Genomic DNA, 54,534 nt, shown 5'->3' with positions numbered 1-54,534 from the left:
GTCATCCCTCCTCGTAAAAGCCGGAAACGTCCACGTCCTTACGATAAATATCTTTATCGACTTCGGCACCTTATTGAAAATGCCTTTTTGGAATTGAAGCGCTGGCGGGGTATCGCCACACGGTATGCGAAAAATACGGCCTCTTTTCTGGCTGCTGTGCATATAAGGTGCATTGCCATTTGGGCTAAAATCAAATGACGGCACTATCTAACCAATTCTTCTCGACCTCGTGCCGTAAGTTTGGCACTCGCGTGGCTGTTTACCTTACTGCCCATCCAGTTTGCTGTTGGTAGCCACTTCCCGCTTTACCGAATTCAAAAAAAGTGAATAACCTGTTGAAACATTACAGCTGGCTCCCAGCGAAAAACTCCGCGCCTATCCGCTCAACGATATTGTCGCGGATCCACTTGGGGTCGATCCATTCCAGTGGTGTGACCTCGACGCCGCCCACGAGGATGCCGAAATGCAGGTGGTCGCCAAAGGCAAGCCCGGTGCTCCCGGTGCGGCCGATGACCTGGCCCTTGTTCACCACTTTGCCCGCCTCGGTGAGTATCTCGCTCAGGTGCGAATAAAGGGACATCACTCCGAGGCCGTGGTCAATGACAATAAGATTGCCGTAGATGCCGAGCTCCGCCGTGAAGATGACGCGGCCGCTGTTGGCGGCCGGGACCTCCGCGTTGCGTACCGAGGCGAGGTCGAAGCCCAGGTGGTAGGACTCGCCCACGAGCTGCCCCTGGTAACGGAAGAAGCGGTGGTCGGCATAGCCGGCGCGCGCGGCGGAACGCGGCAGGCGCAGGAAGGCCCCGCGCCAGAGGATGGCGGCGGCGGTGTCGCGGCTGAGTTCGCGCAGGGTCTGCACATTGGCCGCGCGGACTTCGTTATTGATATACAGGTAGCATTGCAACGGATCGGACGCACCGGGCGCCAGGTGCTTGAGCTTGTTCTCCACGGCCTGCAGGAAGTTGTCCTTGAGGTCGATATTGTCGCTCTTGAACGTGCGCTCAAAGGCCATGACTGACAGGCGGCTCTTGGTGGTATTGCCCGCGAGGTCTGTCGCGGTGATCTCTACAGAATTCTTGTAGTCGCGCGCGGTCATGGTGTAGGGAAACGGGAAAAAGCAGAGATAGCTGCCGTCCTTCTGCAAATAGCCGGGCACGAAATAGCCGGCCACGAGCACGCCGCTGCGGCTGACCTCTTCATCAATGGTATAGCGGATGACTGCCGAGCCGCCGCGGCGCACATTGGGCGGCAGCGTCCTGACCGAGATGCGCGGCGCCTGCGTGTCCAGCCGCATGGGAACGAGCTCGGTGCGGGTATTGCCTTGACCGAAGCCGGCGAGGGAGCCGTCCGTGGCGCGGATCTCCATCTCGAAGGCGCCTTCGCGCAACTGGGCGTCCTTGAGCGGCACACTCACCGTGCGTTCGGGCAGATAGTCGTCAAAATGCCGGTTGAAAATGACATTGAGGACATTGTTCTTGCGGATGCCTACCACCAGCGAGCGGATGCCCGCCGGGTCCTTCATGGTGATCTCAAGGACGGTGGCCGGGGACACACGCCCGGTGGCCGGCGTTATTTGGATGGTGGGGCCGTCCAGATCCTTGAAAAACACATAACCGCCAACGGCCAGCGCGCCAATGACGAGGACCGCCAGCGCCGTGGAAAGGATGCTTGTGGTACGCATCGGCAACTCCTTGCAGCAGGCCTCAATGGTTGCACAGCGGCCTGTTTTTTTCAAGACGGCGTTGCCCGGCGCCCCGGGGCGTGACCGCGCCACGCATTGACTTGCGTGGGAAAATCTGTTCTCACTTCCCGCATATGTACAGTGGCAGACATCCGCACGCGGCCGGCGCGGAAAGGCGTGCCCCACGCGCGACGCAGGTCGACCCCCGGCGGCTGCGGCAGCGCATGGTGGACGGCCTGGCCCGGCAGCTTACGCAGCGCGGGGTGGAGGCGCCGGCCGTGCTTGCGGCCATGAGCTCTGTGCCGCGGCACCTCTTTGTGGAGGAGGCGCTCCGCGCGCATGCGTATGAAGACACGCCCCTGCCCATCGGCTTCGGGCAGACCATCTCGCAGCCGTCCATCGTCGCGCTCATGACCGCCATGCTGGTGCCAGAGCCGGGCATGCGCGTGCTCGAGATCGGCACGGGCTCGGGCTACCAGGCGGCGGTACTGGCCGCCATGGGCTGCACGGTCTTTTCACTTGAGCGCATGCAGGAACTGCACAACGCCACGCGCAGCCTGCTGCACTCGCTGCAAATTTCCGCGGTGCGCACCTATTGCCGCGACGGCACCAGGGGGCTGCCCCTGGCTGCGCCCTTTGAGCGCATCATCGTCACCGCAGGTGGCCCGGAGGTGCCCGCGCCCCTGCTTGACCAGCTCGCCGAGGGGGGTATCCTCGTCATCCCGGTGGGCTCGCGGCCGCGGACGCAACGCCTCCTGCGGGTACGCAAGCACCTCGGGCGCACCGATACTGAAGACCTGGGCCCCGTCATCTTTGTGGACCTTGTGGGCGACCACGGCTGGCGCCCATGAATGCCCCTCGCCTCTAACTTCCAACCAGCAAGGAAATGCCATGTCCTCCTGCTCTTCCTGCCCCTCGGGCGCATCCTGTTCGCATTCCACCTCGCATGGCGGCGACGGCCATTGCAATGACCAGTTCGCCCTCCAGGACAGGCGCATCGCCCAGACCCTCGCCGGTATCCGTCACAAGATCTTCGTCATGAGCGGCAAGGGGGGGGTGGGCAAGAGCTCCGTCACCGTCAATACGGCGGCCGCGCTCGCCGCACGCGGGCACAAGGTCGGCATCCTCGATGTGGACATGCACGGCCCGAGCGTGCCCAACCTGCTCGGGCTCAAGGGCGCGGTGGAGGTCGACCCGGAAACCGGCCTCATGCTGCCGGCCGTGTGCACGGATAACCTCTCGGTCATTTCCATGGATTCCTTTCTTGAGGACAGGGACCAGGCCATCCTCTGGCGCGGCCCCAAGAAAACCTCGGCCATCCGGCAGTTCCTCGCCGATGTCAAATGGGGCGTGCTCGATTACCTGCTCATCGACTCACCTCCCGGCACCGGCGACGAGCACATGACTGTGCTGAAGAGCATCCCCGACGCCCAGTGCGTGGTCGTGACCACGCCGCAGGAGATCTCGCTCGCCGATGTGCGCAAGGCCATCAACTTCCTCCAGTACGCCGATGCGGCCATCCTCGGCATGGTGGAGAACATGAGCGGGCTCGTCTGCCCCAATTGCGGCACCGAGATCGACCTGTTCAAGAAGGGCGGCGGTCGCGAGCTGGCTGAAAGCTGCGGCATCCGCTTCCTGGGCGCCATCCCGCTGGACCCGGCCACGGTGGTGGCCGCCGACCTGGGCGTGCCCGTGGTGAACCTCGAAGGGAGCTCCCCGGCCAAGACGGCCTTCCTCGCGCTCGCGGACGCCATCGCCGAAGCCTGCGACAACAGCCTGGAGGGCTTGTCGGCCCCTGCGGGGAAGAAATAGGTGCCAGCTCTGCCCGATACAGCTACTCGACGTGAAAAAAGGGCGTTGCACCGTCATGGGAACGCCCTTTTTTGTATTAAGGCGTGAATCCAGTCGAAGGAGCGATGGGGGCTGAGACTAAGAACCACCCGCTATGGGGATGCGCGACAGCGGTTATATCCAAAAAACACGCTGCCATTAGGATAGAGGTGTTCAAGCCTATCGTTACCTTTAGGGAAGGTGCTGATATGGGAGCCAATGTATAAGGGGCAGAAATCTTAGGGGCATTTAATGCCCGACCCTGTTTATATGCCAGCTAGTGTCCTCATTTTTCTTTTAATTTTTGAAGTTTTCTGCTATTTTTCCACAAAAAGGCGCAGAAAATGCAAGCTGCTCAGCGTCGTCACCGATATATCTGACAAGGTTTGAGAGCTTTTGGAACCGCACCTTCCATGTCGTGAAGGAACACGAGGTTTTGCAGCCGCGTGGTGACAGTGGTCTTGTGCGCCTCGCTCCAGCGGCGGCCTTGGCACTCTATCCACTCGAATGCCGTTGCGCTGAACGTGGGATTTTGGGTCTTGGCATCAGGCTCCAAGCGCTCGTCCGACTCGAGGAGCGCCATCGCATTGAGCAGCGCAAGCCGCGCGTCACGCAGACTGACGTCAGGATAATGGCCGATGGTATGGGGGCGGTCTTTCCCCTCCTCGCGGTATTTGATGCGCCAGACCTTTGAGCCAGTGGGCAGAACTTCGCGTTAGAGCCCGCCACCGTCAAACACCTTGTAGCGGGGCGCCTTCGGCTTCAGGGCCTTGATGGCTGTATCTGTAAGCGGCATGGGGTAACAGCTCGTGTTCGCTTAAGCTCGTTACCCCGAGTATTGCCCCTATTCCCCCTTCACGGCCAATGACTATAATGACAAGGTGGACAACCAGAGAAGCCATAAATAAAGAAGTCCAAGGCCTTTGAGACGACCTTGGACTTCCTTGACATCATGTTGGTAGCAAGGGAGGGATTTGAACCCCCGACACTGCGGGTATGAACCGCATGCTCTGACCAACTGAGCTACCTTGCCACGAGCGCTCGCTGCGCAACGCACTTTCTACGCGACTTGACCGGGCTTGGCAAGCGATTTTTGCGCGCACCGCCAAGCGCGGCGCTTCCCACCGTCAGCGGACCACGAAATAATACACAAAGGGCGCCAAGGCCAGGCGGTAGATGGCGAAGGGCACGAGGGTCATCTTGCCCACCAGGGCCACGAATGCCTTGACCGCGAGGAGCGCGGAAACGAAGGCCCCCACCATGCCTACGGCGAAAAAGGGGATATCCGCCGCCGTGAACAGGGAAAAGTTCTTGAGCAGGTCGTAGCCTGTCGCCGCCATCATGATGGGCACAGCCGCGATGAAGGAATATTCCGCCGCCAGGGCGCGCCGGGCGCCCAGGATCATGCCGCCCATGATGGTCGCCGCCGAGCGCGAAAAGCCGGGCCACAGCGCAAGGCACTGAAAGCAGCCGATGCCGAGTGCCATGCGGGGTGTGAGCTCGTCGAGGCTCACGCAGGTTGGACGCTCGTGCCGCCGCTCCACGAGGATCATGCAGATGGCGCCCACGACCAGGGCCGCGAGCACGGTTGACGGCCGGAACAGGTAATGCTTGATGAAGGAATGGAGCAGGAGCCCGGCCACGCAGGCGGGCAGGGACGTGAGAAAGAGCAGCCACAGGCCGCGCGGTCCGGCAAAACGCACATAGGGTTGCGGCCGCACGAGCCCCACAAAGCGCTTCCAGTAGAGGACGACCACGGCCATGATGGCGCCGAGCTGGATGACCACCTCGAACGTCGCCGCCTTTTCCCCGGTGAAATGGAGCAGGTCGCCCACGAGGATGAGGTGGCCGGAGGAAGAGACGGGAAGGAACTCCGTGAGGCCTTCCACAATGCTCAAGATGAGCGATGTCAAAAGATCGTCCATATGATCCTGGCCCGGAGGAGCGAATCAGGCACGCGGCCTTGCCACGGGCGGGGCACGTGCCTATGGTTTACAAAAAGGGGCTGCCATGCCGACCATCATCCATCACAGTGAACTGGTGCGCCGAGCCCTCGTCTATCTCGATGAGGAACGGAGCCGCTGCCCGGACAAACAGGTGGAAATCCTGCTGGATGAAGCGGGCATGCGCTTCAACCTCTCCCCGGCGGAAGCGCTGGATCTGGCGCGCATCTTCCGCACGGCATCCTGCGGTGCCAAGCCGGAAGACCGCGCCTAAAATCCCCCTCGTAGGGCCGCGCCCCGGGCTGGCCCCGTGACGCCGCGCCACGCTAGGAGATGGGGCTCCCGGCCGGAACGACCTCATCAGGTGTCAGGAGGCGGCAGCAATCGCCCTCGCCCGCGGTCAGCACCATGCCGCACGACATGAGCCCGCGGATCTTGCGCGGCGCAAGGTTGAGGACCGCGCACACCTGGCGCCCGGCAAGCGCTTCCGGCGCATAATATTCCGCAATGCCGGAAAGTATCTGCCGCGGCTCGCCTTCGCCAAAATCAATGAGCAGGCGCAGGAGGCGGTCGGCCTGGGGATGGCGCTCGGCGCTGACCACCGTCCCCACGCGCAGGTCAAGGCTCTTGAAGCTGTCAAAACTGATTTCGGGCAATGGGCTCGTCGCGGCCGCATCCGCCTTCTTTTTTTCATCCTTTGCTTGAACTTTTTTCGTTTTCTCCTGGCACCCTGACTTCTTGACGGCCTGTTCCTCCGCGAGGGCGGCAATATCTATCCGCGGGAAAAGATTGGACGCCGGCGCGGCCTTGGCGCCTACCCTGAGCCCGGAGAGGCTGGCCGTTTCCGCCGCGAGGTCGCGCGTGGGGGGCGTGCCGTCGGCCGGAACCTCCTCGCCGAGCTGGGCGAGCATGGCGCCCGCGGCCTTGGGCATGACGGGCCAGAGGCAGAGGGCGATCTTGCGCATGCAGGCGAGCAGGATGTGGAGCACGCTTGAAAGCCGCTCCTGCTGGCCTTCTTTGGCGAGGGTCCAGGGCGCCTGGCTGTCCACATACTTGTTGAGCGCGCGCACCAGCTCCCACAGGGCTTCCAGGGCTTGCGCGAAGCGCACGTTGCGGAAGAGCTGGAGATAATTTTCCATGACCGAGGCGCAGAGTTCTTCAATGGCGCGATCCGCGTCAGTGTGCACGGTGCCTGCGGGTATCTGGCTGTCACAGTACTTGGCGGTCATGGAAAGAACGCGGCTGAAGAGATTGCCGAGGTCATTGGCGAGATCAGCATTGATGCGCCCCACCAGCGCCTCTTCGCTGAAGCTGGCGTCAGAGCCGAAGTGCATCTCGCGCAGGAGGAAATAGCGGAAGGCGTCGAGCCCGTAGCGCTGGCCCAGGTCGAGCGGGTCCACCACATTGCCCAGCGATTTCGACATCTTGGTGTCGCGCACGAGCCAATAGCCATGCACGTTGAGGTGACGGTAAAGGGGCAGCCCGGCTGCCTTGAGCATGGTGGGCCAGAAAACGGCATGCGGCTTCAGGATGTCCTTGGCGACAAGGTGCTCTCCGGGCCAGTAGCGGGCATAGTCCGCCCCACCTGGCCAGCCAAGAGCGCTGATATAGTTGATGAGCGCGTCGAACCACACATAGCAGACATAGTTGCGGTCAAAGGGCAGTTCGATGCCCCAAGTGAGGCGCGTCTTTGGGCGCGAGATGCAGAGGTCTTCCAGCGCGCCGGACTCCAGCATGGCGAGTACTTCGCCGCGGTAGCGCTCGGGCCGGATGAAGTCCGGGTTGGCGAGGATATATTCCCGCAGCCAGGGCAGATACTTGGACATGCGGAAAAAGTAGTTCTTCTCGCTGATGAATTCCGGCTTGGTGAGGTGCTGCGGGCAGAGGCCGTTTTCCAGCTCCTTTTCCGTATAGAAGCGCTCGCAGCCGTAGCAGTAATGCCCCCCGAACTCGCCGAAATAGATGTCGCCCGCGTCGTAGACCTTTTGCAAAAAGTCCTGCACCGCGGCCTTGTGCTGCTCGTCCGTGGTGCGCACAAAGCGGTCATTGGCGATGCCAAGGCGCGGCCAGAGCGCGCGGAAGCGGCCGCTGATCTCGTCCACGAACTGCCGCGGGGTCAGGCCACGCTTTTCCGCGGCCTGCACAATCTTGTCGCCATGCTCGTCCGTGCCGGTGAGAAAGAGCGTATCCTCGCCGAGACAACGGTGGAAACGCGCCATGGCGTCCGCCACGATGGTCGTATACGCATGCCCCAAGTGGGGATTGGCGTTGACGTAATAAATGGGCGTGGTGATATAGAAGGTCTTCACATGGGCTCCATCATGCTTTGCCGCCCGGGTGGCGTGCATCTTTGGGGGCGGCGGCGCCCCGTCCGGCACCATGCGGCCGGCCGCCGGGGCGTGCGCCAGCGGCGGCATGCGCAGGGTGGTGTCTGCGGCCTCGCCGTTGCGGGGCGCGCTCCAAGGCGGGATTGACGCCCGGTTCCTCCGTTTCTGCATCCAGGCTGAGGTCAGCGTCGTCCGCTTCGGGCGCCGCTGAAGCGGGCTCGCTGTCGCGCCCGGTCTCGCGCGAATGCGGGGGCGCCGGCTCCCGCCGCCCCTTTTCGCCGGGATGCCTGGGTTCGGGGGCCGGCGCCGGCGCGGCGTCCGGGCGCCGTGGGTCGAGCTCCTGCCATTCTTCAAGTGTCAGTTCAACTTCTTCGTTCTCTTCGGTGAGCACAGAGAGCGAATTGCGGAACATATTGGCCCGCAAAACCTTGAGCGGGCCCCGCGAGGTGAGGTACTTCTTGCCGGGGCGCGGGGAATTGCGATGGAAGCGCTCATAATTCTCCTGCTCGTAGGAGAGGCAGCAAAGAAGGCGCCCGCAGATGCCGGAGATTTTGGCGGGATTGAGAAACAGGTTCTGCTCCTTGGCCATGCGGATGGTCACGGGGGCGAACTTGCGCAGATAGCGCCGGCAGCAGCAGACCATGCCGCAATTGCCCACGGCGCCGAGCATCTGCGTTTCATGGCGCACGCCGATCTGCCGAAGCTCGATGCGCGCCCGGTATTCGCGCACGAGGTCCTTGACGAGCTCGCGAAAGTCGATGCGCACCGGCGCGGTGAAATAGAAAATGAACTTGCTGCGGTCGAAAAAAATCTCCACGTCCACGAGCTTCATGTCCAGCCGTCGCTCGCGGATGCGCTCCTTGCAAAAGCGCATGGCCTCGCGGGCAAGCGCCTCGTTGCGGCGCCCGGTTTCCTTGTCCTCGGCGTTGGCCATACGCAGGATGACGGGCAGATCCGCCTCGGAGGAGCCGGGCAGGGACGCGATGGGGCCGGAAACGACCTCCCCGAGGGCCGAGCCCTGGTCGGCTTCGACGAGCACCTGGTCGCCGGGCTTGCAGCCATCCGGCGCGGAATAGTACTCCGTCTGGCCGAGCGCGTGGTAGCGAATACCGAATATGGACATTTTCCGATGTGGCTAGAGCAGTTGCGGGTGCCGGCAGCCCATGGGGCGCCGGGTCTTGTCGGCTATGTTTCGGCCATATCGCGGCGCCTGTCAACACCGGGGGGCTGCGCCGCACTTGTCAACGGCCGGGCGGTGCCGTAAACTACCCTATTCAAGCGAGGGCATCATGATCAAAAGAAGTGAAGCTCTGGAACTTTTGGCGCAGCAGGGGCTCAGCCCGGCGCTGCTCCAACATTCGCTCGCCTCGGAAGCGGTGCTCCGCGCGCTGGCGCGCCATTTCGGCGAGGACGAAGAACTGTGGGCGCTGACCGGGCTGCTCCACGATGTGGATTATCCCGCAACGGCCGAACAGCCGGAGCGGCACGGCCTTGACGGGGCGGAGCTTCTGGCCGGCAAGCTCCCCGAGCCCTGCCTTGCCGCCATCCGCGCCCACAATGGCGAAATGACGGGCTGCGCGCCCAAAAGCCGCCTCGACTATGCCCTGCGCTGCGGCGAGACCGTCACCGGCCTCATCAGCGCGGCGGCGCGGATGCGGCCCACAGGCCTTGACGGCATGGAGCCCAAAAGCATCAAGAAAAAGATGAAGGACAAGGCCTTCGCGGCCTCGGTCAACCGCGACAATATCCGCCAGTGCGCCGATGCCGGCCTTGAGCTGGACGCCTTTTTGGCGCTCGCCATCGCCGCCATGGCCGCACAGGCGGCCGAGGGGGCGACGGACTAGGAGAGATTTCCGGCGCAGCGCCCAAGAAGTCTGGCTCCCGATTTTTGCCCAATACACAAGGGCTGGGCGCCTGCCGGCGCAGGCCCAAAATCTTAAGGTTTTACTTCAAAAAAACAAAAACTCAGCGTCAGGATGTGCGAGGAACACCATGGAAAAATGCGCGCTGGACACGGCCATTTCCACCCTGGGCCCCTGCAAGCTGGAATCGCATCTTCCCTACCGCACCTGGGCCGACAATAAAAAGATCCAGGTGGTCATCGACGGCGAACTGGGCGACGGCTCCACCGAGCCCTGCCGCGCCTCCTTCGAGGCGGCGGGCCCGAGGCAGAAGCTCTATTTTGACTCGTCGCGCGCCAAGTGCGCCATCGTCACCTGCGGCGGACTCTGCCCTGGCATCAACGATGTCATCCGCGCCATCGTCATGGAGGCGCACCACGCCTACCATGTGCCGTCCATCCTCGGCATCCGCTACGGGCTGGAGGGCTTCATACCCAAGTACGGCCACGCGCCCATGGAGCTCACGCCGTCGCGGGTGGCCGACATCCACCTCTTCGGGGGCACCATCCTCGGCTCCTCGCGCGGGCCGCAGCCCGCGGACCAGATCGTGGACACCCTTGAGCGCAGCAATGTCAACGCCCTTTTCGTCATCGGCGGCGACGGCACCATGAAGGCCGCCATGGCCATCAGCGCCGAAGTGCGCCAGCGCGGGCTCAAGATCTCGGTCATCGGCATCCCCAAGACCATTGACAACGACATCAACTACATCCCGCAGTCCTTCGGCTTCGAGACAGCGGTGTGCAAAGCCACGGAAGCCATCGAGTGCGCCCATACAGAAGCCTGCGGCACGCCCAACGGCATCGGCCTTGTCAAGCTCATGGGCCGCGAATCCGGCTTCATCGCCGCCCAGGCTACCCTTGCCCTCAAGGAAGTGAACTTCGTGCTTATCCCCGAGGCGCCCTTCTCCCTCGAAGGGCCCGGCGGGCTGCTCCCGGCCGTGGAGGAGCGCCTGCGCGACCGCGGGCACTGTGTCATCGTCACCGCCGAGGGCGCGGGCCAGCACCTGCTCGCACACCACACCGAAACCGACGCCTCCGGCAACCGCGTGCTCGGCAATGTGGCCGACCTTTTGAAAATGGAGATCTCGCGCTACCTGAAGGAACACAAGCTGCCCCATTCCATCAAGTATATCGACCCGAGCTACATCATCCGCTCGGTGCCGGCCCAGGCCGCCGACAAGGTGTATTGCGGCTTCCTCGGGCAATATGCCGTGCATGCCGCCATGGCCGGCCGCACGGACATGGTGGTGGCCAAGATCCAGGAGCGGTATGTCCACCTGCCGCTCCAACTGGTGACGCGCACAAGGCGCCGCCTGAACATCTATTCCGACCTCTGGCGCGCCGTGCTGGAATCCACCGGCCAGGGGATGCTCAAGGGCATGCTGCCGCCCGCATGAAGAAAGCCCAAGAGCCCGGCCTGTGCCGGATACAGGCCTCCGCCGGCTCCGGGAAGACCTGGGAGCTGACGCGGCGTTTTCTTGAGCGGCTGGCCGCTTGCGGGCCGGACGGCGGGCGCGCTTCCGCGTCCTGTGCGCTTGCGCCCGAAACGGGCCACAGCTGGCGCGACATCATCGCCGTCACTTTCACCAATGCCGCCGCCGCGGAAATGCGCGAGCGCGTGCTCAGGCGCCTCAAGGAGGCGGCGCTCGGCGCTCCCGACGAGGGCGTGCCCTTCGCCCCCGAGGAGGCGCGCCGCTGGGTGGACGCCATTCTGCGCGATATGAGCGCCCTCAATATCCGCACCATCGACAGCCTGCTCCACCTTATCGTCCGCTCTTCGGCCCTCGACCTGGGGCTGGCCCCGGATTTCGAGCCGGTCTTCGCCACCGAGGAAGCGCTCACGCCGTATTATGACCTCGTGCTCGACCGCGCCTGGCGCGATGACCCGGCCATGCGCGGGCTTTTGCGCTCCGCCTGTCGGGCGCTCGCCAACCGCGAGGACAGCAAGGGCTTTCTCGTGGGCGAAAAGCTGCGCCAGCAGCTCAGGCTCGTCATTGACGATGTGTTGCGCGGCCACCTCGACGGGGTAGCCGGGGAAGATGAAATTAAAGAAAAACTTGAACTTTCTGAAAAAAATGTCCGTTCCTTGGCGCGCCAACTGCTTGCCGTGGCTGAAGAAATTGGCATCGAATGGAAAAAGGAGCCCTTGCGCATCGTTTCGGCCATCGCCGACGGCGACCTGAGCAAATGCGAGCTCAAGACGGCCGTGGCCACAGAGCCCGAAAAATTCTTCAAGGGCAAGGTCCCCGCTGCGCTCGTGGCCCCGCACTCGCAATTCACGCAAGCGGCGCTCCGCTGCCGCGAGGCCCGCGCCGTCCTGCTGCCGGCGCTTCGGCGCGCGCCCTTCGTGCGTCTCGCGCAGACGCTCGTGGCTGCCTTCTTCCTCAACCGGGAACAGGAAGGCGGCATCCCGGGCATCCTCATCCCCCGCTGGGCCGCCGAATCCCTTTCGGGCGACCATGGCGTTTCTGACGCGCTCTGCCGGCTCGGCTCCCGGCTCACGCATTTTCTGGTGGATGAATTTCAGGACACGAGCCGCGAGCAGTGGGAGACCCTGCGGCCCCTGGTGGCCGACGCCCTCGCCCGCGGGGGCTCGCTGACGTGGGTCGGGGACATCAAGCAATCCATCTACAGCTGGCGCGGCGGCGACCCGACCCTGTTCAACGCCGTCCTGGAAGATACGGAGCTCACGCGCCTCACCGCGTCCGGCACAGAGAGCCTGCCCTATAACCGCCGCAGCCGGGAACAGATCGTCGCCCACAACAACAGCCTTTTTGCCCCCTTGGGGGAGATGGACTGCGCGCGCGACATCCTGGAACTGCTGCTTCCCAAGCTGGCCAAGGAGCAGCTTGACACGGGTGCCCGACGCCTGGCTGAAGCCTTTGCCGGGGCGGAACAGGAATGCCCCGCCGGGGCCGGTGGTGGCTTTGTGCATGTGGAGCGCATCGAGGCCGACCTCTCGGACGAGCTCGACGAGGCCGTGCTTTCCCGGTTGTGCAAGCTGCTGAAGGACGACATCCTCCCACGGCGCCCGCTTTCCGACATCCTCGTGCTCGTGCGCAGCAACGAGAAAGGGCGTCTCGTGGCCGAAGCGCTGGCGCGCGAGGGCATCCCGGTCATCACGGAGAACAGCCTTTTGCTCGCCGAGCATCCGCTCATCACCCAACTGGTCGCCTTTCTTGATTTTCTGGATGCCCCCGAGGACGACATCGCCTTCTGGACAGTGCTCACGGGCTCGCTCGTGCTGGGGCACCCTTTGGCCGGCGGCCTAACGGTGGAAGAACTCCACGACTGGTGCGCGCAAAAAGAGCCAAGCCCGCTCTTCCAGCGCTTCCGCCGGGCGTGGCCCCGCATCTGGGAGCAGCTGTTCGCGCCCTTCCATGCGCAATCGGCCCTGCTCACGCCCTATGACGCAACGCGGGAGTGGATGCTGCGCCTTGAGGCGGAGGCGCGCTTCCCCGGGGAGCGCACTTTTTTGCGCCGCTTTCTCGAAGTGCTGCAAAACGCGGAGGAAAAGGGCCTTGCCTCGCTCGGTGCCTTTCTCGAGCACTGGCGCAGCCGCGGCGGCGAGGAGAAAGCCCCCATGCCCGGCGGCATGGACGCCGTGCGCGTCATGACCATCCACAAGGCCAAGGGGCTCGCGGCGCCCTGCGTCATGGTGCCGTGGACGAGCTTCGCCGGCCGGCCCTCGGAATATACCGATGTCATCGAGTACGAGGGGCTGAGGCTGGCCGTGCCCGGCGGCAAGACAAGCGGGGCGCACCACGAGGAATACCTTGCGGCGCAGGCCTGCGAAAGCCTGAACCTGCTCTATGTGGCCTTCACCCGCGCCCGGGACGAGCTCCATATTTTCCGCACGAGCACGCCGGGCCTTGAAAAAATCTCCAAACTCGGGAGCGCGCTGGACGAGCTTTGGGCCCGAGCGGGGCTTGAGCCGCCCTTCGACCTCGGCGAGCCGGGCTTTGCCATGGTGGAGGAACGGGCAGCGGACAGCGCCGAAGCTCCTCCTGCCGCTTGTGAGGCCCCCTTGGCCTCGCCGGCGCCCCCCGTGAGCGAGGCAGACGAAGCCGGCGAAAGCTGGCGCCCCATGCAGTGGCTGCCGCGGCTGAAGATCTTTCGCAATCCGCTTTCCTCCGTGGTCTTCCGGCCCGAAGACCGGGGCACCCTGCTCCACCTCTGCCTTGAACGGCTCGCCTGCTCCGGCCACCCCCGGCAGGATGCCGAGGCCGCGGTGACAGCCGCCCTGGCGGCCAGCGAGGCGCCGGTGCCGCAGGAGGCCGCCTTCAGAGCCGGTCTTGTGGACGCGCTTGCGTGGTTCGCGGCCGAACCGCGGGCAGCCGGCTGGCTCGCGCACGGGCGGCCGGAGCAACCGCTGATGACGGCCGACGGCCGGCTCTTGCGGGTGGACCTTCTCGTGCGCGAACCATGGGGAACGCTCGTCATCGATTACAAGAGCGGCCAGCCGGCCCCGGAGCATGCGCGCCAGGTGCGCAACTATATGGAAAATCTGGCCGCGGAGCCCGAGAGCGGCGAGACCCTGGGCCTGCTCGTCTACCTTGACCTTCAGCGCTTCCAGCTCGTGACGGCCGATACGCTCTCGGAACTTGTGCCCGAATGCGGGAGCCTCCTGCCCCCGGCGGCGCCCGGCGCCGCATCCACAAGCCCGGAGGGCCGCCCATGAGCGCGCAGCCCTTTCTCATCTTTCCGTGGCAGCGGCCCTTCCTCCCCGACCTTGTGGACACGGTGGAAAAGCTCACGCACGGCCAGCCTGGCAAGGCCCTCATCGTGGTGCCGCACCAGCGGCCGTGGCGCTATATCGTGCGCATCTTTGAGGAGCGCGGCTACGCCGGGCTGCTGCCCAAGACCGTCGCCTTCAGCGAGCTCGTGGCCCTGTGGCGGGCGCGTGCGCAGGGCGCGGCGAAAATGGCCGCCAACCCGCTGGATCAGGGGGCATTGCTCCACCAATGCGTGCGCGGCCTCGCGCGGGAGGATGCGGCCCTTGAAGCGCGCTTCGCGAAGATGGACATGGCCCGCTTTCTCCCTTGGGGGCTGCGCCTCGCATCCCTGCTGGAAGAACTCTTTATCCAAGGGGTGGAGCCAGCCGACCTCGCCCATCTTGAAGGCGAGGTCACGGCGCCGGCGGCCGCCCTGCTCGGCGCCCTTGGCCGCATCAGCCGGGCCTGGCGCGCGGCACTCGAAGAACGCGGCTGGACCACCCCGGGCCTTGAGCAATTTTTGGCGGCCCGGGGCGCGGCACGCATCCCGCCGCTGCTCCAGCCGGCCGCGGAACGGCCCGTGTTCATCGCCGGCTTCTCCGTACTCAGCGGCACGGAAGAGACCCTGCTCCGCGCCCTGTGGCGCGCCGGGGCCCATGTCTGCCTGCATACCGACCCGACCGTGCTTGAGGGCGCCCCGCATTGGGCCTGTGCGGAACAGGGCGCGTGGCTGCGGCGCTGGCATGCGCGGGCCGAGCCCGCTGTGCCGCTGACCGAAGCGGAGGCCGGCCACGAGCCGCGCCGGGAGTTCTTCGCCGGCTATGACCTTCATTCCCAACTGGAGGCCCTGGCCCATGACCTCCGCCACACGGGGGGCGGCTCCACGGCGGTGGTGTTGACGGACAGCGCACTGCTGCTGCCCGTGCTCCATCACCTGCCGGAAAAGGATGTCAATGTTTCCATGGGCTATCCGCTGGCACGCTCGCCGCTTTTCCGCCTGCTGGACGCCCTCTTCACGCTGGAGGAAGGCCGCGCCGAAGACGGTCGCTGCTACTGGCGCTCGCTCCTGCATGTGCTCAGGCATCCGTATCTCAACATGCTTGAGACGCGCGCGTCTGACGGCGAGGTCTTTGCCCTGCGCGACGGCCTGCGCCGTATGGAGGCCCTCGTCCGCACCGGGAGCCGCTATGTGGATCTTCCGGCCTGCCTCGAAGAGTGCCGGCAGCAGTTGCCCGCAACGCTGGCCGCGCTCCTGACCGAATGCCTTGAAACCACTGTCGGCGCCCTGCATGAGGCCGATACCACGGCCGGCCTTGCGGCGTGGCTCGGCGGCATCCATGGCTTTTTGCTCGCCTATGGGGGAGATGTGTGGCGGCGCTTTCCGCTGGATGCCGAGGCGCTGTTCCGGCTCATGCGCCACGTGGCGCCCGAGCTCGCGCACAATGCCCTCGCCGGCGAGGTCTTTCCGCCGGCCCTGCTCTACGGCATTGCCCGGCAATTGCTGGAGCGCGAGCGCATCCCCTTTGAGGCCGACCCGCTGGTGGGCGTGCAGGTGCTCGGCATGCTGGAAACGCGCCTCTTGCATTTCGACCGCGTTTTTGTGGTGGACGCCACGGACGATGTGCTGCCCGGCAATCCCGCACAGGATCCGCTCCTGCCGGATTCGCTGCGCGCCGTGCTCGGCCTGCCGGACGCGCGGCGCCGCGAGCGCGTGGCGGCCTATACCCTGCACCGCCTGTGCGCCAGCGCCCGCGAGGCCCATTTTTACTGGCAGGAAGGCGTGAGCCATTCCGCGCTTTTTGACGGCAAGAAGCTGCGCAGCCGCTTTGTGGAGGGTTTTCTCTGGCAGGCGGAGCAGGAGCGCGGCGCGCTGCTCACGCCCGGCACGGCGCCCCTGCGCGCGGCAGCCTGCGAGGTGCGCCAAAGCCCGGCCGAGCCAGTCTCCCTCGCACGGACACCCGGGCTCGACGCGGCCATGAAAGCCTTTTTGCGGGGGACGCTCTCGGCCACCAGGCTCGATGCGTATCTCGACTGCCCCCTGCGCTTCGTATGGGAGACCCTGTGCCGCCTCAAGCCCCGGCAGGAGGTGAACGAGGGCGATGACCCCGCCGCCGTGGGCACCTGTCTGCACGCGGCCCTGCGCGCCCTGTATGGCCCGTGGCTCGGCAAGACGGTCAGGAAAGGCGACATCACCGGGGCGCAGGCCCTCGCCTGTTTTCAGGAGGCCATGGCCCAGGCCGGCCTGCGCCGGCTGCTCCCGGCAGATGCCTGCCTCATGCTCGAAGCCTCCGTGCCCGTGCGCCTGCAAAAATTTTTGGAGCACCAGCCCGAAGAGACCCAAATCGTTGCCCTGGAGCGGCGCATCGACGCCGATCTCATCCTCGCCGGGCGCCCCTACGCCTTTACCGGCATCATCGACCGCCTCGACCGGCGCGACGGCCTCCTCCATGTGCTCGATTACAAGACCGGCGGCATCAAGCGCCACGACCCCGGCCTCTGGACGGACAGCCCCTTCTTCGCCCGGGCGGCCGAGCTTTGCGCGCGGGTGGACAGCGCGGGCGGGGCGCCTGATGCGGAGACCATGGCCGAACTCGACGGCGCTTTTGAAGCCCTGCGCGAACGGCTGCCGAGCATGCAGCTCCCGGCCTATGTGGCCCTGCTGGAGGCCCGCGAGGGCGACGCCGTGGGCGATGCGGCCCTCGTGGAGCTGCGCTTTCAGGGCAAGGAACATCCCCTCTTCGGGCCCCTGCTGGACGACGAACTCGCCAGCGCTCGCGCCGACTGCAAGCTCGCGCTGGCGCTCCTGCTCAGGCACATGGAGCACGCGCCGCGCTTCGATGCACGCCCGGATGCGCACTGCCGCTGGTGCCCGTATGCGCCGCTCTGCGCCTCCTGACGCCATGCTCCCCTTTTGCGGGACCAAAGACTTGGCAGACCGGGCCAAGGCTGGTAGATAGTTCCATTCCCGAAGGAAACTGCGACCCGGGGCCGCGGCCCTCACGAGGGCGCCGCCCTTTGCGTCGGCCCAGGCGCATTTTACCGCCGCTCCTTCTGCTTTCCAAGGAATGCCCATGACCTTTCCGCTGCCGCGTCTCCTCTATCTGCTGGCTGCGCTGGCGCTCTACCTCCTGCTGTGGCCCAACCCCATCACCATCTTCATGGCGGCCTGCCTCTCGTGCCTGACAGTGCCCCTTTACCGGCGCCTCAGGCAGGGCACGGGCGCCTGGCGCATGAACCTTGAGCATGGCATGCCGGATTCGCGCTGGCGCAGGTTCCTGCTGGCGCTTTCGAGCTTTGTGCCCCTCGGCGGCTATGTGGCCGTCATCCTCTCCGCGCTCATCGCGCCCATCGCGGTGCTCGCGCTGCTCGTGTCGCCGCAGGCGGTGGCCGGGCTCGCGCGCCTGCGGGAGCTTCAGGCCAACAATTTCCAGCTTCCCCCCAACTGGCTGGAATACATCCATGCCGTGCGCCGCAGCCTTGCGGAATATCCGAGCATCGAAAAGGCGCTCAATGACGTGGTGGACAACCTCGACACCATGTTCAGCGATGCGGTGGGCATGCTCGTGAGCCGGAGTTTCGGCTTTCTCGGGGGCACCATGACCGTGTTGTGGACGGCCTTCCTCTTCCTCACGCTGACGGTGCTGTTCACCGTCTATTCGCGCCGCATCCGCAAGGTGACGTGCCGCATTTTCCACATCCCCCAGGAATTGCTTGGCCGCTTCATAACGGCCATCTACCGCGCCCTCAAGGCCATCATGCTGGGCATCGTGCTGGTGGCGCTGGCGCAGGGCGCCCTCTGCGGCGTGGGCTTCGCCGTGGCCGGCGTCAACCAGCCCGCGTTCTGGGGCATGCTGGCGACGCTCGTGGCGCCCATCCCCATGGTGGGCACGGCGCTGGTGTGGGGGCCTCTCTGCATTTCACTGTGGTTCAGCGGCAAGTCCATGGCGGCCGTTGGCCTGGCGCTCTGGGGCATCGTGGCGGTGGCCGGGGTGGACAATGTGCTCAGGCCCTTCTTTCTGCGCCAGGGCATCAACGCGCCCTTCCTCGTGCTCATCCTCGCCATCCTCTGCGGGCTCTCCGCCTTCGGGGCCGTGGGCCTCATCGCCGGGCCCGTGCTCCTGGCCTTTGCCATGCAGTCCGTGGAAGAAGCCAACCGTTATTACCGGCCCTAGGCCGAGGGATCATGCGACGGTATCCTGCCCGCCTTTCCGCCACCTGCCTCTTCTGGCTCCTGTCGCTGCTCGGCCTCCTGCTGCCCGCCGCGGGGCTTGCCGCCACGGTGCCCGCGCGTTCGGCCATCCTCGTCAACATGGATACCGGCCGCGTGCTCTATGAGAAAAATGCCGACAGCCCCATACCTCCGGCCTCGCTCACCAAGATCATGACCATGTATCTCGCGCTCGACGCCGTGAAGGCGCGCCGGCTGCGGCTGGACACCAAGGTGCGCGTGCCGGCGGCGGCCGCGTCGGTAGGCGGCTCCTCCATGCACCTTCAGGCCGGGGACACTGTGCCGCTCGTGCGGCTTCTGGCGGGCATGGCGGTGGTTTCGGGCAATGACGCCGCCATGACCGTGGCCGGCCGCGTTGGCGGCGATACGCGCACCTTCGTGCGGCAGATGAATGGCCGGGCGCGCAGCCTCGGGCTCAGCCGCACCACCTTCAAAAATCCCACCGGCCTCCCCGCCGCAGGGCAGAAAACCAGCGCCCGCGACATGATGCGGCTCTGCCAGGCCTACCTCAAGGCGCATCCTTCGGCCATGCGCTTCCACGGCATGCGCAATTTCCTGCACCGCGGGCTCCCCCTGCGCAACACCAATGCGCTGCTCGGCACCATGAACGGGGTCAACGGGCTCAAGACCGGCTGGACGGTGGCCTCGGGCTACAATCTCGTGGTCACGGCACAACGCGGCAAGACCCGGCTGCTCGCCGTGGTGCTCGGCGCGGGCAACAAGGAGCAGCGGGACGCCGCGGCGCGCCAGATACTTGAGGCCGGCTTCAGCGCGCCCCGTGACCCGAAAAAAGTTCAGGCCGCCCTCGCGGGCACGCGCCTTGCCTCTGCCGCGCCCGCGGGCCGCGCCAAAAGCCGCGCGCCGCGCAAGGGCACCTTGACCTCGGCCCGCTGACCCCGTATGGTTTGTGGAAGGCTGGCCACATACCGCAAACACCGCCGGAGGCTTCCGCATGTTCAGCATCGGCCCCAACCAGATCCTGCTCATCCTGCTCATCGTGCTCCTGATTTTCGGCGCCAAGAAGCTGCCCGAAATCGGCGGGGGACTGGGCCGGGCCATCAGGAATTTCCGCCGCGCCTCGTCCGAGCCCGATGAGATCGACATCACCGCGCAGGAAAAGAAAAGCCCCGCCGGCCACGACGACAGTCACAAGGCCTGAACCCGCAAGCCCTGAAAGGACGCGCCATGAAGGCCGAGCAACTGTCTGTTTTTCTTGAGAACCGCGCCGGGCGCCTCGCCGAGGTCATCCACACCCTGGCCGAGGCCGGCATCAACATCCGTGCGCTGTCGCTGGCCGACACCTCGGATTTCGGCATCCTGCGGATGATCGTCTGCGACCATGAGAAGGCCAAACAAGTCCTCAAAGAAAAGGGCTTCACGCTCGGGCGCACGAGCGTTGTGGCCGTGGAGGTGCCGGACGAGCCCGGCGGCCTCGACAGCGTGCTCCAGCTCGTCTCAAAGAACGGCATCAATGTGGAATACATGTATGCCTTCATCCAGCGGGAGCACGGCCGGGCGGTGATGATTTTCCGCTTCGACAAGGTGGACGAGGCGGTGGAGCTTTTGAGCCGCCACAAGTTCGCCATCATCCCGGCCGCCCAGCTCTGCCGCTTCTGAACGCCGCCCCCCGCATCGGGGGAAAGACTTCGCCAAAGGGTGTTTTGCCGTCTTAAACAGCAAAACACCCTTTTTTCGTGCGTGAACAGCCTTTGCCCGGTACTCTTCTGGAATGAATCCCCCTGCCGCGCGTGAAGCCGGGCCTGGCGACACCGGCTCAGGTGGCGGCGTTTTCCTGCTTTGCCGCCAGCAGAGCATCCACAACTTCGGGTATCGGCGCCTCGATGTTGACGGTGCGGGCCTGGATGGGCAATCGCGGGGGTGCCGGTTCCGTGTTCATGCGCACCAGCAGGGCTTGCGGGTCGGCCATGGTCAGTTCTTCAAAAGGGAAGCGGATGATGGTCGGCGTATTGAAGCCCACGCCCATTTCCAGAAGGACGATCTCCCCCCTGCCATAGGTGTGCAAAAACGCTGCATAGCGCTGCGCCGCCCGGTGCCAGGCCTCGTCTTCGATAAAATATCTGTCCACCCGCAGGTGCATCTCCATTTTACCGCCGCAGACCGGGCAGTGCGGCACGTATTCCGACGGGATGGTCAGGTCATGCGCGGCCGCCAGGATTTTTTGCGCCGCTTCGATGTTGGAGTAGACCTTTTGATGGCAGGCCCGGGCGCACTGCATCTCCCGATAATCGCCCTGCACCACGAAGAGGCAATCCCTGGCAAAGCCGGCCTTCTCGAACTGGGCGTCCACGTTGGTGGTGATGACGAAATACTCCTTGTCGTCCACTAGCCGGAGCAGCCGGCGATAGAGCGGCATGGCGGGGCGAGCGAGCACCGTATATTCGATATGCCGCGCCCAGTAGGCCCAGCGTTCTTCTTCCGTAGGGAAGGGGTAAAAGCCCGAAGAATACAGGTCGCTGAAGCCGTAGCGAGCGATATAGTCCGCAAAGGCGCGCCGGAACCCCTCCCCTGAATAGTCGATGCCCGCGGCCGCGGAGAGGCCGGCGCCCCCGCCGATGAGCACGGCCGGCGCCTTGGCGAGCGCGGCTGAGACCCTTCGCAGCGCGTCCATTCAATACCCCAGCAATTTTCTGTACAGCTGCTCGTCCTCGTCGGTGAAGACATCAAAAATCACGGTGGCGAACGGCGCCAGGCTCAGGGACTCGCACACCGTTTCCACGGCGATGCGGGCAGCAAGCGCGTTCGGGAAATGGAAAACGCCCGTCGAGATACAGCAGAAAGCCAGCGACTCAAGTCCATAATGCCGGGCAAGGTCGAGGCACGCCGTATAACAGGCGGCGAGCTCGCGGCATTGTCGCGGCGTGGGCGCGTCCCCTTCCACAATGGGGCCGACCGTGTGGATGACCCATCGGGCCGGCAGGTTGTAGGCCGGAGTGATCTTCGCGCTCCCCACCGGCTCCTCGTGCCCCTGCGCCTGCATGAGCTTTCTGCACTCCGCGCGCAACTGAAGGCCGGCGCGGGAGTGGATGATATTGTCGATGCAGTCGTGCAGGGGATGGAAGCAGCCAAGAAGCTGGCTGTTGGCCGCATTGACGATGGCGTCGGCCGCAAGGCGGGTGATGTCGCCCCGCCACAGGCGCAGATGGGGAAACACGGGCGAGGGCGGGATCTGCGAGAGCTCCACGATGCCCCGGGAGCGTTTCTGGGAGACCAGTTCCTCATCCTGCAACGCAAAAAACTCCGCCGGCAGCCCCTCCCCCGGATGCAGGTTCATGAGGGCGCGCAGCAGCGTTTGCTTGCCGGCCACATTCGGCGGGGGCGCCACGCGGCCGTCCAAAAGGCCGATGAGCCTGTCCAGCCGCGCGGCCTGATCCTCGTGAGTCTTGGGCATGGTGCTGGGAGTTTTGCGGGGCTTCTGAAGAAGTGCCATCTCGGAAAGCCCCGGTTATGCGGCTAGTAGCCGATGGTGAAGCGCTCCTTGTGATGGGCGCCCTCTTCCAGTTCATCCACCATCGCCTTGGCGTAGTCTTCCACAGATATAAAGCTGTTGCCCTGCGCGTCAACGATGAGGTCGTCCTTGCCGAGCCGGTACCTGCCGGTACGGACGCCGGGCGTCCTGTCCGCATTGCCGAGCACGCCGGCCGGGGAGAAAAACACCCAGTCGATGCCGTCCTCCTTGGTGAGCGCCCCCAGGTAAAACTCGGCCAGCGAGCGCACGCCGGGCAGGATGGCTTCCGGCACCTTGCCGGTGTCCATCAGCCGCAGCCCGGGCGCCACAAAGAGCGAGCCGGCGCCGCCCACAATGAGGAGCCGGCGCACATGCGCGGCCTTGGCCGCCTCAAGGATCTTTTTATAGTTTTTGAGCGTGTGTTCATAAATATCGGGGTTGGTCCAGCCGGGATTATACGAGCTGATCACCAGGGGGCAGCCCTGAAGCGCGGCGGCAAGTGCCTGTTCATCGCTGACATCCACTTTTTCAACGCTCAACGCGGGATTTTTAAGGGTGATGTTTTGCGGATGGCGCACCAGCGCTTTCACATGCCAGCCGCGCTCGAGGAGTTCGTTCAAGATCGCGCGCCCCACATAGCCGCTGGCCCCGATGAGCACAACCTGCTTTTCCATATCCTGCTCCCTGGCTAAAAAGCCTTTTTCACCCGCTCTACCGCCGCCCGGAAGAAATGGCAATGAATGGCGCGCCGCTCACCAGGTAACTGCGCAGTAACCGTTTTGACACGCCCGGCAGAAATGGGCACGATAAACTCGTTGCGCGACGAAGTTGCCGCGCGCAGCCTTCGTAGAGGAACAAGCCCATGGCCGAACGGCACGGCTTGCCCAAATGCCCCGTGGGGGTGACTGTCAGCGTGATCGGGAGCAAGTGGAAGCTCCTTATCCTGCAGCAGCTTGCCGGCGGCGCCATGCGCTTCAATGAATTGCAGGCATGTCTCGGCGGCATCAGCAACAAGGTGCTGAGCACGACCCTGCGCTCCCTGGACGAGGACGGCATCATCATCCGTGATGTGCATCCCGCCAGCTCCATAAGCGTCGAATACCGGTTGAGCAAAATCGGCCTGTCTCTCCGGCCCGTGCTCGACGCCGTGGGCGCCTGGGGCGAAGAATACCGCAAATGGCGCGAAGGCCCCCGCGGGGATGCGGAAGACGGAGCCTGAAGCCCGAAGCGCCCGGGCGCCCCCCGCCAGGCCGCACACCAGTTACAGACGCAAAAGCCCCCGGCAGTGCCGGGGGCCTTCGCATTTCATGGCGTGCGGCCGTGGGGCCGCGCCTGCGTCAGTCCTTGTGCGGCTTGGCTTCAAAGGCCAGTTCGCCGTCCTTGACCTCGATATGCACTTCCTCGCCGTCGTGGATCTTGCCGCTGATGATCTCCCGCGCGAGCGGGGTCTCCACGGCCTGCTGGATGTAGCGCTTGAGCGGCCGCGCGCCGTAGACCGGGTCGTAACCGGCGTTGGCGATGTAGTCGCGCGCCTCGTCGCTCATGTGGATCTTGATCTTGCGCTCCTCCATGCGCTTGCGCAGCCGGCGCAGCTGGAACTCCACGATCTTGCCGATCTGGTCGCGCCGCAAGGGCAGGAAGACCACGGTCTCGTCCACGCGGTTGAGGAATTCAGGCCGGAAGTGGTTGCGCAGATCTTCCATGACCTTTTCCCGCGCACCTTCCTTGAGGGTGCCGTCGAGGGCGATGCCGTCAAGCAGGTGCATGGAGCCGATATTGGAGGTCATGATGACGATGCAGTTGCGGAAGTCCACCGTCCTGCCCTGGCTGTCGGTGAGGCGCCCGTCGTCCAAAAGCTGGAGCAGCGTGTTGAACACATCCGGGTGGGCCTTTTCAATCTCGTCGAACAGGATGACGGAATACGGCTTGCGGCGCACGGCCTCGGTGAGCTGGCCGCCCTCGTCATAGCCCACATACCCCGGAGGCGCCCCGATGAGGCGCGACACCGAATGCTTTTCCATGTATTCGCTCATGTCGAGGCGCACCATGTTGTCTTCGGTATCGAAGAGCGCCTCGGCGAGCGCCTTGGAGAGCTCGGTCTTGCCCACGCCCGTGGGCCCGAGGAAGATGAAGGAGCCCGTGGGCCGCGCCGGGTCCGCAAGGCCGGCCCGAGCGCGGAGCACGGCGTCAGCCACGGCGGTGACGGCCTCGTCCTGCCCGACCACGCGCTCATGAAGCTGCTCGTTGAGCCGGAGCAGCTTCTCGCGCTCGGATTCGAGGAGCCGGGTCACGGGGATGCCCGTCCACTTGGCCACGATCTCGGCCACGTCGTCGGGGCCCACTTCCTCACGCAGCAAGCGGGGGCCGTCGCCGTCCTTCTTTTCGCCGGAAACTTCGGCGAGCTTCTTCTCGAGCTCGAGCAGCTTGGAATACTTGAGCTCCGCGGCGCGGTTGAGGTCATAGGCGCGCTCGGCCTGCTCAATGGCGAGCTTGGTCTGCTCGATCTGCTCCTTGATTTCGCGCACGCTGTCGATGGAGCCCTTCTCGCTCTCCCACTGCTTGCGCATGGCCTCCTGCTCCTTGCGGAGCTCTTCAAGCTCGTTCTCGAGCTTTTCGAGGCGCTCGCGCGAGGCGCTGTCGGTCTCGCGGCGCAGGGCCTCGCGCTCGATCTCGAGCTGCATGACCTTGCGGTTCACCTCGTCGAGGTCCGCCGGGAGGGAGTCGATCTCGGTGCGGATCATGGCCGCGGCCTCGTCGATGAGGTCAATGGCCTTGTCCGGGAGCTGGCGGTCGGGGATATAGCGGTTGGAGAGCACCACGGCCTCGACGATGGCCGAGTCGCTGATGCGCACGCCGTGATGGACCTCGAAACGCTCCTTCAGGCCGCGCAGGATGGAGATGGCGTCCTCCACCGTGGGCTCTTCCACGAGCACGGGCTGGAAGCGGCGTTCGAGGGCCGGGTCTTTCTCGATATACTTGCGGTATTCGTCCACCGTGGTGGCGCCGATGCAGTGCAGCTCGCCGCGGGCCAGCATGGGCTTGAGCAGGTTGCCCGCGTCCATGGAGCCCTCGGTCTTGCCGGCGCCCACGATGGTGTGCAGCTCATCGATGAAGAGGATGATCTGCCCCTCGCTCTTCTCCACCTCGTTGAGCACGGCCTTGAGGCGTTCTTCAAATTCGCCCCGGTACTTGGCGCCGGCGATGAGCGCGCCCATGTCGAGGGCGTAGATCTTGCGGCCGCGCAGGCCCTCGGGCACGTCGCCCTTGACGATGCGGAAGGCCAGGCCCTCCACGATGGCCGTCTTGCCGACGCCGGCCTCGCCGATGAGCACCGGGTTGTTCTTGGTGCGCCGGGAGAGGATACGGATGACCCGGCGGATCTCGGAATCGCGCCCGATGACCGGGTCCATCTTGCCCTGGCGCGCCGCCTCCACGAGGTCGCGGGCGTACTTGCTCAGGGCCTCGAAGGTGTCTTCGGGGGTGGCGCTCGTCACGCGCGCTCCGCCGCGCACCTCTTCCATGGCCCTGGAGAAGGTGGCACGGGTGATCTTGTATTCCTTGAAGACCTCGCCCAGGGGCGACGTGGACTCCACGTCAGTGAGGGCCAAGAAGAGCGTATCCACGCTGACGAATTCGTCCTGCAGGCGCTGGGCGTCCTTCTCCGCCTCGCCGAGGACCTTCATCAGGCGCGGGGTGACGCTGATCTTGTTGGGGTCCATGCCGCCGCCGGAAACCGAGGGCCGCTTGCGCAGCGAGGTCTCCAGCGCCACGGCGAGTGCGCGCGGCTGGACGCCCATGTGCTCAAGATCCGCGCTGACGATGCCCTTTTCCTGCTGGACCAAGGCAAGCGCCAGGTGCTCGCAGTCGGTCTCCTGGTGGCCCATGCCCACGGCGATGGCCTGCGCCGCGCTGATGGCCTCACGGGCTTTTTCCGTAAACTTGTTGATATCCATACACAACTCCCCACCCTGTCCGCGCGGGCGCTTCCCTGCGCCGGGGCGGCAGGCATATCTGGTATAACGCCCATGCAGCCTGCGCCGCAGGGGCCTAGTCCTCCAGGCCGTGCAGGTCGCGCACCATGCGCTCGAGGCGGTCGATGCGCTCGAGCAGGTCGACGATGATGGTGCCACCCACCACGGGCAGCTCAAAATCGCCGCAAATGCGTTCCAGCTTGCGCACACGATAGATGTCCGCGTCCTCGAACATCTGGACTTCGGAAGCGCTGACGCGCGTCTCAATCCAGCCCAGGGCAAGCAGTTCCTGCAAATGCTCCGGCGTGACGCCGGTCACTTCGACAAACTCCTCCCAGGCGAGCACCTTGGACGGCATCGGCAGGGAAGAAGATTTTCTTGTCATGCTCATGGTTCCATCCTCGGGATATACGGCTCACGCGGGGCGCGGCCGTTGACGCCGAATGCCTCAGGCGCGCGCCTTGAAGGTCGAGGTTGCCGCCAGCTTCTCCCAGAGTTCCTTTTGCTCGCTGGTGAGCTCCGAGGGCACCCGGATCATCACCCTGACGAGCAGGTCGCCGCGCTTCGTGGCGGCGCCCAGGCCCTTGCCGCGCAGACGGAATTTGCGCCCGGAGCTCGTCCCGGCGGGGATGTTCAGCTCCACCTCGCCGTCAAGCGTGGGCACGGGCACCCTGGCGCCAAGGACCGCCTCCCACGGGGCCACGGCCACATCGCAATGGATGTTGTCGCCATCGACCTTGAAGCGCGGGTGCGGCTCGTAGCGGATGCGCAGGAAGAGGTCGCCGGGCGTGCCGCCGGAAGGCGAGGGGTCGCCCTGGCCGGAGAGGCGCAGCTTGGCGCCGTCGCGGATGCCGGCGGGCACATTGACTTCGAGGGTCTTGGGGCCCTTGGGCATCTGGAGGGTGACGCTGCGCTTGCCGCCGCGCATGGCCTCCTCAAGGGTGAGCGGCAGCTCCGCCTCCACGTCGCGGCCGCGCCGCGGGCGGGACGAAAAGCCGCCGAAGGGGTCGGGCCCGAAGGAGCTGCCCCCGCGGCTGGCGCGGGCGCCGCCACCGCCGAAAAGGGTTTCGAAGAAGTCAGAAAAGTCTCCCCCGCCCATGTCCTGGCCGTTGAAGTTGAAGTGCATGTTCTCGAAGCCCTGGCCGTTCTGCTGGAAATGCTGGGCATTCTGCCAGTCGGGCCCGAGCTGGTCGTAGAGCTTGCGCTTCTCGGGATCTTTGAGGACTTCGTAGGCCTCGTTGATCTCCTTGAATTTTTCTTCGGATTCCTTGTTGCCGGGGTTGAGGTCCGGGTGGTACTTGCGGGCAAGTTTTTTATAGGCCTTGGAGATCTCCTCGGCCTTGGCGTCGCGCCCCACGCCCAAAAGTTTGTAATAATCCTTATATGAGGCAGCCATGTTTCGCTTTCTCCCTTGCGGCCAAGGCCGGCTGGCAAAGGCCCCTGCGGATGCGTCCACCAGGTGCGCCGCCCGCTTCACCATGCACGGCGCACCGCTTCACTTGCAGCATTTTACTAATGATTGAAGTTCCGTCAACAGTATCCGGCACATAAAAAATTTTTCCCGGGCGCCTCCCTGCTCTTACGCCGCCCCCCCACTTTGCTTTCACACATGGGGACAGGCAGGCCCCGCCTGCCGGGCCACAGGTTCCCGGGCAGACGGGGCATCCCTCCGGCGGATGCGTGCCGCGCCTACATGCCGCCGCGCTGCGCGCTGGCCGCGCCGTCGAGCGCATACTGGTGCAGGCACTTGCGGCAAATGGGGAGGGGATTGGGACTTCCCGCAAAGAAGTCCTCGTCCAGCCTTTCCCGCTGGGGCGCCGGTTCCGGCGCTTCCTTACTCTCCACCGCACGCCACAAAGAAAGCGTGGCTGGGCTGACGTATCCTACTGGCCCGACTGGGAAGTGCTTTGGGGCCTGAGCGTCCCTTCCAGATATTGACGGAAAATTTCCCAATATCTCCGCATCATGTCACCGTCGGAAAATTTTATCTGCCAGACAGGATGGTCGATATCCGCCACCTCTACAAAGATCCCGCTTTGTTTATAGGCCTTCTGCCGCTCTTTGCGGTTGTCCATCGCCATATGGTAAGCCTCTGTCACCGAAACTCCCCCCGCGGCCTTCCACTGGTTCGCACCCTCCACGTTGGAAGTGCCCCCCTGATTTCCGAACGGGGATAGGTCTTGCACAGGCCACCTTGCAGGAGAAGGAGCTGGTCATTTTCCAGGTCGAAGGCGACCCCGGTATCATCAAGAGAGTAAACATAATTATGAAATGCTTTTGGGATGGAAGCTTTAAATTGATTGATGGCGGATTGAGAGGTCTTGGGTATCCTTGATAAATAAATCCTGAGGCACACACCGAGCACACATACGATTATTACCCCCAAAAAGACCTCGTTGCTCATTTTTCCCTCTCCTTGCTCTTGAATCAAATTTCGGCCGGCTCGTGAGCCCTTTTGAGAGGCCCAACTGAAAAGAACCCAGCATGCCAGAAAGGCCAGCACTGCTTCTTCCTCACTCGGGATAAAGCGGCTGATCTCTCTGCGAAGCGAGAGCCGCACGGATGAGGCTCCCACGACCCCGCACGGCGCCATGACATGGAGCGCACCTGAACGCCCCCTATTCTTCGCCTTGTTAATAAGGCAATATACCTATCATACAAGGCGAACATTGCCTATGGAAATAGTCCACAGCAGATTAGCGGGATGATTGAGATCCCCCAGCTTTCCGAAGCTTTTGCCCAAGTTCTGCAAGAAGCCCGTGAAGAAGCCCGCGTCTCCCAGCAGGAGCTGGCGAACCGGGTGAAGTGCGCCCGTTCCTTCATCTCCTTTCTGGAAACGCGGACCAACCTCCCCAGTCTCAACGCCTTTCTGGTGATCTGCCGGGCGCTCGGGCTGCCGGCCGCCGAGGTCCTGCGGCGGCTCGAAAACCGCCGGGCATTTCTCGAGCAGCAACGCGGGAACGGCGAAATCCCGCAAGCCGTGGATGAAGACCACAAGCCCCGCATGGGCTAGGTGGAAGAAGGGCAAAAAGCCTTGGGCGCCTCAGAACGCTTGGGATACGAGTGTTGCTCCATGGCGTCAGTCTTTTTGTGAAAACTCTTTCCTGATGCGAAAGCAGCCGCATGGACCTGCCGCAAGACAGGTCAATATACCGCGCTGCTTAACATTTCACGTAGGGTCTCCCAAAGGCTGCAAGCGCGATGACAGAGCTTTGTCAGGAGTGTGCCGGGGCTGCCGGCGGGGAAGTGGGGCTTTGGGGACGGATGGAGAGTTGCGCCGAGAAGTGCGGCCCAGAGGCACAGCGTTGTGCGGGGCCGATTCCTGCCGGCCGACATGACCTGTGGTGATACAATCCGTTTCGGGACATTTATCCGTACGCGCGAGCCACGGCTTTGTCCAAATACCGTGGCCCGCATTGCCACTGATAGGTATCAGTTCCTTTGGCGGATCTTGCCCCAATTGGTCAGGAGCATTCCGGCAATGATGACGAGCATGGCAACCACCTGCGCCCAGCGCAAGTGATCTACCCCCATCCAGATGGCCGCCAAAGCGGCCACGACAGGGGTGAGGTACTGATACAGCGCCACGAGGACGGACCCTATCGCCTTGCTCGCCGGTTGCACAAGCAGGTAGGCCAAAAAGGTGGGGCACAGAACGATGAATCCGATCTCCAGCCAGGGAACGAGCTCGTCCGCCTTCCAAATGGCCATTGCAGGCAGATCGGGCACAAGGAAAAGCCCCGGGAGCGCCGCGAACAAAAATACCCAGCGCAGGAGGGAGATGGGCTTGTACTTTTGCGTGGGCTTTTGCAGGATCACGAGATAAATGGCAAAGCATATGCCCGCACAGACAGCAAAAAAATCTCCGAGCAAAAGATCATTCGCATGGCTTGTGCCCGTATGGCCTGTCAGAATGATAAGAGCGGCCCCAATGAAGGAAATGGCAAGGCCCGCATATTCTGTCAAATCAGGTCTGCGATGCAGGAAGATAATTTCTATGAGCATGACGAAGGCGGGCTGAAGCGTCATGATTATGGCGATGTCAATGGCACTTCCATAATCAAGCGCAATAACGAACAGATAGATACAGCCAAAAAGGCCGAGTGCGCCGCCAATGACGATTTTTAAAAAATCCTGTTTTTCAATTGTATCACCCTTGATGAACAAAGAGCTCAGCCAGAAAAGAAGACAGCCCCCCATGACCCGGAAGGCGGCCACGCCGGCGGAACTCATAAAATCCGGGATCAGGGCCTTGGTGAAAGGATAGTTCACGCCCCAGAAAATGGTGGCGGTCAAGATGCAGGCATTGCCAAAGAGGATGTTTTCCAACGAATTTTTAGCCATCGTGTCACCTTTTCTGAACCGGGACGCGCCCCCTCTTTCACCGTAGGAGTGTGCGTGCCCGTCTCTTCTAAAACTTGCGCACAGGCCCTTGCCTAGGGCGAAATCCCTCAATTGTTAACAGCAACCCCTCTCCCCTTCGCGCCTTTACGCAGACAGGAACATGCGTGCGTCGGTATTGAAGGCCGCGGCAAGTTTGCGGGCGTTCTGTTTGCCGATGGGCCGTTTGCCGTTTTCCATCTCGGAGATGTGGCGCCGCGGGATGCCCGTGAGCTTCGCAAGGGCCTCCTGGGTCAGCGAATCCCGGGAGCGCAGGCCCCGGATGACAGTGCCGGGAGTCACGGCCGGGAAAACCTCCTCGGCTGGGATGCTGTCCCTCTCTTCCACCTGGCACCCGTTCTGCCGGAGAAATCCCAGGACGACCTCGCGCTTGCCCGCCGGGCAGGTGAGAGTAAAGACACGCATGCAGCCATCGGAAGGGGCCGTTTTCGCAGGCAGTTGCACAGATGCTATCCCAATGTTGGTTAGGGCGGCTTTCTGGCCGAAACCGATGCCGCCGGTCGTTTCAGGGAAGGGTTCAACCCCATCGGGCGACTGTGTTGCGCACTTCCTCCACATCGAGCACGCCGTGGGCGAAGCCCTTGCACACCAGTTCCGGCGGCAGGTATTCATCATATTTGTGAAACAGCGGCAATTCGTTGGGATAGATGAGCTCCAGCGGTTCGATGTCCTTGGCGAGTTCCGCCCGCAGGATTTCAAAAAAGCCTTCCTCATCGGCATCCATGTTGAACTGCATATAAAAGGGCCGGGCCGTGTCCAGATTCCTCAGGCCCAGGCTCTCGGCGCACTTGAGGCGCAGGATGCGCTCCAGCGTGATGAAGGGATAGGTGCCGATCCACGGCGTGAGGCACCACATGTTGCCCCCGAGGTTCACCAGCGGGTTCACGTCCATGCCCCCGTTGCGGGCCGCGATGCGCGCGGTTTCGAGCCGTTTCACCGCGTTTTTCATCAAATAGGGATAGCTCCTGTCCTCCTGGAGCACCCCGCGCATGCGCTGCACGATGCGGGTGTGGAGGTCGCCGGCGCAGAGGCCGAAATACGCGGGGATCTTGCCCTTCACCTGCTCGCAATACACGAGGTGCCGCTTGTGGTCCACGTCGAGCACTGTCCACACATGGCCGGCGATGGCGATCTTTTCGCCGATGGGCGGCGGCGAGACGATGGTGCCCAGCTCCTGCGTTTCGCAGCGCACGGTGTATTCCTCATTTTCCTTGAATACCCCGTAAAACTTGTAGGAATTGATGATCTTCTCGCCGTTGAGGCCGATGATGAGGCCGCCCTGCTCGGTTTTTTGCAGGTGCTCATGTTTCAGCAGGTGCTTGAGCAGCACTTTGTAGTCGTCCTGGCTCACGCGGTGAAAATAACTCAGCGAAAGCACCTTTTCCGCCAGGTTCCTGGGCGCCATTTCGCCGGTGGAGGCCAGCGTCGCCATGGTCTGGTGATAAAGCAGGCTGTAGGGGAGCCTGTCGAGCCTGGGCGGCTCCACCCAGCGCTCTTCCATGTAGAGCTGGACGATGGCAATGCCCTGCAGCAATTTCCAGGGGATGGTCGCGGGCAACAGGGCGCGGGCGTCCGGCTCGTCCTCGCGCATGACGAACCACATTTCCGGCGGCAGCTCGCGCCGCCCGGTGCGCCCCATGCGCTGCAGGAAGGAGGAGACCGTCCACGGGGCGTCGATCTGGAAGGCCCGTTCCAGGCGCCCGATGTCGATACCGAGCTCCAGCGTGGACGTGGTGACAGTGGTCATGCACTGGGCGTCGTCCTTCATCACCTCTTCGGCGGTCTCCCGGTAGGATGACGAAAGATTGCCGTGATGGATGAGGAAACGGTCCGGCTCGTTCCGAAGCTCGCAATACTGGCGCAGGGTGGAGGTGACGGCCTCGCATTCCTCCCGCGAGTTGGAGAACACGAGGCACTTTTTCCCGGCGGTATGCTCGAAAATATAGCCCAGGCCCGGGTCCGCATTGGCCGGGGCCGTGTCCGTCTTTTCCTCCAGCACGGGCAGGGCGTCGATGTCGGCGGCTTCGCTCTCGGAATCCTCCTCCTTCATGTAAAAATGTTCCATGCTCAGGCGCCACTTCACGCCCTTGGCGTCGATTTTCGGGATGATGGTGCGCCGCCCGGTGCCGGACGACAAAAGCTCGCCTGTTCGCGCCGGTTCGCCGATGGTGGCGGAAAGGCCGATGCGCCGCGGGTTGACGCCGGCAAGGCGTCCCAGCCTTTCGATAAGACAGAGAGTTTGGCCCCCGCGGTCGCCCCGCAGCAGGGAATGGATCTCGTCGATGACCACGAAGCGCAGGTCGCCAAAAAGTTTCGGGATGGCGGCATGCTTATGCAGGAGGAGCGCTTCAAGGGATTCCGGCGTGATCTGGAGGATGCCCGAGGGGCGCTTCATCAGCCGGCTTTTGTGCGTCTGGGCCACATCACCGTGCCAGTGCCACACCGGGATGCCGGCCTGGTCGCACAAGTCGGTCAGGCGCATGAACTGGTCGTTTATCAGCGCCTTGAGCGGGCCGATATAGAGGCAGCCCACGGAAGTGGGCGGATTTTCGGCAAACAGCGTGATGATGGGGAAAAACGCGGCTTCCGTCTTGCCGGAGGCCGTGGAGGCCGAAAGCAGCACATTGTCGTCAGTATTGAAAATGGCATTGGCCGAGGCCACCTGGATGGCGCGCAGGTTCTCCCAGCGGTTCCTGTAGATGTAGTCCTGCACGAACGGCGCATAGCGCTCAAAAATCCCCATCGCGCGGCCTCCTACACCTCAAATTCGGCAAACTGCTCTGCCGTCGGGGCTTCTTCCACGGCGTTTTTGGCAAAGGTGAAGGCGTCGCTGCCCAAAAGTTCCCGCACGTCGGTCTTGGGGTTCTGGTAGAGGATGTCCAGCACCTCTATAAAGTCGCGAATGATCTCGCGCGGCGTGATGTGCTCGTCGGCGCCGATGCGGCTGTATTCGATCTCGATAAACGTCACGAGGTCTTCCTGGCTGATGCTCCGCGTGTAGCTGTAGAGTTCGGCATGGATGTCGGCGAGCTTTTCCACAAGGACGAGCATTTCTTCCTGCGTCAGCGCCTGCAGGCGGATGACCGGGGAGAGCAGATCCTTGTGGCTGCCCCCAAAGCGCCCCTCGGCGAGCCGGGAACGCAGGGCCTCGTAACTGTAGACGCCCCGGCGGGGGTCTTCCAGCGCCTGCGGCGTGGTGCACAGAATAATTCCCATATGGGACGCGCGGCCCTGCATGGTGTCATTGTACATGGTCAGGACCTTTTCATAGTTGTATTGGCGCGTGATGGCATTGGGCACCTTGAAGATATTGACGAGCTCGTCGATGAGCACCAGCATGCCCGCATATCCGGCCTGCCTGAGGAAGGAGGCAAAAAGCTTCAGATAATCGTACCAGTCATCATCGGTGATGATGATGTTCACGCCAAGGTCCTGTCGCGCCTCGGTCTTGGTGGCGTATTCGCCGCGAAACCACTTCAGCACCCGGGCCTTGGTCACCTCGTCACCACTGATATGGGCCTGATAATAGAGGGTGAGGAGCCGCGCGAAGTCAAAACCGTGCACCATTTCATTGAGCGAGGCCATGATGGACGCGATCTTCTTTTCCACCAGCGGCCCGACGGCGGGGTCGGTGACGCTGAGGCCGGCCTCCATGGCCGCTTCCTGCTGGACATTATTTATCCAGCGGTCGAGCACCAGCGAGAGCGCGCCGCCCTCGGGCCGCGTCCTGGTGGACATGTTGGCAATGAGCTCCTTGTAGGTGGCGAGCCCCTGCCCGCGCGTGCCCTGAAGGCGCCGCTCCGGCGAGAGGTCGGCGTCCAGCACCACGAAATTTTTGGCGAGCACATGGTTGCGGATGGTCTGGAGCAAAAAGCTCTTGCCGCTACCGTATTTGCCGCAAATGAAGCGGAAGGCGGCGCCGCCCTCGGCGATGATGTCCACATCGCGCAAGAGGGCCTCGATCTCCTCCTTGCGGCCCACCGTCACATAGGGCAGGCCCACGCGGGGCACCACGCCGCCTTTCAGCGAATTGACAAGGGTCTGGGCGATACGCCGGGGTATGGTCATAAGGAAAGCATCTCCTTCAGGTCGTCAACATAGTCGGCCACGGGGCGGCCATCCGCGTCCAGCAGCGTGTCGCCAAAAAGGTCATAGAGCTTTTCATTGATGGCGTCGGCGAGCACCGAGGGCATCAGGCCCTCCTCCCTGAGCCAGCCGGTGTCGCCCCCCTGAAGCTGGCAGGCGAGGAAGCGCGCCTCGGGCCCGCTGAGCTGGGCAAGGCCCGCGGCTGGGGACGCCGTGGCCGCGGCTTCCGGCGGGGGAGCCATGGCGGGCGCGTCCGGCTCAAGGTCATCCTCCGTGACCAGTTTTTCGCGGATGATGTCCGCGTCGGAGCGGATCTTGTTCAACAGGCTGAAATCTATGCGGATGCGGTTCTTTTCCGCCTCCGCCTTTTTCGCAAGCAGGGCGCGCGTGGTCTCGGTGATGAGCTTCAGTATCCAGCGGAGGGAAATATCGCCCCTGATAGGGTGCCCGAAGGCGTATTCCTCGCGCATCACATGGTCGATGGTCTTGAGCAGGGCCTCCAGCTTGCGGCCGGAACGGGACGTAACAGGGCGCCATTTCGAGGTCCAGATGCCGTTCTCGCAACTGTAGACGCACATGCCGTCAACGGTATATTGGTAATTTTTCCGCCCGAGGGGATTGCAAAAGATGGCCTGGCTGAAGATGTGCATATGCCCGGGCAGCCGCGCGCCGAAGAGCTGGTCCACAAGGCCGCGCTTGCAGCCTGCCGCATAATGCGCGGCCATGCCTTTCAAAACCGTATATATCACCTCGTCCATGTCTTCAAAATGCGCGGCATAAAAGCGGGAGCGGCCGATCCATTTGGGCGCGATCTGCTTTACCGCGTCGAGCACTCTCTCGCGCGGCTCCCGCTCCATGTTCTCCAGGACATGGATGCACTGGTTATACCCTTTTTCGGAGGAATCCGCGAGCAGCGCGGGGTCAAGATCATAGTAAACGACAAAATCCGGGATCCACCTGTCAAGATACGCGCTGACGGCCCAACCGAAGGTGGAATAGCTGCGCTTTACGAAGAGAAGCTGCTCATAGGCTTCTTCCGCGCTTTCAACGCCAATGCAGTTGATGAGTTCATAAATGTAGAGAAAAATGAAGGTCAGGGGCGCGTATTCCACCTGCCGCGCGCGCACCTTGGCGCGCCAGGTGAAATAGCCGCGCAGCTCTTCATCCGTGAGCGACTGGTAGGTGGGATAGTAGCGGACAGGGTCGCCCGTATAGGGGTAGTCGTCCGCATAGTCGGCGAGCAGGCGCCCCTGCCTGAGGAAGATCTCCTGCCGCGATGCCGGGAAGTCCCCTTCCGCGAGCGCCCGCGCGCGGGCGAGCAGCGGCGGCAGCTCCGCGGCCTCCGGCCGGCGCTGCGGGAGGATGGCCTCGTCTTCATACTCGGTGTCATCGAGGATGACAGAGGGATAACGGGCTTCTTCCATGGGCTCTTCCCCTGGGCGGAGCTCTGGGGTCTAGGGCCGCCCTTTCTTCAGCACCCGGGCCCAGTCCACCAGCGCCTGCAGGAGGTCGGCCAGCTTTTTCGTGAGTTCCGCGTCCACGAGGTCCCCTGCGGCGTCAAAGGCCGGCGAGAACGCATTGGAGAAGAATTCCGGCTTGTTGATGAGGTGCAGGTCAAGATAGACGCAGACCTGGCGCAGGTGCGCCTGGCTGCGGCAGGTGCCCATGCCGCCGCCGGCCCCCACGATGGCGGCGGGCTTGCCTGCGAAGGGCTTGAGGCCTGGCTCGCGCGAGAGCCAGTCCAGCGCGTTCTTGAGGGCCGGCGCGAGCGAATAGTTGTACTCGGGCGAGGCGAAGAGAAAGCCGTCGGCCTTTTCGGCCTCGTCCACAAGGCGCTGCACGCTCCCGGGCTTGGCGATGTCCTCATTGTAGAAAGGCAGGTCGTGGATATCCGCGATCTCGAGCCGGCTGCCCGCGGGCATCAGCTCCTGCGCCTTGCGCAAAAGCCCCATGTTGCGCGAGGCGCGCCTGAGGCTGCCGCAAATGCCAAGAAAGACCAGTTCATCCATTGCTTGCTCCTCCCTTCTTCAGGGCGCCGGGGCCGCTCCGGCGGCTTCGCCCAGCAGGGTGACGTATTTGCGCACATAGGCGCCGAGTTCCTTGCTTTTATACTGCATGACGTAGCGAGGATGCTCCAGCGGCACCACGCGCCCGAAGAAGCCGTGCTCCGCATTCAGGCGCTCGATGAAGGCCGCGTTCTTGCCCGTGCCGAGGCAATAGCACACATCCCGGCGGATGCCGAAGGCAAGCTGGCGCCGCAGGCACTCCACCATGAAGGGCGTGGCGGCCTCTTCCAGGCGCCGGTCATCATAATAGTTGTAATTCTTCTTCCGGCCCCTGGCGTCCACGCTCACGAAGCCCAGGGGGCAGATGGAGTTGATATACCAGTCGCGGTAAAAGGCCGCAGGGCCGCCCATGGCGTCGATGACCTCATAGACGAACACGCTTGACGGCTCGTGCGCCGGCGCGCAGGCGGCGATATGGATGCCGCAGGCGGTGGCAAGCCGCTTGGGGTCCGTGAAGGGCACGCCCGTGAGGCCTGCGCCAAAGCGGCCGGGATTGATGCCGAGGATGATGTGCCGCTCCCGGTGGTCCGCATAATACTTGCGGTAAAAGGCCGCCGAGGCCGCAAGCGCGCAAGGGCTGCCCTGAAACGGGTTCATCACCTCGATGCCCGGCGGCAGAGGCGCGTCGAAAGAGAGCCCGGCATTGAAGGCCAGCACCTGCTCCACGAAGGTGGGGCCGGCCCCGGCGCGCGGCTTAGCGCTGCCCATCGCCCGGGAGGTCAAAGGTATCTTCCATGGAGTAGAGCTTTCCCGGCTTGCGGCCCGAGAGCCAGCGGGCCGCGCGCAGGGCGCCGCCGGCGAAATTCTCGCGCGAGTGGGCCTGATGCGTCACCTCGATGCGCTCGCCGGGCCCGAGAAAATACACGGTGTGCACGCCCACCACGTCCCCGCCGCGGAGAGCCTGGATGCCGATCTCCTTCTGGGGGCGCGCGCCGATGATGCCGTCACGGGCCGAGCAGCGCACCTCGGGGAGCTCCCAGCCGCGGGCTTCGGCGAGCTTTTCGCCGAGTGCCAGCGCCGTGCCGCTGGGGGCGTCCTTCTTGCGGCCATGGTGGATCTCCACCATTTCCATGTCATAGGCCGGCCCGAGGGCGCGCGCGAGCTCGGGCAAGAGCCGCATGAGCACATTGATGCCCACGCTCATGTTGGCTGACCAGAAGAGCGGTGTTTTTTGGGCGAGCTCGCGCAAGCGCGCCTTTTGCGCCTCGCTGAAGCCGGTGGTGCCGATGACGAGGGGCACGCCGAGAGACGCGGCCATGGCCGCCGTCGCCATGCTCGCGTCCGGCGCGGTGAAGTCGATGGCAACGGCCCCGGCAGCCTGCGCACCAAGGGCCTCGAGGCTGCCGCCTACCGGGATGGAACCCTCCTGCAAGGCGGCGAGGCCTGCTTCCCTGTCAACAAGGCCCGCGATGGCGAAATCCCCTTCTTCCTCCGCAAGGCGGCGGATGGTCCTGCCCATGCGGCCGGCGGCGCCGACAATGACAATGCGGGTCTTTTCTTCCATATCTCTGTGGACTCCGTAAAAAATTTTCACTCTTTCATGTTATTCTTCAAGTTCTTCGGCGGGGATCTCCACCCCGGATTCAGCCAACAGCCGCCGGAAGCCCTCGCCGTCGAGCACGGTGATGCCGAGGGACTCGGCCTTGGCAAGCTTGCTGCCCGGCTTTTCGCCGGCCACAAGGTAGTCGAGCTTCTTGCTCACCGAGCTTACCGGGGTGGCGCCGGCGGCTTCGGCCAGCGCCTGCGCGCGGCCGCGCGGCAGAAAGATGGTGCCGGTGAACAGGATGGTCTTGCCGGAAAGGGGCGTTTCCTTTTTCACGGCGGCCTCCGCGAGGGAAGCCCCGGCCGAAACGGGCCACAGGCCGAGCTCGCGCAGGCGCTCGATCACGATGCGGTTGGCCGGGGTCTCAAAAAAATACCTGATGGACGCCGCCACTTCGGGCCCCACATCGGGGAGTTCCAGGAGGGTGTCGGTGGATGCGGCCGCAAGTTCGTCCAGGTCGCGGAAGCGCGTTGCGAGCATGCGGGCGGTCTGCTCGCCCACATGGCGGATACCGAGGGCACAGATGAGGCGCGCAAGGCTGGCCGTTGTCCGCGCCGTGTCCAGCGCGGCGAGGAATTTTCGCGCCAGGGTCTCGCCCATACGGTCAAACCCCAGGAGGTCGGCCTCGGTCAGAGTGAAGAGATCCGCCGGGGATTGCACGCGGCCGGCCTGTACCAGTTGCTCCACCCATTTTTCGCCCACGCCCTGGATGTCGAGCCCGGCCTTGGAGACAAAGTGCATGATGGCGCGCAGCCGCCGCGCCGGGCAGGCGAGATTGTCGCAACGCCACGCCGCCTCATCGGGCTCGCGGTGCACGGGCTGGCCACACGCGGGGCACTCATGGGGAAAATGGAAAGGCTCCGTGCCGGGCGGCCGCTTGGCGAGCACGGGCCCCACCACTTCGGGGATGACATCGCCGGCCCGCTGCACGATGACCGTATCGCCCACGCGCACGTCACGGGCGTGTATCTCGTCCTCATTGTGCAGTGTCGCGCGGGAGACCATCACGCCGCCCACGGCCACGGGCTCCAGAATGGCCACCGGGGTGAGCGCGCCCGTCCTGCCCACCTGGATCTCGATGGCGAGCAACCTGGTCTCTGCCTGGATGGCCGGGAACTTGAAGGCCACGGCAAAGCGCGGAGCCCGCGCCGTGAAGCCGAGCACGCGCTGGGCCTCCAGCAAATCGAGCTTGGCCACGGCGCCGTCGATCTCCATGGGGAAATCCGTGCGGTGGGCGCGCACCCATTCCGCATAGTCCACCACCTGATCGAGGCCCGCGCAGAGGCGCCCGTCGGGGGGCGTGAGAAAGCCCCAGGCCGTGAGACGGGCCATGAGCTCGCTCTGCGTCAGGCACGGGGCGCTGGCGCCCCACTCCGCCGCGCCGAGGCTGTAGGCGAGGAAGCGCAGGGGCCGGGACTCGGTGACGGAGAGGTCGAGCTGGCGCAGGCTGCCCGCCGCGGCATTGCGCGGATTGGCGAAGGTCTTGAGGCCGAGCGCTTCCTGCCTTTTATTGAGCCGGTCAAAATCCTCGCGGAACATGACGGCCTCGCCGCGCACTTCCAGCAGCGCCGGCGGCGCGCCCTCCCCCGCGAGCGCCTGCGGCACGCTCGCCATGGTGCGGACAGCCTCGGTGACCACCTCGCCCGTCTCCCCGTCGCCCCGGGTCAGGGCGCGCACGAGGCGCCCGTTTTCATAGACGAGCTCCACGGCGAGGCCGTCGAGCTTGGGGTCGCACCAGAAGTCCAGCGGCAGCGGGCCGTTGAGTGCTTCGTCCCAGGCGCGGCGCATGCGCTCGGCGAAGTCGCGCCAACCCTCGGCGGAAAACACATTGTCGAGCCCGTACATGCGCTGGCGGTGACGCTCCTTGGCGAGGCCGTCCAGCAATTTGCCGCCCACCTTCGTCGTGGGCGAATCTGCGCCGGAAATCCCGGGCCAGCGGCGCTCCAGCTCCGCCAGCTCGTTATAGAGCGCGTCATACGCGTCATCGCTGATTTCGGGCGCGTCCAGCGTATGATACAGATGATTGTGCCGCGCGAGCTCGGAGGCGAGAAAGCGCGCGCGCCTGAGCACGGGTTCCGGTGGCTGTGCGTCCGCTTTTTCGGGCTGCCGGGGTTCGTTCGCAGGGGGCCGGGTGTCTGCCGTCATGGGATACCTTTTTACTCGGGGAGGGCGATGAGCCGGGTGCGCAGGGCGCGGATGCGGTCCCGCAGCTGGGCGGCCTGCTCGAATTCAAGATCCTTGGCGGCCTGGCGCATTTCCTTTTCCAGCTTCTGCACAAGCGCGGCCACGGCCTCGGCGGTCAGCGGCACCTCGTCCTCGGCGGGCTTGGCCTTGCCGCGCCCGCGGCTTCTGGGCTTGCCGGGCTCGTTCTCCACATACAGCGAGTCCAGCGGCGATTCAAGGCTTTTCGTGGTGCTGCGCGGGGTGATGCCGTGCTCCTCGTTGAAGGCGATCTGCTTGGTCCTGCGGCGCTCCGTCTCGTCCATGGCGGCGCGCATGGAGGCCGTCACCGTATCCGCATAGAGGATCACCTTGCCCTTGGCGTTGCGGGCGGCGCGGCCAAATGTCTGGATGAGCGAGCCCGTGGATCGCAGAAAGCCCTCCTTGTCCGCATCGAGGATGCAAACCAGCGAAACTTCGGGGATGTCCAACCCCTCGCGCAGGAGGTTGATGCCCACGAGCACGTCGAATTCGCCCATGCGCAGGGCCTTGATGATCTGCAGGCGCTCCAGCGTGTCGATATCCGAATGCAGGTAGCGCGCGCGGACGCCCATGTTGCAGCAGTATTCCGTGAGGTCTTCGGCCATGCGCTTGGTGAGCGTGGTCACGAGCACGCGCTCCCCGGCCGAGACGCGGGCGCGGCACTCGGCGAGCAGGTCTTCCATCTGGCCCTTGACCGGGCGCACCTCCACCTCCGGGTCCACAAGGCCCGTGGGACGGATGATCTGCTCGGCCACCACGCCCTGCGCCTGGTCGAGCTCATAGCGGCCCGGCGTGGCCGACACATAGACCACCTGGTTCAAAAGCCCGGTGAACTCGTTGAACTGGAGCGGCCGGTTGTCCAGCGCCGAGGGCAGGCGGAAGCCGTAGTCCACGAGGGTCTGCTTGCGCGAACGGTCGCCCTTGAACATGCCCCCCACCTGGGGGACGGTGATGTGCGACTCGTCCACAAAGAGGAGGAAATCCTTGGGGAAATAGTTGAGCAGGCACGAGGGCGCCTCGCCGGGCCGGCGGCCGTCAAGGTGGCGCGTGTAGTTTTCGATGCCGTTGCAGTAGCCAAGCTCCTCCAGCATCTCGAGGTCGAGCTGGGTGCGCTGCTCGAGGCGCTGCGCCTCCACGAGCTTGCCCTGGGATTTGAACCACGCGAGGCGGTCGGCGAGCTCCGTGCGGATGTCGTTGGCCGCGCGGTGGAGATTGTCCTGCGCGGAAACGAAGTGGCTTGCGGGATAGAGCACGGTCTTGCCGATCTCGGCCAGCGTCTCGCCGGTGAGCGGGTCGATCTCGCGCAGGGATTCGATCTCGTCCCCGAAATATTCCAGTCTGAGCGCCCGCTCGTGGTGGTAAGCGGGGATGATCTCCAGCGCGTCGCCGCGCACGCGGAAGGTGCCGCGGTGGAAGTCCACGTCGTTGCGCTCGTAGTGCACCTCAACGAGGCGGCTGATGAGCTCGTCCATGGGGAAGTGCTGGCCCACCTCCACGGGCACCACCATCTTGGCGTAATATTCCGGCGAGCCGAGGCCGTAGATGCAGGAGACCGAGGCCACGATGATGACATCGCGCCTGGTGAGCAGGGCATGCGTGGCCGCGTGGCGCAGCTTGTCGATATTGTCGTTGATGGAGGAGTCTTTCTCGATATAGGTGTCCGAAGCCGGCACATAGGCTTCGGGCTGGTAATAGTCGTAATAGCTGACGAAATATTCCACCGCATTGTGCGGGAAGAGCTCGCGGAACTCGTTGTAAAGCTGCGCGGCGAGAGTCTTGTTGGGCGCGAGCACCAGCGAGGGCCGCTGGCAGGCGGCAATGACATTGGCCATGCTGAAGGTCTTGCCCGAGCCGGTCACGCCGAGCAGCACCTGTGCCGGCACGCCGGCGCGGATATTGGCGGCGAGCTCGGCGATGGCCTGCGGCTGGTCGCCCATGGGGGCATAATTCGTTTGCAGCTTGAAGGGCGCGGGCGCCCCCGCTTCCAAAACCGGGATATTTAGATTACCGTCATTGAGGTGCATGTAAGCCCTCCGGCTGTGCCCCATTCATCCGAATCTCGGCCGCAAGGCCGCAACCCGCGGGGACGCTATGGAAATCTTACGCCTTGACGCGCCGGGAAAGCCCCTTTGCGACAGGATCTATGTGTTCGGCGCCACGCTGAAGGCCTTTCGCGGCAAGCGCCATGTGGAGACGCACATCATCCGCCACGGCGCCACGGAAGAGGAGCTCGCCGCCCTGCGCGGCAAGGGCCTCGTGGCCCCGCCCGACCCGGCCATGCCGGCGGCGCTGCTCGAAGGCGCCACCGAGGACCGCGCCCTCGCCTGCCTGCTCGAGGCCTTCACCGCCGAGGAAAGCGAGGCCCTGGCGGCGTGGCTGCAAAAGCGCTACGCCGACAGGATCGAAAAGCTCGTCATCTGCCCGCTGGACCTGCCCGTGCCCCTGGGCGTGGGGCCGCTCGGCGAGATACCCGAGGGGGGCGAGACCGGCTTCATCCGCTTTGACGCGGCCCCGGGCTATGACCTGCCCTTTGCCGCGCGCGCCTTTTATGACCTCTCTTCCCAGACGGCGGGCGAGGCGTCAACGCAAGAGCCCACGAACACATAGCGCTCGCGCCAGGGCTCCCAGGGGCAGAAACGCGGCTCGCCGTCGTCCGGCGGTGGAGCCTCACACCCGCTTTCGGGGGCCAGCGCGGCCGAAAGCTGCCGCAAAAATTCGCTCCTCGGCAGGAGCTTCGCGCCCATGCGCTCCATGTGCGGCGTGGCCTGCTGGCAGTCCAGCAGGGTGGCGCCGCGGCGCCTGAGCAGCGCCACGAGGCCGGCCAGCGCCGCACGCGAGGCCTCCGGCTCCGTATGGAACATGGACTCGCCGAAAAAGGCGCGCCCCAGGGCAACGCCGTAAAGGCCGCCCACCAGCCTGCCGTCGCGCCACGCCTCCACCGAATGGGCATAGCCGTACGAATGCAGCCGCTCATACGCGGTCAGCATCTCGGGCGTTATCCACGTGCCCGGCGGCTCCGGGCCTGAACGGGGGGCGGCGCAGGCGCTCATGACCCGGCCGAAGGCCGCGTCCAGCGTGAGCGTGAAGGGCGAGGCCCGCATGGTGCGGGCGCTGCGCCTCGGCAGGTGGAAGTCCTCCAGCGGGAGCACGCAACGCGGGTCGGGCGACCACCAGAGCAGCGGCAGCCCCGGGCCATACCAGGGAAAGATCCCCAGGCTGTAGGCCGCAAGCAAACGCACCGGCCCGAGGTCGCCCCCCATGCAGAGGGGCGCGTCGGCCGGTGCGTTTGCCGGGTCGGGAAAGCGGGCTGCCAGCCGGGAAAACATAGCCAACATGGCAGCCTCTCCCGTCAGGAACTAGACAGCCGGAGCGGCCGTGGCCGCGGCTTTCTCGCGGCGCTTGCCCGCGGGCGCGCCGGGCGCCAGCGTGAGCGCGTCGTCCTTGAGGCCGAGCTTGACCACCCCGCCCTTTTTCAGGAAGCCGAAGAGCAGTTCCGTCGCCAGCTTGTCCTCCAACTGGTTGCGCAAGAGGCGGCGAAGCGGGCGCGCGCCCATGGCCGGGTCAAAGCCGTGTTCCGCCAGCCACTGGCGCGCCGGCTCGGAAACGCGCAGCTCCACTTTGCGCTCGGTGAGCGTGCCCCGGATCTCGTCCAGGAACTTGTCCACGATGCGGAGCATCATGGGCTGGGTCAGGCTGTGGAAGGGCACCATGGCGTCGAGCCGGTTGCGAAATTCCGGCGCGAAGAGGCGCTCCACGGCCTTGAGGCCCTTGCGCGCCGCATCCGTGGGCGCGGCTTCGCCAAAGCCGATGGGCGAGCCGGACATCTCGAAGGCCCCGGCATTGGAGGTCATGATGATGATGGCATTGGAAAAATCCGTCTTGCGGCCGGAATTGTCCGTGAGCGTGCCATAATCCATGACCTGGAGCAGCACATTGAAGATGTCCGGGTGCGCCTTTTCCACCTCGTCCAGCAGGATGACGGAATACGGCGCCTTGCGCACGGCCTCGGTGAGCTGGCCGCCCTCGTCATAGCCCACATAGCCCGGAGGCGAGCCGATGAGCCGCGAGACCGAGTGCTTTTCCATGTATTCGCTCATGTCGAAGCGCAGGAACTCCACCCCCAGGATCTCGGCGAGGCTGCGGGCCACCTCCGTCTTGCCCACGCCCGTGGGCCCATAGAAGAGGAAGGAGCCCGAGGGGCGCCGCTCCCGGCTCAGGCCAGCGCGGGCGCGCAGGATGGCGCGCACCGTGAGCTCGATGGCCTCGTCCTGCCCGAAGACGCGGCGCTTGAGGTTGCGCTCGAGGTGGGCGAGGCGCCCGCGCTCGCTGCCCGAGACCGTGCGCGGCGGAACGCCGGCCATGCGGGCCACGATGCGCTCCACATCGGCGACGGTCACGGCCGGGCGCTTCTCGTCCCCGCCTTCGGCCTCGCGGCGCAGGCGGACGGCGGCGCCGCATTCGTCCATTACGTCGATAGCCTTGTCCGGCAGCAGGCGGTCACGCACATGGCGCGCCGAAAGGTCGGCCATGGCCCTGAGCACGGACGGCGTGTAGCGGACGCCGTGATGCTCGGCATAGCGGCCCTCCAGCCCTTGCAGGATGGCGAAGCATTCGTCCACGCTGGGTTCGCGCAGGTCGATGCGCTGGAAGCGGCGGGCGAGGGCCCGGTCCTTCTCGAAATGCTTGCGGTATTCCTCGTAGGTGGTGGAGCCGATGCAGCGGATCTCGCCGTTGGCGAGCGCGGGCTTCAGCATGTTGGCCGCGTCCAGCGAGCCGCCCGAGGTCTCGCCGGCGCCCACGAGGGTGTGGATCTCGTCGATGAACAGGATGGCGTCGGGCATGTTCTTGAAGGCTTCCACGATGCCCTTGATGCGGGCCTCGAAATCGCCGCGGTAGCGCGTGCCGGCCACGAGGAGGCCCATGTTGAGGGCGAAGATGCGCGTTTTTGCAAAGAGCTCGGGCACCTTGCCCTCCGCGATGCGCAGGGCGAGGCCTTCGGCCATGGCCGTCTTGCCCACGCCCGCCTCGCCCACGAAGAGGGGATTGTTCTTGCGGCGCCGGCAAAGGATCTCGATGGCGCGGTCAAGTTCCTGGGCGCGCCCCACCAGCGGGTCGATCTTGCCTTCGCGGGCCTTGGCCGTGAGGTCAACAGTGAACTCGGCGAGCGGGTCCTTCTCGCCCTTGGCGCCCTCCTCGCACTTGCGCTCGCCGCCCTCGCGCTCCATGCCGTGCGAGATGAAGGTCAGCACGTCGAGGCGGTTCACGCCCTGCTTGCGCAGAAAGTAGCGGGCATAGCTCTCCTCCTCGTCCATGATGGCGATGAGCAGGTCGCCCATTTCCACGGCGGCGCGCCCGGAGGAACGCACATGCCCGAGCGCGCGCTCGAGCACCCGCTGCACGCCCTCGGTCTGGGCGATGCGGTAGTCCCCGGCCTGCGGCGCGGATTCCATCTCGGAGCGGAAAAAGCCCTCCAGCTGCTCGCGGAGCAGGCCCACGCCCGCGCCACTGCCCTCGAGGATGATCCGGCCCTTGGTGTTCTTGGTCAGCGAGAAAAGAAGGTGCTCCACGGTCAGCATGTCGTGGCCGCGGCGCTGCACTTCCATGACGGCGTCCCGAAGGACCTCCTGCACGCTTTTGCTCAGCATAGACACTCCACGGGGGCAAGCGCCCCCACTACCCGCCGCGCCTGCGGCGGTCCGTCACAACTTTTCGAGGCTGCACCTGAGCGGAAAGCCCGCCTGGCGCGCAGCCTTGTGCACCTGGCTCACCTTGGTTTCCGCCACTTCGCGCGTATAGACACCGCATTGGCCGACGCCATGCTGATGCACGTCGAGCATGATGGCCGTGGCGTCCTCCAGGGTCCTGCGGAAGATGCTGCGCAGGATGCCCACCACGAAGTCCATGCTCGTGTAATCGTCGTTATGCAGGAGGACGCGGTACCGCGCGGGTTCCCGCACTTCTTTTTCAAGCCGTGTGGGGCGCTCGGTATCCACCCCTGCTGATGCGTAGGACGGCATGCGCGATTTCTCCCGGAGAGCCGCAGGATTTCAGGAACAGGCGCCCGCCCCGTCGGGGAGGCCCAGTTGCCGCCGCAAACGGCGCCGTTCTTCGGGCCCGAACACGAAGGAGCGTTCCGGCGGCAAGCCCTGCGCGCTCCGCCATTCCTGATGGAGCGCATGATAACTTTTGGTGCTGATTTCGTGTTTGTCAAGGCCGAGGCGGCCCGCAACGGCATCCACCGCCTCCGGCGAACCCTCCACCTCCACCACGCGGCAAAAGGGAAGTTCGTCCAGCTCCACGAGGAGGGCGCCCCCCTCTTGCGCTGCCAGCCGCCAGACGGAGCGCACTTTTTCATAACGGGCGCTTTCGGTGAAGCCCAGGGCCGCAAGCACGCCCTGCATGACCTCGGCGCTCTCCACCTCGAGCTCGCGCTCCTCGCGGGCCTTGAAGCCTTTGGCGGAATTGGCCACCGGGAGCTTCAGGGTGAGCACATGGCGCGTCCGCCCGGGCCATTCCTGGCTGCGCACGCGCAAAAGGCGCCGCGAGGTCCAGAGGCTCAGGTCCGGCGTGTCCATGACCACGTTGGCCTCGAAATGCGCGCCCAGGTCTTCCGCGCCGGCTTCGGCGAGGGCGCGCCGAAGCTCGTCAAAATCCACGCCAAGATATTTGCGTTCGATCTCAAGAGCCATTGTGCCCGCCTTTCAGGAACGGTTGAAGAGCCGCCGCTGCAACTCGGCGATGGTGCGCACGCAGCCGGGCGCCTTGTCCTCCCGGTCGTCGTCCCCGGAAGGCGGGCGCACGATGGGCGAAAAGCCCAGCCTCCTGGCCTGGGCCACGCGGATGGCCTGCGCGGCCACCGGCCGGACCTGGCCATTCAGATCCACCTCGCCCCAGAAGATGCTGCGCTCGGGCAGCGGCACATCATAATACGAGGACAGCACGGCCGCCACGAGGGCGAGATCGAGCCCCGGCTCCTGCAGGCGCATGCCGCCGCCCACCTTGGCGTAAATATCCACCTGGCCGAAATTGAGCTTGAGCCGCTTTTCCAGCACGGCGAGCAAAAGGTGAAGGCGGTTGGCGTCAAAACCGAGCGCCGCACGCCGCGGGATGCTGAGGAAGGTGCGCGCGACGAGCGCCTGCACCTCCACGGCCAGCGGGCGCTGCCCGTCCACGGCCATGACCACGGCCGTGCCGGAGAGTGCCGGGTCGCGCGCGCCGAGGAAAAAGGTGGAAGGATCGTCCACCAGCTCCATGCCGCCGCCGCCCATGCGGAAGACCAGAAGTTCCTCGTTGGGGCCAAAGCGGTTCTTGAACACCCGCAGAAGGCGGAACATCTGGCGCCGGTCGCCCTCGAGGGAGATGACCGTATCCACCATATGCTCGAGCAGGCGCGGGCCGGCGAGCACGCCGTCCTTGGTCACGTGCCCCACGAGGATGAGCGCCACGCCGAGGCGGCGGCAGGCCTCCTGCAGGGTCGTCGCCACGGCGCGCACCTGGCCCACGTTGCCGGGCAGGCCTTCGGCCTCGAGGCTCGTGAGGGTCTGGACGGAATCCACCACAGCAAGGGCCGGGCGCTCCGCTTCCGGGGCGCTTTCAAGGGCGTCCACCACGTCCTCCACCCGCGAAGTAGCCATGGCGAGGAGCTGCGGGCCGAGCAGGCCCAGGCGCTCGCCCCGGGCCTTGATCTGCGGGAGGGATTCCTCGCCGCTCGCATAGAGCACCGGCCGCCCCTGCGCCGCCACGGCCCCGGCCACCTGAAGCAACAGGGTCGACTTGCCGATACCGGGCTCGCCGCCCACGAGGATGGAAGCCCCCGGCACGAGGCCCCGGCCGAGCACCCTGTCCAGCGCGTCGAGCCCGCTCGGGAAGGGCCGGTGATCGCCGTCGGCCACGTCGCGCAGGACGCGCGGGCGCGTTGACGAGCCGGAGCTTCCGCGGGCGGCCGCTCCGCCCTTGGAGGGAGATGGCCGCGCTTCGGCCACAAGGGTGTTCCAGGCCTGGCAGCCGGGGCACTGGCCGCGCCAGTGCGGGCTCTGGGCGCCGCATTCCGTACAGCGGTAAATCTCTCGGATTTTTGCCATGCCAAAATTTAGGAAAAAGCCATTCCCGAGGCAAGCTCCGCCCAAGGCACGCCCCCGCCGGGTGCAACGCGTGCCCCGCCCGCCCGAACGCGAAAACCCCTTGACGAATGCCGGCAAAACTCGCAAACATTTTTTCAAAGACAATGGCTGATCATGTGCGGCTGCCGCCGGCCTGCGGGGGCGTGCGGCAGGCGCGGCGCATTTTGTGAAACCTCACAGGAGGCTCCATGCTGGAGACCACGGTTGTCGTCATTGGCGGCGGCGCTACCGGCATGGGCACGCTGCGCGACCTGAGCATGCGCGGCGTCCCAGCCATTCTGCTGGAACAGGGCGGCATCGCCCACGGCACGAGCTCCCGCTTTCACGGCCTGCTCCACAGCGGGTGCCGCTACGTCGTCAATGACCCTGAATCGGCCCACGAGTGTATCGAGGAAAACATGATCCTCCGCCGCATCGGCAAAGGATGCGTGGAGGTCACGGAGGGCTTTTTCGTCCTCACCCCCAAGGATGACCCCAACTTTGTGGAGCCCTGGCTCAAGGGCTGCGATGCCGCGGGCATCAAGGTCAAGGAGATCACGCCCGCCGAGGCCCTCAAGCTCGAGCCCAACCTCGCGCCCGACATCCAGCGGGTCTTCCGCGTGCCGGACTCCTGCGTGGACGGCTTCCGTCTGGTGCTCCACAACCGCATGTCGGCCGAGCGCTACGGCGGCCGCGCCTACCTCTATCACAAGGTCGAGGAGATCAAGCAGCGCAATGGCGCCGTCTGCGGCGTGACCGCGCGTGACCTCATGACCGGGGAGCTCATGGAGATCGCCTGCCGCGTGGTGGTCAACGCCGCGGGCTCGTGGTCAGGCGAAGTGGCGGCCATGGCCGGGCTAGAAGCGGCCATCACGCCGGATCGCGGCACCCTCATCGTCTTCAACCACCGCTTCACCTCGCGCGTCATCAACCGGCTGCACCCGAGCTCCGACGGCGACATCTTCGTGCCGCACGGCTCCGTGACCATCCTCGGCACCACCTCCATGCCCACGGACCGCCCCGACGACACCACCCCCACCTATCCCGAGGTGACGCGCCTGCTCGAGATCGGCGAGCCACTCTTCCCGCAGGTACACGAATACCGCATCCTGCGCGCCTTCGCGGGCACGCGGCCCCTCTATACGCCCGGCGGCGCCTCCGGCCGCAAGGCGAGCCGCAATTTCAACGTGGTGGACCACGCGGCCGACGGCCTCGACGGCATGGTCTCCATCTTCGGCGGCAAGCTCACCACCTACCGCCTCATGGCCGAGCGCGTCACGGACGATGTCTGCCGGCGCCTCAAGGTGACGACCCCCTGCCGCACGGCCGAAGAACCGCTCATCGAGGCGCCCGACCCGGCCGTGCTCGCGCGGGCGGCCAAGCTCTTCCCGGTGCGCGCCCTGAACCTCATGGCCGACCGCCTGGGCGACGACCTCACCAAGACCCTGCAGATCGCCGAAGTGGCGGCCGTGGCGTCAAAAAACACCAAGAACACGCATATCACCGATTTCGGCGGCGGCAATCCGCTGCTCTGCGAGTGCGAGATGGTGTGCCTCGCCGAAGTGGAGTGCGTGGCCCGCGACCCCTCCACCCATTCGCTCACCGACATCCGCCTGCGCACCCGGCTCGGCATGGGCACCTGCCAGGGCACCTTCTGTTCCCTGCGCTCGGTGGCCTCGCTCGTGGAGCACGGCATCCCGCTGGAATTCGCCCCGGCGGACAGCATGTGCCGCTTCCTCCAGGAGCGCTGGAAGGGCCTCCGGCCCGTGCTCTGGGGCCAGCAGGCCCGCGAAATGGAGTTCAGCCGGTCCGTTTATGCCGGAATCCTCAATCTTGACGGAGCCATGCATGAGCAGAACAACTGACGTTATCGTGGTGGGCTCCGGGCTCGGGGGCCTCATGGCCGCGCTCGCTGCGGCCCGCCAGGGGCGCGAAGTGCGCATCATCAGCGAGGGGACGGGCTGCCTCGCCATTGGCACCGGCTGCGTGGACCTGCTCGGTTACGCGCCTGACGGGGCGAGCGTGGAAGACCCCTGGGCGGCCATGACTGAGCTTGCGCCCGCGCATCCGTATTCCCTGCTCGGGGCGGAGAAAGTCCGCGCAGGGCTGGACGCGCTCACGGAGACGACGGCCAAACACGGGCTTGTCCTGCGCCCGGCCAGCCGCGACGGCAAGCCCTGCAATACGCGCGTTCCCACCATCATGGGCACGCTCAAGCCCACCTACCTCATGCCGGATACCTTTGAGCCGGATGACCTTGGGAAGGCGAAACGCGTGCTGGTGGCGAGCGTGATGGGCTTCCGCGACTGCCGCCCGGCCCTCGTCATCGACCAGTTGCGCCGCTATCCCGACTGGGCCGGCAAGGAATACTTCCCCTGCCTCATCCCCACGCCTTTCGACGACGCGCACCGGGCGCTCAACGCCCTTGACCTCGCCCGGGCCGCCGAGCGGCCCGGGGGCAGCGAATGGCTCATCGGCTCGCTAAAAGAGCGGGCCGAAGGCTGCGACCTTGTGCTCATGCCCCCCATTTGCGGCCGCCATGCAGGAAGCCCGCTGACGCGCGAGCTGCGCGAGGCCCTTGGCTGCCCTGTCGTCGAGATGCTCTCCATCCCGCCGGGGGTGGGCGGCCTGCGCATCCGCGACGCGCTCATGCGCGAGCTCGCCGCCCTTGGCGTGGAACTGGTGGAAAATGCCAATGTCATCGGCGCCGGTGTGGCCGAGGGAAAGTGCCTCAGTCTCGATATTTCCAGCACCGGCCGCAGCTATTCCACCAAGGCGCGGGCCTATGTGCTCGCCACGGGCGGCATCCTGGGCGGCGGCGTCCTGCTCGAGCCCGGGCGGGCCATCGAGCGCGTTTTCGGGCTCGACCTTGCGCTGCCCGCGGATGTGGCCGACTGGACGGAGCCCGAGATCTTCGGCAACCAGGCCGTTTCCAAGGTCGGCGTGCGCGTGGATGACAAGCTGCGCCCGCTGGATGCCAACGGCGCGCTCGCGCTGGAAAATGTCTTCTTTGCCGGCCGCACCCTGGCCGCCCATGACCCCGCCGTGGAGAAAAGCGGCTACGGCGTGGCCGTTGCCACCGGCTGGCAGGCCGGCCTCGCCGCCGCGGAACTTGCGGGCGCGGCCCGCCACACCGGGGAAGCCGCCACTGGAGGGGAGCAATGAGCGTTCGCATCAGTCCCGACAAGTGCATCGCCTGCACCACCTGCGTTGTGCATTGCCCGGTGGCCCGGGTGACGCCCAAGTATCTCGGGCCGCGCATGATCGGGCCGGCCTATGAGCGTTTCCGCCTGCTGGGCCTCGCGGAGGACGAATCCCTCACCTATTGCTCCAACTGCAAGAACTGCGACATCACCTGCCCGCAAGGGGTGCAGGTTTCAAGCATCAACATGCTTGCCCGCGCGGAGCATTGCAAGAAGCACGGCACCAGCATGCGCGACTGGGTGCTCGCCCACGGCGAACTCCAGGCCAAGCTGCTCCAGCTCATCCCGGCCGCGCTCAAGAACTTCGGCATGCTCAACCCGGTGACGCGCAAGGTGCTCGACATGTTCGGTATCGACAAGCGCGCCCCGCTGCCCGCTTTCGCCCCCAAGACCTTCCGCCAGATGGCGCGCAAAGTGGAGCAGCCCTCGCTGCCGCGCAAGGTGGTCTTCTTCCCGGGCTGTTTTGTGGATGTGTATGACCCGCAGACCGGCCTTGACATGATCTGGGCCTTCAACCGCGCGGGCTATGAGGTCATCACGCCCGAGAAGTTCGGCTGCTGCGGCCTGCCCATGATCGCCAACGGCTTCTGGCAGGACAGCCGCCGGCAGGCGAAGCGCAACCTGGCCGAGATCGCCCGCTGGCGCGATCAGGGCATCCCGGTGGTCACGGGCTGCCCGAGCTGCGCCCTCACCTTCCGCCAGGACCTGCCGGAATTCTTCCCCGACCTCGTGGAGAAGCACGGGCCGGGCGTGCTGGAAGACGCGCAGGACTTCCTCCTCGATTGCGTGGACCGCGGCGAGCTCGCGCTGGAAGACAAGGCCCCCGGCGACCTCTCCCTTATCTACCACGCCCCCTGCCACCTGCGCGCACAGGGCAACGGCCTCCCGGGCCTCAAGCTGCTGCAGCGGCTCAAGGGCGTGAGCGCCCGCAATGCGGACGCCGGCTGCTGCGGCATTTCCGGCAGCTACGGCTTCAAGAAGGAAAAGTACGACATAGCCCAGGAGGTGGGTTCCGAGCTCTTCCACGTGGTGCGTGAAAGCGGCGCGGACTTCGCCACCAGCGAATGCGGCACCTGCCGCGTGCAGATCCAGCATGGCAGCGGCAAGAAGGCCCTGCATCCCGTGAGCATCCTGCGCGCGCGCCTCGAAGGACGCCGCCCGGCCTAATCGCGGAAAGCAACAAAGACACTCCGGCCCGGGGCTGGCGCGCAGTTTGGCGCACCAATCCCGGGCCGCTATTTTTGCCGGGGCAGGAAGTTATGGCGTTCGGCCGATGCGGCGCGCTCCTCCCCTACCGGCTTTCACTTTCGCCCCGCGCCGCTCGCAGCCCCCGCTCGACCTCGGCTTGCGATCCATTGGCATAGCAATAGACGCAGAGATGCGGACAGGTATTGTAGCGGCCGATATCCTTGCTGGGCGCGCAGCCGCAGGCCGCCCTCTGGCCCCGGTCCTTCACGGGCGCAAGCCCCGCCGGCACCTCTTGCAGAAGGCTGCCCTGCTCCTTGCGCGCCGTGGCGCCGCAGATGCGCGCAAGTTCAGCGTTTTCGGGGCAAAGCCGCAACAGGAGCGCGGGGTCGATACACCTGTTATGCTCAATTCCGAGATGGAGCAGGTCCACCGTTTCCGCACATGTGGCTAGGCGGAGTGGCGTTTGCAGGCCCACATTCATCCGCGCGATGCCCTCTGCAAGCTCGTTCATCTCCTCCGCATCAGGCGCCCGGTATCCCGGGGCCTGTTTTGCAAGCCGCAGCGCCATCTTCCTGTACATGTCGAGAAAACTGAAGACGAGCTTTTCCGTATGCGGCGCGAGCAGTTCGGCTACGCGGTGCAGGCGTTCAAGAATGACGGCAACACTTAGGCGATTGCCAATGAGGATGGGGTCATGACGCCAAATGACGCGATGCTTGCCGAAACGCCCGGAAAGTTCCTGAAACGTTGCGATGCGCCGGTCGAGTGACGGCACATGCGGTTCCAGCCCCTCCCGCTCATAGTCATTCAACGTGTACTGAAAATAAAATGCGTAGCCGCGGGCTTCAATCTCGGCAAGATACGGCAGGAGAGGAGAGGGATCCTTGCTCCAGAAAACGATGGCCGCGCACTGGTCAAAGGAGACATATTGCCGCTGGCGCGCATTGAAGGGGTTTTGCCACAGGCAGTGGCCGGCGCGCAGCCGGTCCATGAACCATCGGGCGTGGAAGGCAGGGATGTCGGTCGCTCGGCTCGCCGAGATGACAAGGGGCGCGATGGCGCCCTTGGGCCCAGCCGGCGTGGCGATTACAGTTTGAGTCCATTTCATCCGGTACACAATATATCCGGGAATCGTAACCCCATGCATGCACGTTATCTGTGAGCAAGCTCTTCTGTCAACTTGAGGAGTCAGAAATACCTCACCACAATTTTATCCAGCCTGATACCACATATTTATTTGTGTCGTGTAAAATGTTTACTGTTGCCTCCTAGATAGTGTCGTCATTTCTATTTTAATTTATGTAGCTTTCTGCTATCCTTTTACCAAAAGGAGGCAGATATGCAAGCTGCACATCGTCGCCACGATATATCTGACAAGGCTTGGGAGCTTTTGGAACCGCACCTTCCAGGTCGAGAAGGAACCCGAGGCGTTACTGCCCGTGATAATCGAAATTTTCTCAATGCGTTTTTTTTGGATCCTGCGAACAGGTGCTCCATGGCGAGATTTGCCGACTGACTATGAGGACTGGAAAAATACCCATCGCCGTTTTTGCCGATGGAGAGATAGTGGGGTTTGGGAAAGGCTACTCGAAATTCTTGTATCCGACCCAGATTTTGAATGGCTTATGATTGACGCAAGCCATATCAAGGTTCACCCGCACGCTGCAGGAGCACGGGGTGGCAAT

The 54,534-nt window shown here is 64.7% G+C and carries 47 protein-coding genes, 1 tRNA gene and 2 pseudogenes; 19 read left to right on the top strand and 31 right to left on the bottom strand.

Annotated features, from left to right (window positions below; genetic code table 11):
• Positions 1-198: pseudogene (locus HDR50_RS12305) on the top strand (IS5/IS1182 family transposase); the annotation flags it as partial.
• Positions 199-343: 145 nt separating this feature from the next.
• Here HDR50_RS12305 and HDR50_RS12300 read toward each other — a convergent pair.
• A complete protein-coding gene (locus HDR50_RS12300) occupies positions 344-1,681 on the bottom strand; it encodes a M23 family metallopeptidase (protein ID WP_291358579.1) in 1,338 nt (445 codons plus the stop codon).
• Positions 1,682-1,905: 224 nt separating this feature from the next.
• On the opposite strand from HDR50_RS12300, the gene HDR50_RS12295 reads away from it, so the two are divergent.
• Complete coding sequence (locus tag HDR50_RS12295; protein WP_291358578.1) at positions 1,906-2,532, top strand: protein-L-isoaspartate(D-aspartate) O-methyltransferase; 627 nt, start codon at positions 1,906-1,908, stop codon at positions 2,530-2,532.
• 40 nt (positions 2,533-2,572) lie between these two features.
• Positions 2,573-3,493 carry an Mrp/NBP35 family ATP-binding protein gene (locus tag HDR50_RS12290; protein WP_291358577.1) on the top strand — a complete coding sequence of 307 codons (921 nt, stop codon included), beginning with the start codon at positions 2,573-2,575 and terminating at the stop codon, positions 3,491-3,493.
• 382 nt (positions 3,494-3,875) lie between these two features.
• Here the strand turns inward: HDR50_RS12290 and HDR50_RS12510 are convergent, their stop codons facing one another.
• From HDR50_RS12510 to HDR50_RS12280, 3 genes are all read right to left on the bottom strand, one after another.
• A complete protein-coding gene (locus HDR50_RS12510; RefSeq protein ID WP_365817758.1) occupies positions 3,876-4,217 on the bottom strand; it encodes an Arm DNA-binding domain-containing protein in 342 nt (113 codons plus the stop codon).
• 250 nt (positions 4,218-4,467) lie between these two features.
• Positions 4,468-4,544 (bottom strand) — tRNA-Met (locus tag HDR50_RS12285).
• Positions 4,545-4,638: 94 nt separating this feature from the next.
• Positions 4,639-5,436, bottom strand: a complete 798-nt coding sequence (locus HDR50_RS12280) for an undecaprenyl-diphosphate phosphatase (RefSeq protein ID WP_291358576.1) — start codon at positions 5,434-5,436, stop codon at positions 4,639-4,641.
• A gap of 85 nt (positions 5,437-5,521) precedes the next feature.
• Here HDR50_RS12280 and HDR50_RS12275 point away from each other — a divergent pair, with 85 nt between their 5' ends.
• Positions 5,522-5,728: a hypothetical protein gene (locus HDR50_RS12275; protein ID WP_291358575.1), complete on the top strand. Its 207-nt coding sequence runs from the start codon at positions 5,522-5,524 to the stop codon at positions 5,726-5,728.
• Positions 5,729-5,780: 52 nt separating this feature from the next.
• Here the strand turns inward: HDR50_RS12275 and metG are convergent, their stop codons facing one another.
• Together metG and ricT are read right to left on the bottom strand one after the other, a co-directional pair.
• Positions 5,781-7,763 carry a methionine--tRNA ligase gene (gene metG, locus HDR50_RS12270; protein WP_291358573.1) on the bottom strand — a complete coding sequence of 661 codons (1,983 nt, stop codon included), beginning with the start codon at positions 7,761-7,763 and terminating at the stop codon, positions 5,781-5,783.
• A 10-nt stretch (positions 7,764-7,773) separates the two neighbouring features.
• On the bottom strand, positions 7,774-8,904 hold the full coding sequence (gene ricT / locus HDR50_RS12265; RefSeq protein ID WP_291358571.1) for a regulatory iron-sulfur-containing complex subunit RicT: 1,131 nt from the start codon (positions 8,902-8,904) through the stop codon (positions 7,774-7,776).
• Positions 8,905-9,070: 166 nt separating this feature from the next.
• On the opposite strand from ricT, the gene HDR50_RS12260 reads away from it, so the two are divergent.
• The 8 genes from HDR50_RS12260 (at position 9,071) to HDR50_RS12225 (ending at position 20,241) form a co-directional block, all read left to right on the top strand.
• Entirely contained in the window at positions 9,071-9,625 is a 555-nt protein-coding gene (locus HDR50_RS12260) for an HD domain-containing protein (RefSeq protein ID WP_291358569.1), read from the top strand.
• Positions 9,626-9,773: 148 nt separating this feature from the next.
• A complete protein-coding gene (locus HDR50_RS12255; RefSeq protein ID WP_291358567.1) occupies positions 9,774-11,078 on the top strand; it encodes an ATP-dependent 6-phosphofructokinase in 1,305 nt (434 codons plus the stop codon).
• A complete protein-coding gene (locus HDR50_RS12250) occupies positions 11,075-14,362 on the top strand; it encodes a UvrD-helicase domain-containing protein (protein WP_291358566.1) in 3,288 nt (1,095 codons plus the stop codon). The genes HDR50_RS12255 and HDR50_RS12250 overlap by 4 nt, the downstream gene beginning before the upstream one ends.
• On the top strand, positions 14,359-17,292 hold the full coding sequence (locus HDR50_RS12245; protein ID WP_291358565.1) for a PD-(D/E)XK nuclease family protein: 2,934 nt from the start codon (positions 14,359-14,361) through the stop codon (positions 17,290-17,292). Before HDR50_RS12250 ends, HDR50_RS12245 begins: the two co-directional genes overlap by 4 nt.
• A 175-nt stretch (positions 17,293-17,467) precedes the next feature.
• Complete coding sequence (locus tag HDR50_RS12240) at positions 17,468-18,568, top strand: AI-2E family transporter (protein WP_291358564.1); 1,101 nt, start codon at positions 17,468-17,470, stop codon at positions 18,566-18,568.
• An 11-nt stretch (positions 18,569-18,579) separates the two neighbouring features.
• Positions 18,580-19,518 carry a D-alanyl-D-alanine carboxypeptidase family protein gene (locus HDR50_RS12235; protein ID WP_291358563.1) on the top strand — a complete coding sequence of 313 codons (939 nt, stop codon included), beginning with the start codon at positions 18,580-18,582 and terminating at the stop codon, positions 19,516-19,518.
• Between the two features lie 58 nt (positions 19,519-19,576).
• The gene (locus HDR50_RS12230) at positions 19,577-19,783 is read left to right on the top strand and encodes a twin-arginine translocase TatA/TatE family subunit (protein WP_165077507.1); all 207 of its coding nucleotides are present in this window, start codon (positions 19,577-19,579) and stop codon (positions 19,781-19,783) included.
• Between the two features lie 26 nt (positions 19,784-19,809).
• On the top strand, positions 19,810-20,241 hold the full coding sequence (locus HDR50_RS12225; protein ID WP_291358561.1) for an ACT domain-containing protein: 432 nt from the start codon (positions 19,810-19,812) through the stop codon (positions 20,239-20,241).
• A 157-nt stretch (positions 20,242-20,398) separates the two neighbouring features.
• On the opposite strand, the gene HDR50_RS12220 is transcribed toward HDR50_RS12225, so the two are convergent.
• The 3 genes from HDR50_RS12220 to HDR50_RS12210 all read right to left on the bottom strand — a co-directional run bounded on the left by HDR50_RS12220 (position 20,399) and on the right by HDR50_RS12210 (position 22,764).
• Positions 20,399-21,253: a Sir2 family NAD-dependent protein deacetylase gene (locus tag HDR50_RS12220; RefSeq protein WP_291358560.1), complete on the bottom strand. Its 855-nt coding sequence runs from the start codon at positions 21,251-21,253 to the stop codon at positions 20,399-20,401.
• Positions 21,254-22,033, bottom strand: a complete 780-nt coding sequence (locus HDR50_RS12215) for a protein-ADP-ribose hydrolase (protein WP_291358558.1) — start codon at positions 22,031-22,033, stop codon at positions 21,254-21,256. It abuts the gene before it with no gap.
• 62 nt (positions 22,034-22,095) lie between these two features.
• Entirely contained in the window at positions 22,096-22,764 is a 669-nt protein-coding gene (locus tag HDR50_RS12210; RefSeq protein ID WP_291358556.1) for an NAD(P)H-binding protein, read from the bottom strand.
• Between the two features lie 188 nt (positions 22,765-22,952).
• On the opposite strand from HDR50_RS12210, the gene HDR50_RS12205 reads away from it, so the two are divergent.
• Positions 22,953-23,309, top strand: coding sequence for a helix-turn-helix domain-containing protein (locus HDR50_RS12205; RefSeq protein ID WP_291358554.1), 357 nt, complete (start codon positions 22,953-22,955; stop codon positions 23,307-23,309).
• A 118-nt stretch (positions 23,310-23,427) separates the two neighbouring features.
• Here HDR50_RS12205 and clpB read toward each other — a convergent pair whose 3' ends face one another.
• The 6 genes from clpB to HDR50_RS12175 form a co-directional block, all read right to left on the bottom strand.
• Positions 23,428-26,043, bottom strand: coding sequence for an ATP-dependent chaperone ClpB (clpB, locus tag HDR50_RS12200; RefSeq protein WP_291358552.1), 2,616 nt, complete (start codon positions 26,041-26,043; stop codon positions 23,428-23,430).
• 94 nt (positions 26,044-26,137) lie between these two features.
• Complete coding sequence (locus HDR50_RS12195) at positions 26,138-26,452, bottom strand: chaperone modulator CbpM (protein ID WP_291358551.1); 315 nt, start codon at positions 26,450-26,452, stop codon at positions 26,138-26,140.
• Between the two features lie 57 nt (positions 26,453-26,509).
• The gene (locus HDR50_RS12190) at positions 26,510-27,457 is read right to left on the bottom strand and encodes a J domain-containing protein (protein ID WP_291358549.1); all 948 of its coding nucleotides are present in this window, start codon (positions 27,455-27,457) and stop codon (positions 26,510-26,512) included.
• Between the two features lie 293 nt (positions 27,458-27,750).
• Positions 27,751-27,906 carry a hypothetical protein gene (locus tag HDR50_RS12185; RefSeq protein WP_291358547.1) on the bottom strand — a complete coding sequence of 52 codons (156 nt, stop codon included), beginning with the start codon at positions 27,904-27,906 and terminating at the stop codon, positions 27,751-27,753.
• A gap of 38 nt (positions 27,907-27,944) precedes the next feature.
• Entirely contained in the window at positions 27,945-28,142 is a 198-nt protein-coding gene (locus HDR50_RS12180; RefSeq protein WP_291358545.1) for a hypothetical protein, read from the bottom strand.
• A gap of 14 nt (positions 28,143-28,156) precedes the next feature.
• The gene (locus HDR50_RS12175; protein WP_291358543.1) at positions 28,157-28,465 is read right to left on the bottom strand and encodes a hypothetical protein; all 309 of its coding nucleotides are present in this window, start codon (positions 28,463-28,465) and stop codon (positions 28,157-28,159) included.
• 300 nt (positions 28,466-28,765) lie between these two features.
• On the opposite strand from HDR50_RS12175, the gene HDR50_RS12170 reads away from it, so the two are divergent.
• A complete protein-coding gene (locus HDR50_RS12170; RefSeq protein WP_291358541.1) occupies positions 28,766-29,074 on the top strand; it encodes a helix-turn-helix transcriptional regulator in 309 nt (102 codons plus the stop codon).
• Positions 29,075-29,493: 419 nt separating this feature from the next.
• On the opposite strand, the gene HDR50_RS12165 is transcribed toward HDR50_RS12170, so the two are convergent.
• The 10 genes from HDR50_RS12165 to uvrB form a co-directional block, all read right to left on the bottom strand.
• The gene (locus HDR50_RS12165) at positions 29,494-30,405 is read right to left on the bottom strand and encodes an EamA family transporter (RefSeq protein ID WP_291358540.1); all 912 of its coding nucleotides are present in this window, start codon (positions 30,403-30,405) and stop codon (positions 29,494-29,496) included.
• A gap of 144 nt (positions 30,406-30,549) precedes the next feature.
• Complete coding sequence (locus tag HDR50_RS12160; RefSeq protein ID WP_291358537.1) at positions 30,550-30,867, bottom strand: helix-turn-helix transcriptional regulator; 318 nt, start codon at positions 30,865-30,867, stop codon at positions 30,550-30,552.
• Between the two features lie 112 nt (positions 30,868-30,979).
• Positions 30,980-33,205 carry a DEAD/DEAH box helicase gene (locus HDR50_RS12155; RefSeq protein ID WP_291358535.1) on the bottom strand — a complete coding sequence of 742 codons (2,226 nt, stop codon included), beginning with the start codon at positions 33,203-33,205 and terminating at the stop codon, positions 30,980-30,982.
• 11 nt (positions 33,206-33,216) lie between these two features.
• On the bottom strand, positions 33,217-34,530 hold the full coding sequence (locus HDR50_RS12150) for an ATP-binding protein (protein ID WP_291358534.1): 1,314 nt from the start codon (positions 34,528-34,530) through the stop codon (positions 33,217-33,219).
• Positions 34,527-35,972 carry a TerB N-terminal domain-containing protein gene (locus tag HDR50_RS12145; RefSeq protein ID WP_291358532.1) on the bottom strand — a complete coding sequence of 482 codons (1,446 nt, stop codon included), beginning with the start codon at positions 35,970-35,972 and terminating at the stop codon, positions 34,527-34,529. The genes HDR50_RS12150 and HDR50_RS12145 overlap by 4 nt, the downstream gene beginning before the upstream one ends.
• 30 nt (positions 35,973-36,002) lie before the next feature.
• The gene (locus HDR50_RS12140; protein ID WP_291358530.1) at positions 36,003-36,557 is read right to left on the bottom strand and encodes an NADPH-dependent FMN reductase; all 555 of its coding nucleotides are present in this window, start codon (positions 36,555-36,557) and stop codon (positions 36,003-36,005) included.
• 18 nt (positions 36,558-36,575) lie between these two features.
• Positions 36,576-37,337, bottom strand: coding sequence for a uracil-DNA glycosylase family protein (locus HDR50_RS12135; RefSeq protein ID WP_291358529.1), 762 nt, complete (start codon positions 37,335-37,337; stop codon positions 36,576-36,578).
• Entirely contained in the window at positions 37,309-38,118 is an 810-nt protein-coding gene (gene dapB, locus HDR50_RS12130; RefSeq protein ID WP_291358528.1) for a 4-hydroxy-tetrahydrodipicolinate reductase, read from the bottom strand. The genes HDR50_RS12135 and dapB overlap by 29 nt, the downstream gene beginning before the upstream one ends.
• Positions 38,119-38,157: 39 nt before the next feature.
• Positions 38,158-40,302 carry an NAD-dependent DNA ligase LigA gene (ligA, locus tag HDR50_RS12125; RefSeq protein WP_291358527.1) on the bottom strand — a complete coding sequence of 715 codons (2,145 nt, stop codon included), beginning with the start codon at positions 40,300-40,302 and terminating at the stop codon, positions 38,158-38,160.
• 11 nt (positions 40,303-40,313) lie between these two features.
• Complete coding sequence (gene uvrB / locus HDR50_RS12120; RefSeq protein WP_291358525.1) at positions 40,314-42,383, bottom strand: excinuclease ABC subunit UvrB; 2,070 nt, start codon at positions 42,381-42,383, stop codon at positions 40,314-40,316.
• Between the two features lie 67 nt (positions 42,384-42,450).
• On the opposite strand from uvrB, the gene HDR50_RS12115 reads away from it, so the two are divergent.
• On the top strand, positions 42,451-42,966 hold the full coding sequence (locus HDR50_RS12115; protein ID WP_291358523.1) for a hypothetical protein: 516 nt from the start codon (positions 42,451-42,453) through the stop codon (positions 42,964-42,966).
• Here the strand turns inward: HDR50_RS12115 and aat are convergent.
• Genes aat through radA form a run of 5 tightly spaced genes read right to left on the bottom strand, consistent with a single transcriptional unit; the run spans position 42,906 to position 48,440 of the window.
• Positions 42,906-43,685 (bottom strand): leucyl/phenylalanyl-tRNA--protein transferase, encoded by a 780-nt coding sequence (gene aat, locus HDR50_RS12110; protein WP_291358581.1) that lies wholly within the window; start codon positions 43,683-43,685, stop codon positions 42,906-42,908. The genes HDR50_RS12115 and aat overlap by 61 nt on opposite strands.
• A 30-nt stretch (positions 43,686-43,715) precedes the next feature.
• Entirely contained in the window at positions 43,716-46,004 is a 2,289-nt protein-coding gene (gene clpA / locus HDR50_RS12105; RefSeq protein ID WP_291358521.1) for an ATP-dependent Clp protease ATP-binding subunit ClpA, read from the bottom strand.
• Between the two features lie 54 nt (positions 46,005-46,058).
• Positions 46,059-46,376 (bottom strand): ATP-dependent Clp protease adapter ClpS, encoded by a 318-nt coding sequence (clpS, locus tag HDR50_RS12100; RefSeq protein WP_165076855.1) that lies wholly within the window; start codon positions 46,374-46,376, stop codon positions 46,059-46,061.
• 30 nt (positions 46,377-46,406) lie between these two features.
• A complete protein-coding gene (locus HDR50_RS12095) occupies positions 46,407-47,048 on the bottom strand; it encodes a class IV adenylate cyclase (protein ID WP_291358518.1) in 642 nt (213 codons plus the stop codon).
• Between the two features lie 12 nt (positions 47,049-47,060).
• On the bottom strand, positions 47,061-48,440 hold the full coding sequence (gene radA / locus HDR50_RS12090) for a DNA repair protein RadA (RefSeq protein ID WP_291358517.1): 1,380 nt from the start codon (positions 48,438-48,440) through the stop codon (positions 47,061-47,063).
• Between the two features lie 227 nt (positions 48,441-48,667).
• On the opposite strand from radA, the gene glpA reads away from it, so the two are divergent.
• From glpA to HDR50_RS12075, 3 genes are read left to right on the top strand one after another with little or no spacing between them, the layout of a single operon-like run.
• On the top strand, positions 48,668-50,323 hold the full coding sequence (gene glpA, locus HDR50_RS12085; RefSeq protein WP_291358516.1) for an anaerobic glycerol-3-phosphate dehydrogenase subunit GlpA: 1,656 nt from the start codon (positions 48,668-48,670) through the stop codon (positions 50,321-50,323).
• Positions 50,307-51,623, top strand: coding sequence for an anaerobic glycerol-3-phosphate dehydrogenase subunit GlpB (gene glpB / locus HDR50_RS12080; RefSeq protein WP_291358515.1), 1,317 nt, complete (start codon positions 50,307-50,309; stop codon positions 51,621-51,623). Before glpA ends, glpB begins: the two co-directional genes overlap by 17 nt.
• Positions 51,620-52,828, top strand: coding sequence for an anaerobic glycerol-3-phosphate dehydrogenase subunit C (locus HDR50_RS12075; RefSeq protein ID WP_291358514.1), 1,209 nt, complete (start codon positions 51,620-51,622; stop codon positions 52,826-52,828). Before glpB ends, HDR50_RS12075 begins: the two co-directional genes overlap by 4 nt.
• Positions 52,829-52,952: 124 nt before the next feature.
• Here the strand turns inward: HDR50_RS12075 and HDR50_RS12070 are convergent, their stop codons facing one another.
• On the bottom strand, positions 52,953-53,957 hold the full coding sequence (locus tag HDR50_RS12070; RefSeq protein WP_291358512.1) for a DUF1848 domain-containing protein: 1,005 nt from the start codon (positions 53,955-53,957) through the stop codon (positions 52,953-52,955).
• 231 nt (positions 53,958-54,188) lie between these two features.
• Between HDR50_RS12070 and HDR50_RS12065 the strand changes: the two are divergent.
• Positions 54,189-54,534 (top strand): annotated as a pseudogene (locus HDR50_RS12065) (IS5 family transposase); the annotation flags it as partial.

Origin of the sequence: Desulfovibrio sp. (assembly GCF_014803725.1) — a bacterium.
In the GTDB taxonomy this organism is placed as follows: Bacteria; Desulfobacterota; Desulfovibrionia; order Desulfovibrionales; family Desulfovibrionaceae; genus Desulfovibrio.
The sequence above is the reverse complement of the archived record's forward strand: the minus strand, read 5'-3'. Positions and strand labels throughout refer to the sequence as shown.

What these genes read in the sequence shown, in the direction of transcription:
- HDR50_RS12215 (WP_291358558.1), bottom strand. Translation starts at nt 22,033, where the DNA reads ATGCCCAAGACTCACGAGGATCAGGCCGCGCGGCTGGACAGGCTCATC.
- HDR50_RS12145 (WP_291358532.1), bottom strand. Translation starts at nt 35,972, where the DNA reads ATGGAAGAAGCCCGTTATCCCTCTGTCATCCTCGATGACACCGAGTAT.
- HDR50_RS12160 (WP_291358537.1), bottom strand. Translation starts at nt 30,867, where the DNA reads ATGCGTGTCTTTACTCTCACCTGCCCGGCGGGCAAGCGCGAGGTCGTC.
- HDR50_RS12165 (WP_291358540.1), bottom strand. Translation starts at nt 30,405, where the DNA reads ATGGCTAAAAATTCGTTGGAAAACATCCTCTTTGGCAATGCCTGCATC.
- HDR50_RS12075 (WP_291358514.1), top strand. Translation starts at nt 51,620, where the DNA reads ATGAGCGTTCGCATCAGTCCCGACAAGTGCATCGCCTGCACCACCTGC.
- dapB (WP_291358528.1), bottom strand. Translation starts at nt 38,118, where the DNA reads ATGGAAGAAAAGACCCGCATTGTCATTGTCGGCGCCGCCGGCCGCATG.
- HDR50_RS12210 (WP_291358556.1), bottom strand. Translation starts at nt 22,764, where the DNA reads ATGGAAAAGCAGGTTGTGCTCATCGGGGCCAGCGGCTATGTGGGGCGC.
- clpA (WP_291358521.1), bottom strand. Translation starts at nt 46,004, where the DNA reads ATGCTGAGCAAAAGCGTGCAGGAGGTCCTTCGGGACGCCGTCATGGAA.
- HDR50_RS12255 (WP_291358567.1), top strand. Translation starts at nt 9,774, where the DNA reads ATGGAAAAATGCGCGCTGGACACGGCCATTTCCACCCTGGGCCCCTGC.
- HDR50_RS12240 (WP_291358564.1), top strand. Translation starts at nt 17,468, where the DNA reads ATGACCTTTCCGCTGCCGCGTCTCCTCTATCTGCTGGCTGCGCTGGCG.
- HDR50_RS12250 (WP_291358566.1), top strand. Translation starts at nt 11,075, where the DNA reads ATGAAGAAAGCCCAAGAGCCCGGCCTGTGCCGGATACAGGCCTCCGCC.
- HDR50_RS12155 (WP_291358535.1), bottom strand. Translation starts at nt 33,205, where the DNA reads ATGGGGATTTTTGAGCGCTATGCGCCGTTCGTGCAGGACTACATCTAC.
- HDR50_RS12180 (WP_291358545.1), bottom strand. Translation starts at nt 28,142, where the DNA reads ATGGCGATGGACAACCGCAAAGAGCGGCAGAAGGCCTATAAACAAAGC.
- HDR50_RS12295 (WP_291358578.1), top strand. Translation starts at nt 1,906, where the DNA reads ATGGTGGACGGCCTGGCCCGGCAGCTTACGCAGCGCGGGGTGGAGGCG.
- HDR50_RS12205 (WP_291358554.1), top strand. Translation starts at nt 22,953, where the DNA reads ATGGCCGAACGGCACGGCTTGCCCAAATGCCCCGTGGGGGTGACTGTC.
- aat (WP_291358581.1), bottom strand. Translation starts at nt 43,685, where the DNA reads ATGTTTTCCCGGCTGGCAGCCCGCTTTCCCGACCCGGCAAACGCACCG.
- HDR50_RS12280 (WP_291358576.1), bottom strand. Translation starts at nt 5,436, where the DNA reads ATGGACGATCTTTTGACATCGCTCATCTTGAGCATTGTGGAAGGCCTC.
- HDR50_RS12175 (WP_291358543.1), bottom strand. Translation starts at nt 28,465, where the DNA reads ATGAGCAACGAGGTCTTTTTGGGGGTAATAATCGTATGTGTGCTCGGT.
- glpB (WP_291358515.1), top strand. Translation starts at nt 50,307, where the DNA reads ATGAGCAGAACAACTGACGTTATCGTGGTGGGCTCCGGGCTCGGGGGC.
- HDR50_RS12070 (WP_291358512.1), bottom strand. Translation starts at nt 53,957, where the DNA reads ATGAAATGGACTCAAACTGTAATCGCCACGCCGGCTGGGCCCAAGGGC.
- HDR50_RS12140 (WP_291358530.1), bottom strand. Translation starts at nt 36,557, where the DNA reads ATGGATGAACTGGTCTTTCTTGGCATTTGCGGCAGCCTCAGGCGCGCC.
- HDR50_RS12190 (WP_291358549.1), bottom strand. Translation starts at nt 27,457, where the DNA reads ATGGCTGCCTCATATAAGGATTATTACAAACTTTTGGGCGTGGGGCGC.
- radA (WP_291358517.1), bottom strand. Translation starts at nt 48,440, where the DNA reads ATGGCAAAAATCCGAGAGATTTACCGCTGTACGGAATGCGGCGCCCAG.
- glpA (WP_291358516.1), top strand. Translation starts at nt 48,668, where the DNA reads ATGCTGGAGACCACGGTTGTCGTCATTGGCGGCGGCGCTACCGGCATG.
- clpB (WP_291358552.1), bottom strand. Translation starts at nt 26,043, where the DNA reads ATGGATATCAACAAGTTTACGGAAAAAGCCCGTGAGGCCATCAGCGCG.
- HDR50_RS12115 (WP_291358523.1), top strand. Translation starts at nt 42,451, where the DNA reads ATGGAAATCTTACGCCTTGACGCGCCGGGAAAGCCCCTTTGCGACAGG.
- HDR50_RS12300 (WP_291358579.1), bottom strand. Translation starts at nt 1,681, where the DNA reads ATGCGTACCACAAGCATCCTTTCCACGGCGCTGGCGGTCCTCGTCATT.
- HDR50_RS12290 (WP_291358577.1), top strand. Translation starts at nt 2,573, where the DNA reads ATGTCCTCCTGCTCTTCCTGCCCCTCGGGCGCATCCTGTTCGCATTCC.
- clpS (WP_165076855.1), bottom strand. Translation starts at nt 46,376, where the DNA reads ATGCCGTCCTACGCATCAGCAGGGGTGGATACCGAGCGCCCCACACGG.
- HDR50_RS12230 (WP_165077507.1), top strand. Translation starts at nt 19,577, where the DNA reads ATGTTCAGCATCGGCCCCAACCAGATCCTGCTCATCCTGCTCATCGTG.
- HDR50_RS12235 (WP_291358563.1), top strand. Translation starts at nt 18,580, where the DNA reads ATGCGACGGTATCCTGCCCGCCTTTCCGCCACCTGCCTCTTCTGGCTC.
- HDR50_RS12225 (WP_291358561.1), top strand. Translation starts at nt 19,810, where the DNA reads ATGAAGGCCGAGCAACTGTCTGTTTTTCTTGAGAACCGCGCCGGGCGC.
- HDR50_RS12275 (WP_291358575.1), top strand. Translation starts at nt 5,522, where the DNA reads ATGCCGACCATCATCCATCACAGTGAACTGGTGCGCCGAGCCCTCGTC.
- HDR50_RS12195 (WP_291358551.1), bottom strand. Translation starts at nt 26,452, where the DNA reads ATGAGCATGACAAGAAAATCTTCTTCCCTGCCGATGCCGTCCAAGGTG.
- HDR50_RS12220 (WP_291358560.1), bottom strand. Translation starts at nt 21,253, where the DNA reads ATGGACGCGCTGCGAAGGGTCTCAGCCGCGCTCGCCAAGGCGCCGGCC.
- ligA (WP_291358527.1), bottom strand. Translation starts at nt 40,302, where the DNA reads ATGACGGCAGACACCCGGCCCCCTGCGAACGAACCCCGGCAGCCCGAA.
- ricT (WP_291358571.1), bottom strand. Translation starts at nt 8,904, where the DNA reads ATGTCCATATTCGGTATTCGCTACCACGCGCTCGGCCAGACGGAGTAC.
- uvrB (WP_291358525.1), bottom strand. Translation starts at nt 42,383, where the DNA reads ATGCACCTCAATGACGGTAATCTAAATATCCCGGTTTTGGAAGCGGGG.
- HDR50_RS12095 (WP_291358518.1), bottom strand. Translation starts at nt 47,048, where the DNA reads ATGGCTCTTGAGATCGAACGCAAATATCTTGGCGTGGATTTTGACGAG.
- HDR50_RS12150 (WP_291358534.1), bottom strand. Translation starts at nt 34,530, where the DNA reads ATGACCATACCCCGGCGTATCGCCCAGACCCTTGTCAATTCGCTGAAA.
- HDR50_RS12170 (WP_291358541.1), top strand. Translation starts at nt 28,766, where the DNA reads ATGATTGAGATCCCCCAGCTTTCCGAAGCTTTTGCCCAAGTTCTGCAA.
- HDR50_RS12245 (WP_291358565.1), top strand. Translation starts at nt 14,359, where the DNA reads ATGAGCGCGCAGCCCTTTCTCATCTTTCCGTGGCAGCGGCCCTTCCTC.
- HDR50_RS12260 (WP_291358569.1), top strand. Translation starts at nt 9,071, where the DNA reads ATGATCAAAAGAAGTGAAGCTCTGGAACTTTTGGCGCAGCAGGGGCTC.